Here is a 57,671-nt window from a genome sequence, read left to right as displayed (position 1 = left end):
GCCAGTAATACCAAGACGTATAAAGGAATCACGTGTATTCATGGCTATATACAATGAACGCATAACGATAAAGCCAAAAAGCATCATAATTAATAAACAAAGAATAATACCATATTCTTCAGCAGCAACGGAAAATACAAAATCTGTATGGCTATCAGGAATGATACGTTTTACTGTTCCCTCCCCAGGGCCTTGCCCAAACCAACCACCATTCAAAATAGCCTCACGTCCTACATCCACTTGAAACGTATCCCCTTCACCTGTCAAAAAACCATTAATACGCTCGCGCACATGATGCAGAAAAAGATAAGCTAAAATAATTCCTACAACGCCTAAAATGAGAAAGAGAAAAATAATGGTAAGAGGTACACCAGCAATAAAAAATAGCCCCCCCCATGTTGCACTTATTAAAACTGTTTGTCCAATATCAGGCTGCAAAACCAGAAGCACACAACAAATGGCATAAAGTAGAATCGCTAACGTATAACCCAGAATTCCCCTCCTGCGTATCTGTTCTGAAAAAAGCCAAGCGGACATAACCACAAAAGCTGGCTTCATAAACTCTGAAGCCTGTACAGAAAAACCAAATAGTAGAATCCACCTCCGTGCTCCCTTTAATTCTGGACCCCAAAATAAGGTTGCAACCATAAGAGCAAGCGTTACAATGAGCAAAAGAGCACATAAACGACGAATATTAGAAAGCGAAAAAAAGGAAATGGTAACCATCGTAAAAAATGCTGAAATGCTAAAAATGATATGCCACCGAACAAAATAAAAACTATCAGCAATTCCGATTTTTTTTGCAATAATAGGGCTGGCAGCAAAAGACAGCATAATGCCAATTCCCATTAAAATTAAACAAGCTGCAAAGATAGAGCGATCAATCGTCCACCACCAATTAGCAATTGGATCTCTATCTGCACGCGTCACCATGATATCCACCTTATCCATTTTATAAATTATCTCAAAGTGATATGGTTCCCCAGCCTGTTTAACAAACACTTTAAAAACTAAATTACACAAAAAAAGATTCTGGAGTCTTAACGCAAAAATATTTTTTTATAACTGATGCTTTTTTATTGTAACTGCATCACAAAAGAGACAAATGCTTCGCCTCGCATTTCATAATTTTTAAATTGGTCATAACTTGCACAAGCAGGTGACAAAAGAACCGTCACCTCTTTTTCCTTACAACCCATTGCGTCAACAGCTGCTTCACGCACCGCATTTTTCAAAGTTAAACTCATAGAAAAGGGAAAAGCAGATCCAATAGTGCGAGCAAATTCTTCTGCCGCGCTCCCAATCAAATAGGCTTTACGAATTTTAGGAAAAAATTCTCTAAGAGACTCTATCCCTCCCTTTTTTGCCTGTCCCCCAACAATCCAAAAAATATCATTAAAGGTGGAAAGCGCAGGAGCTGTTGCATCTGCATTAGTAGCCTTGCTGTCATTGATAAACAAAACCGCCCCCATTTTACGCACCTGCTGCATACGATGATCCAACCCTTTATAACTTGCTAAATGCTTGTTCACAGAAGGATCAGTTATTTTTAAAGCCTGCAATGTTGCTAATGCCATAAGGGCATTTTGCGCATTATGACTCCCACGTAACACCGCCATAGGAGCAAGATCTGCAAGCATATGGCGCTGTCCTTGACGAACAGAAAAGAGCTTGGTCCCATCTGCATAAAAACCATTTTCAACAAAATGATCCTTGGAAACTGCCTCAATTTGCTTCCCATCATGAAGTAACTGTTGATATAAAACCCGACAAGCTGCATCATCAACTGAAATGAAAGCCTGAGAAGCCTGAGCAATCAGATGCCTTTTGGTTTGCACATAACAGGCAAAACTCCCATGTCGATCAATATGATCAGGTGTTAAATTCAATAAAAGTCCAATGGTCGGCTGAAGAGAGGGAGTAAGATCAATTTGAAATGATGAACATTCAATCACATAGATACGTTTTTTAACAAATGGCTTAAGCGTCAATATTGCCTTTCCGATATTCCCCCCCACCTGCACATCATAACCCATTTTTTCCAACAAATGCGCAAGTAAAGCCGTTGTGGTTGACTTTCCATTCGTCCCCGTAATCGCAATGAAAGGAACATCTTGGTCACAAAAACCATAATGCTGTAAAAAATGCTGGCGCGCACGAACAAATAATTCAATATCACCGATAATTTCTATATTTTTTTTTCGTGCTTTTTCAACAACCCAATGGGGTTGAGGATAATTTAAAGGAACTCCAGGAGCTACAATCAATGCAACAAATTCTGACCAATCTTCATAACGGAGATCTCGCGTTGGAATATTGTGCCGAAAAGCCATCTGCACGCTTGAAGGACTATCATCCCACGCCACCACTTCTGCACCGCCACGCATCAATGCTTGTGCCGTTGCTAGTCCAGACTGTCCCAACCCAAACAGAGCAACTTTTTGACCTTTATAACACGTAACAGAAATCACATTCTCACCGCAATTTAAGTGTTGAAAGACCTATGAGAGCGAGAACAATTGAAATAATCCAAAAGCGTATCACGACTTGGCTTTCAGTCCAGCCTTTTTTCTCAAAATGATGATGTATCGGTGCCATAAGAAACACTCGTTTTCTTGTTAATTTGAAATAACCAACCTGAATAACGACCGAAAAAGCTTCCACAACAAAAAGCCCACCAATAAGAGCCAAAACAATTTCGTGCTTCGTAGCGACTGCAACAGTCCCTAATAATCCTCCAAGAGCCAACGAACCAGTATCTCCCATAAAAATAGCTGCAGGTGGTGCATTAAACCATAAAAAACCAAGCCCTGCCCCAACAACAGCTCCCAATAAAACAGCCAATTCACCTGCTCCCGATACATAATGGATTTGGAGATAATCAGCAAAATTCATATTACCAGAAAGATAAGCAATCAGAGCAAAAGATAAGGCTGCAACCATCACAGGAACAATAGCAAGGCCATCAAGTCCATCCGTCAAATTAACCGCATTACCCGTCGCGACAATAACAAAAGCAGAAAAAGGAATAAAAAACCAGCCCAAATTGATAAGATAATCTTTCAAAAAAGGCAAAGCGAATCCAGATGAGCCAATTTGTAGGATGACAAAAGCAGCAATTGCGGCAACACAAAACTCCAAACTTAACCGTGCTTTCCCAGAAAATCCTTTGTCTGTTTGTTTTGTGACCTTAAGATAATCGTCATAAAATCCAATTGCCCCAAAAGAAAGCATAACCAATAGCGATACCCAAAAATAAATATTCGATAAATTACACCACAAAAATGCCGATACCACAATACCGGTTAAAATCATCAATCCACCCATTGTAGGTGTTCCAGCCTTTTTAAAATGTGTTTGAGGACCATCCGCACGAATCGGTTGCCCCTTACCCTGCCGCAATTTAAGAGAAGCAATGATGCTAGGTCCAAACAAAAAGACGATGAGCCCCGAATTAAGCATAGCCGCTATCGTGCGAAAAGTAATATAACGAAATACATTCACACCTGGAAGCCAATCACTAAACGAAGAAAAAAACAGCATCATGGTACAAAAAACCTCTTAAAACTATGAAGAAACCGCTTTATAGCGGTCAAGCAATGCAGTCACAATATTTGATGAACAAAGGCTATTGGATGATTTAACCATAAGCAGATCCCCAGAAGAAATTTCTGCTAAAAGGAGAGATAAAATTTTCTCAATATTTTCAGCATAATGAACCTTAACACCAGCAGACAAATCACTGACTAAAGATTTCATCGCCTCACCAAATAGAAAAACCGGATTAGCACCGGAAAGACGTATTGGCTTTATTAAATCACGATGAAGCTTTTCACTATACTCCCCTAACTCTAGCATATCTCCTAAAATAGCAATTCGCCGCCCCTCTTCCCCGACTGGTCCTGTAGCAAGAAGCTCAAGCGCAGCACGCATAGAAGTAGGATTTGCATTATAGCTTTCATCAATGAGATAAAATTCACCCCCATTTGATAAAGACAGTCGATAACGAACACCTCGCCCCTTTTGAGAAGAAAAATAGCGAAAAGAAAGAAGAACAGGCTCTAACTCAACTCCCATAGCATCACAAGCAGCAATAACCCCTAAACTATTTTGCACAATATGGCGTCCTGGAGCACCAATTTGAACCTTCCTATCCCGCCCCCCAATACGCACAATCATAGAAGTACTATCAGTTAGAAGACGTATATCTCGCGCTTGATAATCAGCATCTTTAGTCTCACCAAAGCTTAAGATCTTCTTTACACCGCATTTCTTTGCTTTTTGAACGAGATAAGAAAAAAAATCACTATCCGCATTTAAAATGGCAATTCCTTTTTCATCTAATCCTTCAAAAATTTCAGCTTTTGCCTTTGCTATTTCTTCAAGATTTTTGAAAAAACCCATATGTCCTGCACAAATATGCGTAATGAGAGCAACATGCGGACAAACAAGTTTGACCAGAGGGCGAATCTCATCTCTATGATTCATGCCAATTTCAAAGATACCATAATCACTCTCCATAGGCATCCGCGCTAAAGTGAGTGGAACCCCCCAGCAATTGTTTAAAGAAGCGAGATTCGCATGAACATTCCCAACCGTTGCAAGTGCTTGTTTCAAAGCCTCTTTTGTCGTTGTTTTTCCCACCGATCCTGTTATCGCGATAATCTTAGCTCTTGAACGTTTGCGTGCAGCTTGTGCAAGTTTTTCTAAGGCTTGCAAAACATCAGGAACAACAATAAGTGGAGCCGATATCTTTTTCATATCCCTCAAACGGTGTTCCGCAACGATAAGAACGCCTGCACCTCGTTCATAAGCTTGCGCAGCAAAATCATGACCATCAAGATGATGCCCTTTAATGCAGAAAAAAACATCCCCTTCCGCAAGAGTACGGCTATCAATGGAAACCCCAGAAAAAGTTTCTGGCAGGCTTCCCATTACAACACCATTAACTGCAGCAACAAGTGCTTGCTTATCCCATAAAGTTGTCATTTCTTTCGGTCCTCTAAAGCTTCTATCGCTTTCAGACGATCTGAAAAAGGATAAGTTGTCTGCCCTATAATTTGGCCATCCTCATGACCTTTTCCAGCAATGATTAATGTATCACCAACTTTCAAAAGCTCCACCGCGTAAGAAATAGCCTCTCCACGATCTGCTATCTCTATTGCTGTTGGCACCGCCTGTAAAATATCCTTGCGTATTTTTTCTGGCATTTCTGTGCGAGGATTATCATCCGTTACAATAACAATGTCCGCTTTATCCGCCGCAATTTTTCCCATCAAAGGTCTTTTTCCTTGATCACGATCTCCTCCACAACCAAAAACAACGATCAAACGCCCTTGCGTAAAGGGACGAACAGAAAGCAAAACCTGCTCCAAAGCTTCTGGTTTATGGGCATAATCAATATAAACAGGCGCATTATTTTCTGTCTTTCCCACAAATTCCAACCGCCCAGGTGCCCCCTGCAAAGTTTCAAGCGCAGAAAAAACCTTACGAGGTGAAACACCAGTTGCAATTGCTAACCCCGCTGCCATAAGCGCATTGGCTACCTGAAAATCTCCAGCCAAAGGCAAATCAAATGTATAAATATTATTTTCCACACGACACTCAATACACTGTTTTGAGCGTTGATGTTCAACACGATTAATCGTGATAAATTGCCCCTTACGACCAATTGTCAAGACACGGCGGCGTGCTTGTGTAACAACATCAATAACCTTTTGTGAATAAACATCATCAGCAAAAATCAAAGCAGGAGCAGATACAGGCAAAAGTGTATCAAACAACCTCATTTTAGCCCGCAAATAATCCTCTACCCCCGTGTGATAATCCATGTGATCTCGCCCTAAATTAGTAAAGGCACCAGCCGTTAAACGGACTCCATCAAGTCGTTCTTGATCAAGCCCATGCGAAGAAGCTTCAAGAGCTGCATGAGTCACACCTTCATGAGAAATTTCATAAAGAAGACGGTGCAAGACGACCGGATCAGGTGTTGTGAGAGAACCATAAACATTCCGTTTAGGAGAAACAACACCAACCGTTCCTATACTCGCAGCACAAAATCCAGCATAAGTCCAAATTTGCCGAAGAAAAGAGACAACAGATGTTTTACCACTTGTACCAGTCACAGCAACGACCGTTTCAGGCTGAGAACCGTAAAAACGTGCAGCTGCCAACGCTAAACTATGACGAACATTAGAAACACGTAAAATGGGAACAGATAAATCCTCAAGAACAGCATGACAGTCTGTAACGATTGCTCGTGCGCCACGCTTTATCGCATCATCTATATAGTGTCTTCCATCACTTTTTTTCCCTTGAACAGCGACAAAAACATAGCCCGGCAAAACTTGCCGAGAATCCACACTTATTCCTGTTATTTCTATTGAAGAAAGACTTTCATCTTCAACACATTCTGTAAAAACTGTTCCAAACAACATAACGATGCACCTTTGTATTTATTTTACTGTTGTTTAACGAAACTTGAATTGCTCTTTTTACTTAAAAGAAGCTCATATTCTTTTTTAAAATCGGGTTTTACACCAAGAAAACTAGCTGTGCGACGAATAATATTAGCAAGCATTGGTCCAGCATTCATTCCCGCTGTTGCTGAACGCTGTCCCTCTGCAGGCTTTGGTTCATCAATAATTGTTAAAACAACATAAGCAGGATCTTCAATAGGAAAAGCAGCAAGAAAACTATTGAAATTTTTTGTTTTAGAATATTTTCCATTTTCAACTTTTTCAGCTGTTCCTGTCTTACCACCTACACGATAGCCTTCTACTTTTGCATTACGTCCAGAACCAATATCACTATTTAATTGATAAAGGTAACGCATATTTTGACTTGTTTTAGCCTGCAAAACCCGTTTTGCATGGTGCAGAGTTTGTTCTTTTGTCCGTTTTAAAAATGTCGGAGCAATTAACCAACCACCATTCATTAAAGCAGCAGCCCCGACAGCTGTTTGCAAGGGTGTTGTTGCCATACCATGCCCAAAAGAAATCGTCATAGAATGGATATCCTTCCAATGATGTGGTACAATAGGGTGGGCAACTTCAGGCAACTCTGTTGTGAGACGATCCAGTAATCCAAGTTTTTGCAAAAAACCACGATGTTTATCAATCCCTATCGCCAATGCCTCTTTAGCAGAACCAATATTAGAAGAATAAATAAAAACCTCCCATAACGTTAAGGGTCGATTTTTTCCATGAAAATCATGAATAGTATACCCACTACTTGTTTTTATTGGCTTTGAAGCATCAATAATACTGTTTAAATAAAAAATATTGGAATCAAGTGCCATGGCTGTCGTAAAACTTTTAATAATTGATCCCATTTCAAAAGCTCCTGCCGTCATCCGATTGAGACGATCACTTTTTAAAGCTTCGATAGGATTTCCAGGATCAAAATCTGGTAGTGATGCCAAAGCCAAAACTTCCCCCGTATGTATATTTAAAATAACAGCTCCTGCAGCAATTGCCTTATAACGCTTCATAGCCTGAATAAGTTCATCATGAACAATTGCCTGAACACGCACATCAATCGAAAGCTGAACTTGTTTTAATGATTCTTCCATGGCAAGACCAGCGGCACGCAAAGCACTCAACCCCGCATCATCAATATATTTTTCCATACCTGCAATGCCCTGATTATCAACATTCACCATACCGAGAATATGGGAAGTTACAGGTCCATCAGGATAAAAGCGACGAATTTCAGTCCGAAAACCAATTCCTGGTATACCAAGAGCCATAATTTGCGTCTTCTGCATTGGTGTTAACCCCCGCTGTATCCAAGAAAAACTAGATTTTCTTTTTAAGCGCTTATAGGTTTCCTGCCAATTAAGATCAGGCAAAACTGTTGAGAGCAATTCAATTGTTTCATCCACATCAATAATACGTCGTGGCTCAGCAAAAAGTGAATAAGTTTTAATATCTGTTGCCAATAAACGACCATTACGATCAACGATATCAGGCCGTGCCATCAATTGAAGAACTCCTGGCCCTTTTGCTTCTTCAATCTGTCCACCTTCCAACCCATAAGAAATAAGGCAAGCCCCCATGATGCCATATAAAATTAAAAAGCAGAACAACGAAAAAAGCAAACGTGGACGACTAGAATAGGGACGACGAACAGAAACATTATGATTATTCAACGAATTCTTTAAGCGCTTTTTCTTCTGTGAGAATAAAAAAGTCGATTTCATTACTGCGCGCCTTTTTGGACAACACTATTGATCTGAGAAGCCCGATTATTTGTCAAAATATTTTGATTATCTTCCAAGATATTTTGTTTAATCACTTCTTCAATTTGATCATGTACCCATACCGGAATGTCTTTAAACTCCACGATTTGACGGGGCTGTATAACCTCTAACCCAAGTTCTTTCTGATAACGTTTCGCAAGTTTTTGCATGCGTGAAGGACTTATCATCACAGCCCACTCAGCATGAAGCAAACTTACCGTATTTTTTGCTGCAGCAATTTCATGCTCAAGATGAAGAACTTCGTTCATTCGTTTTTGAACATCATATTTTACCTTATAAGTAAGTCCTGCCATACAAATCATAATCAACACTAAAATCATATCAAATGTACGAAAAACTGTCATTTTTTGCTGCCTTCAAAACTGGCAATCTCTGCTAAACCAAATAATTTCATATCTGCTGCAAGAGCCTCTGCTTCAGTCCGTACACCAATACGCAACCTCGCAGAACGTGAACGAGGATTTTTCTGTAACTCCTCTTTAGTTGCCGTGATCCCACCTCTAAACAAAGGAAAAAATGTTGCTGGAGCAGCCTTTATTTCTGGCAGATAGCGTGATCTCATACATTCTCCAGAACGAGCCGAAAAAAATCTTTTGACCATACGATCTTCAAGAGAATGAAAACTGACAACCCCCAAACGGCCTCCAGCTTTTAAAACGCGTTCAGCAGCAAATAAACCACATGCCAATTCACCAATTTCATCATTAACATAGATACGAAGAGCCTGAAATACACGTGTTGCCGGATGAATACGATCTCCCGGTTTACGTCCTATCAACGTTTCGATAGCATCCGCCAAATCACCTGTACGCAAAAAAGGCTGCACAACACGACGCTTTTCAATCATCCGTGCAATTCGCCCCGCATAACGCTCTTCCCCTAATATCTTAAAAATACGTGCCAAATCCCTTGCTTTTAAATGATTGACAACATCGCTGGCTGTAAAACCAGTCTGAGCCATTCGCATATCCAATGGACCATCTTTTTGAAAAGAAAAACCTCTTTCTGCTTCATCAAGCTGCATTGAAGAGACACCAATATCCAAAATAACTGCATCCACCTTCTCTTCAACGACACGATCGAGCTGTGAAAACGCCATATGGACCAAACGAAGGCGTGGAAAAAATTCTTCAACAAGCGATTGTCCTGCACTTATAGCATGAGGATCACGATCAAGAGCAATCACCTGTGCCCCTGCCTTTAACAAAGCGCGCGTGTAACCACCAGCACCAAAGGTGCCATCAATCACTTTTGTTCCAACCAATGGCATAAGCCCAGCCAAAACTGGCTGTAACAACACTGGAATATGGCGTTCAGCTCTTTGATCCTGCTTTATCAAAATAATCCGTCTTGAAGTTAGGCTGTCTTAAATCAACAGCTCTCTCATGACAACTGATCTTAGAATAACCTGGCCTTCAACTTTCACATTAATCACAATGAACGAAAAAACTAAAGTTATCCCAAAACAGATCCTAACGCATTATACTTAAAGAAATGTTATAATTTTTTAAAACACTCTTTGCTCAAGTGTCCATTTCAAACACATAGACTCCATAAAAGACCATATATAATTGATCTTATAAAATATCGCGTATCATCATGAAATATCAGTCGGCCTATAAGCCGGGTTCTGTAGAGTAAAGCTTACACTTTACATGGCAACCATTCATCTGGGACGGATGTTACCATCCGCCTCGTGCAACCTACCCGAATGACTCGCCCGGAAATCGGCTGCAAATTAAATTTTGCACGTCATTTCTATTTGGTCTTGCTCCCGGTGGGGTTTACCTTGCCACATTCATTACTGAATGCGCGGTGGGCTCTTACTCCACCCTTTCACCCTTACCTATAAAAATAGGCGGTTTACTTTCTGTGGCACTTTCCCTAGGGTCACCCCTGCCGGGTGTTACCCGGCACCGTCTTTCCATGGAGCCCGGACTTTCCTCACCTGCCGTATTTTAGTATCAGACAAGCGCGGCTGCCCAGCCGACTGACATACTAATTTATAAAACATTTTCTGCTCCGTGAAAATAGCATCTTAAAATATTTTATGACAAACCTCTCTCAACAGATGTTTTTATTTTAATGAAGCCAGATAAGTCTTTACTTTTGCGCAATATTTCGCTGAAATAGAATTCATTTTTTTTGCAGCATGGCCTGCATTATATTTAAGGATTGTACCACATGTACTTCCACCACTGAGTTTATAGGCCCGTGCCAAATAACGCATACCATATTCAAGATTGGTCGCAGGATCATACAAATCCTGTACAGAACCACTAAAGCCCAACCCTCGTGCCGTAGAGGGTTTAATTTGCATCAAACCTATTTCGCCAGCAGCCCCCTTTATACCTGCCTTATAATTACTTTCAACTTTTACAACAGCATGTGCTAAATTAACGGGAACATTATATTTATTCGCAAGTTTCTGAATAAGAAACTCATAAGGACGATCAGGAATCTTAGAAGCAACAATCACTGAGGATTCTCCTGATTCCGCAACATTTAAGACACTATGAGTCCAACTTACATCAAATACAAAAAATACAGCACACGCTGTATTTAACAAGATTTTCAAAAATTGCATTTTCTTTCTCTTTACTCAAACATTCTCAAATTCTAGCTGCAAATAATTTGCAAACGTATTGTACAAAAAAAGAAAGCAAAAGAACGGCTTGAAAAAGGAAAGAGTAAGACAATTTCAAGATAAAATTCTGCAACAAAAGAAAATCTCTTTATGCACAAATTATAGATTTATCTATATCATAAAGTAAAAAAAATAAAGATACTATAATTAATCTTATATCGTATTAAATAAAATGATATAATTTGTAAATTTCTGCTATCACTATTGTATCACTCAATTTTTATATTAAAAAAATAGCATCTTAAAGAGAGACAAGAACATCTTTTTACCGAAGATCCTCAATATCAAAAAAGTTTCACAAAAAATATAAACTGTTATCAACACTTCTCTCTGGTTAATAAACACCCACAGCACTCTTTATGTCCGATAAAACCCCAACAAATCATAAAACAAATCCCCGCTCCCATCATTGCGCATAAAAAATTCATAAATATACTAAAACCATCATACTCTTTACCAATTCAAAATATTGCAACAGACTTTTAGCTCTCAAGATGCCTCAAAGAAGCTTTTTACTTCTTTTTTTGAAAGAGCTTTTATCCACACAAGCCTCTCACTTGTAGTGCACAAGAAAGTGATTTTGATTTTTTCACCATGAATAAATTTAAAACGAGAGAATTTTGCAATTCTTAAGATTCTCACTTAATATGAAAATGACAAATTATCATTATAAAACAATATGCTAAAAAAGCTATATCCGTCTTTATCTCTACAACAAAGCTTAACAATTACTTTTGTCTGTTTTTTTGAAAAATGTTAGGAAACTCAATACCCCCAAAGCCTTTTAAATAAAAATAAACCCTCATCTTCATTCAAATATTTTTTCTTTGTCACAGACTACCATCTTATCAGCCTTGCACCTCATTTTCAGAAATCATACAAGTGGATAAATATCCTAAAATCCGTAGAACAAAGAAAGCTTAAATCCTTTAAAAAATTTTTATTTTCTCATATCAAATAAAAAAATAACCGGCATATAAAACACGGTTAACGTGTTTTTTTATAGTCAATACTGCTTTTGTCATTGTAGCGATTGATAATGCAATTAACTTGGACCAATACCCTTGATAGACTTTCTATCACTCCTGTAATGATTGCAACATTACCCTTATACTCCAATTGCTTACCTTTTGAGAGATAAATTTTGTTAATACCTTACAAATTAATTATCTCCTCGCACTTTTCAAGACTTCACGAAAAGCTCTTGCTCCTTAAAATAAAACCCAAAAGCGCGATTAAAAAAATAGCTAAAAATAAGCATTAGCAATGGAAGGACGAGAAATCGCTTTTGAAAGAGCCATAGCAACAGTTTCACCAGATTTGTGAGCCTGCTCACGACTCTGACCACTTTTAAAAGCAAGCGCAATTACATCACGACGCAGCTGCGCAATAAACACCTCTTGCTGTTGAGGACTCATCTTAGAAAGATGCTTGATAATATCTGGAAAAGATACAGACAATCTCTCTAACAACTCCTCCTCTGTTACATCAAGCTTCTGAGAAGAAAAAGAAGAGCGACCGGAAAAAAACTGATAAACAGCACTACTTTGAGAAGCAAAAAAGACAGCGCCAAAAATAAAAAATACAAATAAAATAAAAACAATACGACGCGAAAAAGATTCCATTATCTCTTACCTAAAGATCATAGAACACAAACATAGATTCCTTTTATGATTCTCCTTATAGCATTCAACGATGCTTCAATAAAGAAAAATCAAATTATTGAAAATGAATACGCTAACACTATCCGCCCAACAAAAACTGCCCCTCTATGTATTTAGGTAGTATAGGCGAAACAATAACAGATCTTACACTTCCCCCTAATAACACGCTACAACATCCCCCAAAACAATTATAAAAAGCCTGACTGAGGAAATCCTCAGTCAGGCCAGACAATCTAGGGGATCCACGCGGGGGGGGGGAGGAGGTTCCCCGATCGTCCTCTCACATCAACCACTAAGATAGCCGATGCAATATTCTTGCTATGGAATAAAATTCTTTAAACAACAAGAAATTCTTATCATCTTCTACGCAAAAAAACATAAAAGAGTTATAAATTGTTTAAAAATGTTTAAATTTAGGCAAAAAAAGTTTAAAATGACCCAATTTGAAGCAATTTTATTTCAAGAAGCATCAATTGGAATCTACGATCATTATAACTTTTAAATAGTTTCTTTCATAACTCTGATAATCATAATCAAAAAAAACCGTAATTTCTACGTATCCACCCTATAAAAATCAAACTATATAAAAGTAGAATCACTTTTCCAACAGCAATCACCACAAAAATAAAAATGTAGATTTTTAAAATCTTATCTATCTTCATAAAAAATTCTGTAAATGATTATTAAAATATTGTCGCATCTCTCATGTAACAATCAATGAAGAATTTAAACAGCTTAATTTTATGAAAAAATGAGAACTCTGAAGGTATTTGTTTCGAATCACGTCCTATAATCATTCCAAATAACGATAAACTATTTTACAATAACCAACAGGCTCTAACGCATTTTAACATAACAAACCGAGATCAATGCAGACCGTTTCTCTTAATCTCTATCATTTAAATGATCCCGTAAAATAATACACACAGTAGTTTCTATGCTCAAAAATTGTTATAGTCTGTTCTTCTAACGTAAATAATGCATTGATTTACAATCATAACTCATCATTTTACAACTTACATGAGAGATCTCAAGAACGTGAGATTCCCTTATTTTAAACCTTCGTCTATTGAATCAATGAATAGCCATACTACGGCACATCACAAACAAGAAAAAGCATATGGATAAAAAACATAAAACGATGATGCCCTATCAATTTTACGCTATACTAACGGGCTGCATCATAAAATGAGCAGTAAGCATAAAAAGAAAAAATCACTTTTGGCAAGAAAAATGGACTTATTTAATAACCTTTTTAATAACCTTCATACTTCTCATAATAAAGAGATACGAAACTTTAGTGTAATATCACGCTTTTCTTTTCTACTTTCATCCACGGACTATCCATAGATTATCGTCAATCTTATTTTTATGAATATAATGAAAAACACATAGACAAACGCCATATATGAATGCTTGTAAGAAGAAATAAACGTAAAGTCAGATACGCTATTATAACCATTGTTGTACAAAATGTTTTTAAAATTCAGAATATCACTCCAATCCATTACTAATTTATGAGTAATTTTATGGCGTCATCTACCAAGCTTTTACGTTTTCTATTACTTGTAAATCAACACCTGCTCCTAACATGGCAATATGCTTGAGATAAAGACTAGAGCAAATGAGAACCATGTAAACAGTCCCAGCTTTTATATGCCCAATTAGAGTAAAAATATTTACGTCTGTTTGAGTAATCTTAAAAAAGCCATCATTTATTTTGAACGAAACATAAAAGCCCAAAGATAAAAAACTATTGCCATCTTTACCATCCCTTTCATTTGCCTTTACGACTTTCAAACACGCTCATAACGCTGTGTTTTAAATAATGAAAATCATGCATTGTCTTACCCTTTTACCCCTTCGTCTTTTTAGAGCATCTTTTTGCACCCCTCACTAAAAATTCCAAGGTACTTCTTATCTAAGCACCTGTTTAAAGAAACATCGTAAGATCTATTGGGTACCACCATTTTTGACATTTATGAAGGTATGAGCCATCACTATATTATATTGTGCGCTATTACATCATATCGCCGCCGCTCTCATATTTAGAAATATGTATTTCCTTTTACAAACGGTATTATTTAGATAAATATCTTCTCTTGTAACAAACAAACAGACTCTTTTGGATTCTGCAACAGGAAATTTGAAATGAAAAAATATTCCTATATTCGAGCCTCTCATTGAAATCTAAAAAATCAATATATTGGCTAATAAAACAAATATGATATCAAGACACCTTAAATAACGATCCTCATAGGCTTAACTCTATAGAAGATGCTTTCATTACACAGTACACAGCCACCAAGCCCCTGTAAAACACCAATACTCTCATATAAAAACATAATACAAATGTAAAAAACAATAGATTATCAATGATTGAATAAAGTTTTATCTCTACGCTATTCCTTAAGAAAAATCAGAGAATAAAGCAGGTCAACAAACGCGATTTATGCAAAATTGACTTGTTTATCTTTGATATCGTCAACTAATAAACGCGGATCACGAGCAAGCCAAAGCGTAACCATACCTTTCTCACTGTTTTCATTTTGTATAGGAGTAAGACAAACCGTTTGTTCTAGAACAAGTCTCGTATTTTTAAGCCATTGTTCTATTTGTAAAGCCGAAAATCCAAAACGCGTATGTGCTTGATCAGAATATGAAGACTCAATTTCATGATAACCAAAATCCACAATCAATAAACGTCCATGAGGACGCAAAACACTTGATATCTCATGAAGGAATATTTCAGGGTTTTCAAAAAAATGTAAAACCCAATGAAGAATAACTAAATCAAAAGTTGTATCTCCAACAGACAAGTGAAAAACATTGCTATCAAGCACGACTTGAACCGCATGCGTATAAAGATTAGAAAACAATTTTAAGATAGAGTCTTCACCTCTTCCAATATTCAGCATCGTCTGAAATGGTTTATCGCCAATGATTTCAAGTAAAGCGTTTTCTACACCATGATCTGCCATATAAGATGACCGTAATACATCCCGTTGCAACGCATTTTGTAAGAAATACTTCTTCCTCGTTTTTTGACGCTGCTTTTTAACATCCTTCAAACGTTCTAAATCATGCGCTAACAACACATCATTCTTTGGCAAAGCCGAAAGAACACCCATCACAATGTCTTCACCCCAAAAATCATGACAAAGCTTAAAATAAAGGCTATCCCCCTTCTGATAACGCTCAATCAATCGTGCTTCGTACAATAAACGTAAATATCGTGATATACATGCTTGCGACTGATCAAGAATAAAAATAAAATCAGGGATTGTTAAATCTTCATGATGTAAGAGCCTAAGAACACGTAAATGGCTTACTTCTGCGACCGCTTTCAGCAGCTCAACCATTGCATCTAAACTTGCACTTTTTTTCATAATTATCCCCTCAACATTCCTATAAACATTTGTTTATAGGAAAAAAATTCAAGTATACAACGCATATTCTCATCTATTTTGTGCTCTCTATTTTATCATACTATGAAAAAAATAGGCTAATGTAAAAAACGAACAGATCTTATCCATCTGCTTCTCATTATAATATTCATGATAAATCAATCCAAATCATTCTCTTACAGCTCATAAACAGAGAGGACATATAGATAAAAATATCTTTTATGCCCACCTCAAAACAAAAACTGTATACCATTGAGAAAAAATAAATAACATGATGATGCCAGCTTGCATTTTTATTAAGTAAAGATGGTAATGCTCAATGACCAGAGCATTTGTAGAAGTAGTGCTATACTCTTCATCTCCTCCTTTTCATTGCAATTTTACAAGAAATAACCGGTTATATATCATGATTAGAACAACCCTATTTAGGCTATAATTTCATAAAGTGTCTCTTACTCTTTTCAATGAATAAAAACTCCCACAGAGTACACACACTCTTTATTTATGAAATAACAAACGCAATAAAATACACTATTATTCCAACAAAGTTGAGATAAGATAAAAAATTCTAGCGTGTAAGAGGTTTATAATTTGCATGCTTAGGATTAAGAGATTCCGCCCCAAGACGACGAACTTTATCAGCCTCATATTCAGCAAAATTACCTTCAAACCATTCTACATGACCATCACCTTCAAAGGCTAAAATATGTGTTGCCAATCGATCAAGAAACATACGATCATGCGATATGATAACTGCACAACCAGCGAAATTTTCCAATGCATCTTCCAATGCACCCAATGTTTCAGTATCAAGATCATTTGTCGGTTCATCAAGAAGAAGCACATTCCCCCCCTCTTTTAGAAGTTTCGCCAAATGTACGCGATTGCGCTGCCCTCCTGATAAATTTGCCACCTTCTGCTGCTGATCTGCCCCCTTGAAATTAAAAGCCCCGCAATAAGCGCGGCTATTCATCTCATATTTGCCTAATTTAATAATGTCATTTCCACCAGAAATTTCCCCCCAAACAGTTTTATCCCCCACCAAGGAATCGCGACTCTGATCCACATAACTCATGTGAACTGTTTCACCGATACGTATCTGACCTGAATCGGGCTTTTCCTGTCCCGTCAACATTTTAAACAAGGTCGACTTTCCCATACCATTGGCCCCAATAACGCCGACAATGCCACCAGCAGGAAGTTTAAAAGAAAGAGAATCAATCAATACACGTTCACCATAAGCTTTAGAGAGATTATCAACCTCAATAACAACCTGTCCTAATCTTTCTCCAATAGGAATAATGATTTGCGCCTCTCCAGGACGGCGCTCACGTGCTGCTTGAACCAACTCATCATAAGCCTTAATCCGAGCTTTTGACTTTGCTTGTCGCCCTTTTGGACTAGAAGCGATCCATTCTTGCTCACGTGATAAAGCACGTTGACGCGCTGCCTCTTCACGGCCTTCCTGAGCCAAACGCTTGGCTTTAGCCCCCAAATAAGCAGAATAGTTCCCCTCATAAGGAATACCTCTACCGCGATCTAATTCTAAAATCCAACCCGTTACATTGTCGAGAAAATAACGATCATGGGTTATCAAAAGCACAGCCCCAGGATATTCACGTAGATGCCTCTCAAGCCAAGCCGTCGTTTCAGCATCTAAATGGTTTGTCGGTTCATCCAAAAGTAATAAATCAGGTTTTGACAAAAGCAATTTACAAAGTGCAACACGCCGCTTCTCACCACCCGAAAGTTTTGTTACATCCCCATCGGCTGGCGGACAGCCAAGAGCAGCCATAGCCATTTCCACTTGACTTTCTAAATCCCAAAGATTCTGACTGTCAATAATGTCCTGAAGCTGTGCACTTTCATCAGCCGTTTCCTCGCTATAATTCATCATCAATTCGTTATAACGCTCAAGAACTTCCTGTTTATCTGCAACACCTTCCATCACATTACCACGCACATCTTTGCTCGCATCAAGCAAAGGTTCTTGTGGTAGATAACCACAGCGAGCTCCTTCAGAAATCCATGCTTCTCCCGTATATTCCTTATCTAGCCCAGCCATAATACGTAAAATAGTTGACTTCCCTGCACCATTCGGCCCTAAAATACCGATCTTCGCATCTGGATAAAAAGACAAATGAATATTTTCTAGAACTTTTTTATTGCCGTAAGACTTGTTAAGCCCAGCCATATGATAGATAAATTGACGTGCCATAAATTTCTCTTTATATTATGCGATATTAAAGATTAGGATTTTGAAAAAACTGCTTTTGCTTTTTGAAACTGTACAGTAAATAGCACTTACGTCGTATCAAAAGCTTTCGCTCTATATTGGTACATTTTTTCTAATCTCACAAGCCCCAGTATGGTCCTGAATGCAAAAAAACATCCCCCTAAAGAGCAAAAAGCAAATCTTTTTAGCTGTACCTGAAACCTGTTATCAAACATTGCCTCTCTTTTCCATACCAGATATAACATTGTATTTTTATCGTATTAAACCGACTTATCAATGTAATATGGTACCACAAAGAAAAGCAATTCTCTATGCGCCTTCTTTTCTCGCTTTATGGGCTTTATATTACGCAGTAAAAAATCCTTCTCTTTTTTCATCGATTTTTTGCTACGGAAAGCAATGGACTTCACCCCTTGCCTTGATATGGCTTAAATTACGTTTACAAAACGACCGCCGCCTTATGGGATCTGACGTTCCAAGCCCAATGATCATGAAAGCTTTGCATCAACACGTAGCAACAAATGAATACAGTGCACTTCCCATTGGTACGTGGTTACAATTCGTAAAAAACTATAAAACCAATTGTAAAAACTTATCCATTCCCCTCTTTTGGCTTGATAATTATAAAAATAATATCAATATCCAGCATATCATTTCAAAACTTCAAGACGACATATAGCTTTTTAAAAATACGATAAAAGCTCATCTCGTATAGGAATATATTTATGGAAAAAAAAGCCTTAATCGTCATTGATGTTCAAAATGACTTCTTACTAGGTGGAGCACTTGCCGTACCACAAGGTGATGCTATTTTACCCGCCGTCAATAATCTCATAAATCATTTTGATCACATTATCTTAACCCAAGACTGGCATCCCAAAAACCATTGCAGCTTTGCTTCCTGCTATCCTGAAAAAAAGCCCTATGATACAGTCACTCTTGACTATGGTCCTCAAATACTTTGGCCTGATCATTGCATACGAGGAACACAAGGAGCAGAATTTCATCCATCTCTTAGAGTGGAAAAGGCACAACTTATCCTTAGAAAAGGCTATAATCAAAAAATGGATAGCTATTCTGCTTTTCTTGAAAATGATCAAAAAACACCAACAGGTTTACAAGTTTATCTTAAAGAACATGGTTTTACTAAGCTCATTATGTGTGGCTTAGCAACTGATTTTTGTGTCGGATTTTCTGCTCTTCACGCTATGCAATGCGGTTTTAAAGTCAGTGTTTCATTAAATGCCTGTGCTGGTATTGATGTAAACGGATCACTAAACACTATGCTTAAAACAATGAACGAAGCCGGTATAGAACTTTTAATGGTCTCTTAAAATATCCTTCTCTAATCTACCATTATAATACACTGATTTATAAAGGATAAATTATTTTGCACATATTTAAGTAAGAGTTCAGAATATCGTAAATTCTCTCATTTCAAACCTGTTTCAAAACCATTCTCTTACACGTTACAAAGAGAATCCAATGTATGAATAGAAATCATTCAAAAAAACAGCAAAAAGGCCTCTTATGAACCATTAATGCAAAAGCTTGTCATAATATTGAAAGCTGGTAAAAAGTATAGCATCAGCTTTCTGTCTTATATTTAGGTCAAAAAGTATCCTAGAGATTGTATATTATTCCCTTCATGGGTAGTATTATGCAATAAACTCAACTTAAAAAAACGCAAATAAGCAATAAAATAGTATTTTATTTTGCATAAAAGACCTCTTTCTATTCAAAGATATGCGATAAACAAAAGTTTGAAAAAGGAAGAGATCTCCATTACTTAGATACAACATGTTTATCCAATTGACGATGCTTAAAACGAATCGAAGAATATAATGCCATTCCAATAATACAGACTCCCACAAGTCCTGTTAAAACTTCAGGAACCGATATAATCGTTTGCAGATACATAATCACTGCAAGAACTAGAATTGCATAAAAAGCACCATGCTCTAAATAACGATAATGCAATAATGTTCCTGATTCAACCAACATAATTGTCATAGAACGAACGTAAAATGCTCCGATACCAAGACCTATCGCAATAATAAAAAGGTTGTGTGAAAAGGCAAAAGCACCAACCACGCCATCGAAAGAAAAACTAGCATCAAGAACTTCTAAATAAAGAAACGCCCCTACTCCCCCGTGAGCTACTGTTGTTAAAGTCTTTTGAGGAGTATCCAAAAGATGACCGACAACTTCAACACCGATAAAGGTCAAAAGTCCATAAAGTGCTGCCAATAAAAAAGTTATTTTATTTTCTGCGTCAATCTGACCTGAAACCAATAAGATCAAAATCAAAACAATTGCAATATCAATTCCAACAAGCGCCCCAAACTTTTGAGCAGGTTTCTCTATAACATTAAGCCAATGCACTTCTTTTTCAGAATCAAAAAAATATTTTAAGCCAACCATCATAAGGAAAGTTCCTCCAAAAGCAGCAATCCCCATATGCGCATCGGTTAAAACTTCAGCATATCGATGTGGTTCCCATATCGCTAATTTGACTGCCGCAATTGGATTAATCCCAACAGCAACGACAACCACCAATAATGGAAAAACAATTCTCATCCCAAATACAGCTATCAAAATGCCCCACATAAGAAAACGACGACGCCACAATGGACTCATTCTACTAAGAACACGCGCATTGATAATAGAATTATCAAAAGATAAAGAAATTTCCAAAACTCCTAAAACAAAGCAAATAAAAAAATATTTAAGAAAACCAGTAATACTTTCCGTTTCAAACCAACCAATAACCCCTCCTAAAAAGACACCAATAATCGTGAAAAAAAAAGCAAACCCAAAATAGCGTAATAGGGCCATGATCATTCCTCAAAGTTTATTTTCTACTTCATCTAAGCACACCCAGTACCAATCCAAAGTTTGCATCTCTTTAAAGTTGCATCTATTAATGCAGAGGTGTATAGAATATATATGGTAAAGTTACATGAAAATTCTCTCAAAAAAAGCAAGAGACAAATGTAGCAACAAGGAATTTTGTTTTGAAGTGAATATCAATTGTCAATACAATAAGTGCAAGATTGCTTTCTAGCTACACAAATAAAAAAACAACAAGAAATTAAAGCTATAATATTGACATTATATCATAGAATATTAATACATAGTGTGCTTTTATTATTTAATGATTTATACCATGATGATTTACCGAGGGAGATAATTCGTGGCACGTCCTGAAACTGAATCAAAAACCATATTTGGAAAACGTTTACGTTATGTACGTCTTGCTTTAGGCGATCCATCACGTGAAACCTTAGCTAAAAGTTTTAGCATGACAAAAAATTCCATTGCTTTTTATGAGCGTGGAGAGAGAGAACCCAATCTTAGTGTCTTACAAACATACCGCACGTTATATGGTGTCAATATTAATTGGCTTTTAACTGGACAAGGAAAAATGTTTGACACCGAATATACAAAAGGTGATTTTGACTGGAATTATTTTATTAAAAAAATCGAGGGGCTGGAAGAAACTCTTGCCGATAGTGATCGTAACGAAAAACTAAATCAAGAAAAAATCGACAGTTCTTATGAAAAATTGCAGCAATATTTGTCAAGACAAGGTTTATCAAATGGTTTTAACCCTAAAACTACAACCTCTCTTATCGATATGAAAGCTAAAATGGCCAATTCTTATACCCTTAGCTTATTCATTGATTTACTCATTCGAAGCGTATCCCAAAAAGAGGTTATAGCTAATCAATAAACGTCTATTTAAAAAGAAAAAACAAGAAATGATTAAACTCTACCAGTATGGAAAAAAGTATTTTTTACTTTATCCTTGCTGGTGAAATTTTATATAATTTATAAACTTTTTTCTGTAACGACAGAAAAATATTTGCGTTGTAAATGAAAGTATAGTGTCTTTAAATTAAAAAAAATAATTTTATAGTATAAAATTCTCATTCATATCTTATTGACAATAAATTTTTTCTTGTTAAAAGAATAATAGCTCTCATAGAAATTATTTTTTAAGGTCAGAAAATTTAAGGGGAATATATTGACGACTTCCTAGAGAGACATACATTAATGTTTACAAGCGGATTAGTTAAATATTTATCCTGAAAATTATCAGCTATTTTATGAGGTGGGAAGCATGTATTTTGAGGTGTTTCAAGGAGTTCACAATCAATGGTACTGGCGTTTAATCTCAGGAGATGCACAAAAAATTGCTTTTTCTAGTAAAGGTTATCCAACAAAACAAGATATCCTAATCAATATTGAGCAAATAAAAGAAATTACACATAAGGCTCTTATTAGAGAACTACAGTCCTAACGTTCTTTACCATTAAAACAAGCGTCTATTTTGTATAATGGTATGGTAGTCACTTTTGTGATAAATGAAAAGTGATTGATTTCCCCTCAATGAGAGGAAGTTCTGTATTATTTCTGACACTCACAAATGACAGTCATATTCTTACAGATTATATGTTTATTTTCAATCATACTCAAATCTCTATAGCCTTTATCAAAAAGAAAATCTTTTAAGTTTTGTATTTTTCATAAAAAATAAACGCACATGAAGAGAAGATAAATCATCAATGAGAAATATATTTACTCTACAAGATATTAATATCTTTTACGTTCATATTCCTCTTCTGTATCTGATAATCATAACTGACTTACCCATTTCATCTTCATAAAAAGCAAATATCTCTTTCTTTCTATTATCATGCAATTTTTTATACCTATTAGCTGAAACTATCGTAGCATTTATACCTTACATCTAAAAAGAACGTGCAAAATTGTTTTCAGTAATAATATAAAATTGCTGGATTGTATAGACGCGCTTTTTAATAACCAGCCTACCTATAAACTGGTTTATCATCATAAACTCTTATTTTATGATCAACGACGCTCTGTCTTATAAACTTAAATGTTGTCATAAAATCAGAGTAAACTTGAATATTCTCTTCCAATACAATCTCTCCATCAGCACCATAATTGGCTTCATTAAAGTTTATCTCTCTCGTCATTCCAATCTTCCTAACACATTTCCAAACCCTTTAATGCAAAATATGAATACAATCACTCTTTATCATCTTCAGATTTAAGCATTTTTTTATATTTCTTTTCATTTTTTTCATATTGCTTAATTTGTTTTTTCAGTTTTTCAATTGCTTGGTCACGTCTTTTAATCACCATACTTTGCTCTCTAATAGCCCTATCTCGTTCTTCAGTCATCTTCATAGAATCTCTTAAAAACTCATGCTTTATTCTTCTAGATTCCTCTTTTAAAATTTTCACTTGACTGCGATAATATAAAGAAAACCGAAATATAACCCCACTGCACAACAAAACAACAATCATTGCTCCCAATAAAATTTCGTTTACACTCATTTGGATCTCCCTTAATTGTCGCTCAAGTGATCATCTTGACCAATTTGTTTCATCCTCAATCAAAAAAAGAATGCAATAAATTGCATGTTCCAAGTGTGAACAGTCACTCTCGGCGTTCTTATTTTCTCCATTAAAGCATTGATAAATGACGCAAACAAATCTCTGAAAGCGGCTAAATCTACACTCACACCAATTATTTGCGACACGTTTATTGACACAAAATACAAAAAATAAGGAACGTCAAATAAAACTAACGACGCAATCCAATCATACAAGCCTTGCCCAAATCGTTCCTATCTTCCTTTTTTACGCCATGAGGAATGCGGCTATATATGAAAGTTTTTCATTATTACAAAAATCTTCAGTGTCACAAAGCACAGCATTTCTGTAAAATTTTTCCTTCCCACAAATCTTTACATCACCACAAACTAAAGCATCATTATAAACTCGAGCCTTTCTAAAATCACGAGTATCACCACAAAATTCAATACATTGAGCATTCAAAACTTGATCAAAAAAGACCGCATTAGCATAAACATATGCATCTCCACTCATATTCAAATAACGATAAAGTTCTTATTTTTCATAAACATGCGAACTCTTACGAACAACTAAACAACCATATGTTAATGCATTGTTATCAATAACAATATCATTATAAACACAGACTTCATTATAAACCGCAGCATCATAAAAACACATTCATCGCCATAAGGGCATTGATCGAATGTACAATTCTACCAAACAACCACCTTTGTGGATCAGATTACCTTCCTGTTTAATAAAATATCCAAGATCACTTTTTTGATATTTCCCATTTTTTTACGCATATATACGATATACCATCTGATAGTGATCTAATTTATTACAATAAAGAAGAAATCAGTATTCTTTGTCTATGCAATTTACATTTTTTCTACAGCCATTATCCTATCTCTTAAGGCTCTAAAGCTTCGTTATATTCACACACTACCTCAACGCAGAATTTTTTTTACAAATTCTGATGTTGGGGTATATCTTGATTTATAATGCTGCTACGTATACTATCATAGTGAAATCTCATAAACATACGAGTGTGTATCGCCCTTTCTGGTATACACATTTACTTTTTCACAACCGTGGAACTAAGCAACCATTTTTATTGATTCGAATCTGAAAGTGTATGGGGACATTTTGTTATTAGTTAAAAACAACTCTATATGCTTCCTTAGCGAAGAGCTACACATGGATATTTTCACGCTCCTTGTATCATATATTCTGGATTCGCAACGTAATATTAACGCTATAGCGTAAATATGTAAAGGTCTAAAAATGACAAAGACTGAAAAAGATTGGTTCCAACGCTTAGTTGAATTAATAAAAAGTGACGGACGAACAATGATTGAAATAAGCAGAGCTGCAGGCTGTGGACAAAATTACGTCCAACAAATGATAAATGGAGGCAAGAGGCCTTCTGTAGACAAACTCATGGCTATTTTGAATACACTGGGAAATGCTAGTGCCATATATGTAATAACTGGTTTCAACATCTCCGATGAAGACTTAAAACTCATAACTTTGATTTCGTCTGGAGATAAAAAGAAGATTGAAGCCTTAAATGTTCTGTTGAATGAGCAGAATCTGTAGAATCTGTAGAATTTTCTACTTTATCCAATATCGCTTGCTTTTGAGACGTCGATAAAGACTCCCATTTCACAATAATATCAGATAAAGTTGTTTCAAATTTTTTATCATTCTTCATAGTCATACTCCATGTAGTCACACTATATAACGCTAAAGCGTTTAAAATATATCTCATACCTTAGAAAAAAATATTTGCAATAGGCAGTATGGAAGCAATTGTGTACAAACTTATTTTACAAAATCAGATGAAGTTCTATTAGTCATGCACCATGGTGAAACAGAAAGCATCACACGATCCAGACCTTCTTATGAAAATTGGTATAATCTATCAAAAACGCGAATAATGTTACGCAGATCTTGCGATTCGGACCAATAAAAACTAATGTGAAAATATCCCTGAAGACACTCCTGAACTCTATATAAGAGAACACGAAAAAGCTTTTTGAAAAAAATACATCACAATTTATTCTACATAGCACCATCTATATTTTTTTAACAATATTGCAAAGCAAGAATATAACAATGTTATAGGAATAAATTCTTATAAACAGAGCCACATTACCTAAAACTCTGTAACACGTTTACAGGTAACCTCCCCTCTAAACGCCCCTTGTAAATACTAATATAAGTCTCTATCATAAGCAAAAATGATACTATTAAAAAATAAAACGAATCACCACGCACAATATTTGTACGTAAATTTTATACAGATTTACAACAAGAGAGAAATTCCCTTATGCAAATTATGAAGAATTATATTTTCAAAGTATGACTTTGAAGAAAAAGTATACTTTTCCAAAAAAACACCCTCCCTGCCAATAATTTTTCATAAGAGAAAAAACTCATAATAAAGATAAAACTCTCTATACGATCAATACGAGAAAAATGTTAGCAATACAAAAAAGTGCTAGGGTTACCGCAATATTGCCAATTCCTTATGAGAGTAAAATCAAAAAAGACGTCTGTTCTTCAATAATAATTCGGATCACATGAAAACTCTATAATTTAAACTTTAAGCAAAAAATACACAAAAACAGAAAATGGCATTTTAATGAATTTTCTAATATCATAGAAAATATTTCTTACAGAATAATAAAATGCTTATTACAATAGAATCTGGATGATGCAAAGCGATAGAAATAATCACTCAATTGACTTTTCAAAGAACAATTAATAAAATTCTTTTCAGAGAACACGTCACCGTCACTATGAACAATATTTCTCAAAATATCAAATAGAATTCCTTTCTTGGAAAAAAAATATCAACAAATGTTATTATCATCGTTGCCCCATGATACATATGAATGCCCATAGATCACATTCTCTTATACACTAACCTTTCATCACGATGATGCTATTCGAACGTCTAAAAGACCTTAGCATCACTTAAGAAAAAAGCAAATTTACACTAAATGTTTTTTGAGCCATTTGTTCTGAACAGGTCCAATCTTTAAAATTGGTTTTATTGAGGTCTATTTATTTGCAGAACAAGTATAAATAAACTTATCCAATGAAGCTTTTAGCCTTCTATTTTATGAAGAACACCACACAGAAAAAGTACAAAACAGTATATGAATTAAGAAAGTAAATAGCGCCCCATATCAGTTAATCCAAATGCTAAAAGGTTGCAAATGAGGGAACTCCTTTGATGAGACTAAGAAAACATACCATCATATTAAAGCGACTGAGAGAAAAAACTGCAACAAACAACGACCAAAAGCTTCTAAAACAAACAGGAAAATAAATAAAAAACAAAAAAGGTAGAATCTCAAAACTTTTATATAAGCGATCCATTTTTCTATTGGACATTTCCCTATTGGTGGGCCCGGAGGGACTCGAACCCCCAACCAAGCGGTTATGAGCCGCTGGCTCTAACCAATTGAGCTACAGGCCCCACATAGGTTGTTTCTCTCTAAACTAAAATGCCCTATGATACAAGAGCTGACAAAGATTATAACCCATCTTTTTCTCTTTTCTATTGGTTTTTTTTTCAGTGCTCTAATTTCTTTACAAAAACTCTTAAAAATGAGAGAATAATTAACTGACAAATATAAAGGTATAGATATGATAGAAAAGAAAATTCAACCACTGAAGGGTTCTCTGGTTAAAACAGTTATATTAGCATTTACACTCTTAGCCACATCGTTGACTGTACGTGCTTATGCTGAAGAAAATAAAATGAAAAATGCAACGATTACAGTGACAGCAATCGGAGAAAGTCAAGCAGCACCGGATATGGCCATTATTAATCTAGCCGTTGTTACCTATGACAAAACTGCCCAAAAGGCATTAGCTTCCAATAATCAATCCATCAATGATATTATAAACGCTTTTAAAAACAATGGCATCCAAGAAAATGATTTGCAAACATCAGGCTTATCCATTTATCAGTCGACCTCTGATAAACACCACGAAAAAAAGAATAATGAAAAACTCTATCATGTTTCAAATTCTTTAACCGTGCGCATTCGTGATCTTACCAATGCTGGTAAAATCTTTGATCAAGCGATGACACTAGGTGTTAATTCAGTTAACGGCATTACTTTTACCAACGCAGATACAAAGCCATTTTATCAAGAAGCACGTAAAAAAGCCATTACTGAAGCCATTGAAAAAGCGCAAACGATAGCGCAAGCAGCCGGTTTAAAATTAGGAAAAATTATTGAAATCAATGAAAAGGATGATTACTATCACCCAACACCACGGCTCATGAGTAGAGCAGCAGATGTAAGCTACGCAAATACAAATTTTGCAGGTGGTGAATTAAATTATAACGTGAGCGTCACTATAGTCTTTGCGATCGATTAAGTCACAAACAAGTTGTATAAAAAATCATATTACTGGCCTTCACGTAGAAGACCAGTAATATGATAAAGATAATCTTCCTCAGATAATAATTCGTCTTCGTAAATCTCTATTTGTCCGCGTGCAGAAATATGCGCTGTATGTATCGTCTGACAATCCCCTGATACCAATGGATGCCACCAATGAAGATCTTTTCCCTCATAAATTAATCTATAAGCACAACTTTCTGGAAGCCAACGCGCTGTTTTAACTATCGTAATATCTAGCGATATACAATCTGGTACAATTGATTTACGATGAGCATAATCTCGACACCTGCAAGTTTGCCCATCTAAAAGACGACAAGCAATACTGGTTGCATAAAGGTCACCCGTATCATCGTCCTCAACTTTATGGAGACAACAACGGCCACAGCCATCACAAAGGCTCTCCCACTCAGAAATGGAAATCTCTTCTAATTTTTTTACTTTCCAAAAGGGAAGTTCTCCACTCATAAACTCAGACACACCTTTTTTAATTAAGACGATCTATAAAAAATGAAACGTTTAATTTCTATAATTTCATCTATTTCTGTCTCTTAAAAAGATTCAACTCAATGTATACTTTAAACCATGTTCTTAAAAGCTATCTGAATAAAAAGAGAATATTCAAAAATAGCGCATATAAATGAACATAACCTATTGAAACATCTCTTTGTAAACTTAACGAAGAATAAAATGCGTCACCTAAAATGATAGAAAAATTCCGCAAAGAATATACATTTTTCATCAAAAAGTCCGTATGTTGCAATATAAGTTTATTCCTAATAGATCTCATTTCTTAAAAACGAGCCGCGCTATACGCAAGGTAATGTTTTTATCGTTCATTTCTTGAAAGCCCCCTACTCTCTACTCCATAACCACCCTTTGCCCTATATCTATTCTTTTGAGACAGAGAAGTATAAAGCCTCAAAGCTAAGAAAAACATTAAACATCGTAAACTTTCTAGATTGTTCAAATTCTTCCTATGTTTTTCTCAAGAAAGTATCCAAGTACAACATGAAGCACCTCCCCCCTTCATTAAGAAGAAGGAGGAAGTTATTAAAATGCACACGAATTCCTTTATTTAAGAATCGAGAAAACTGCGCAATTTTCGTGAACGGCTAGGATGTTTCAATTTACGAAGTGCCTTTGCTTCAATCTGACGAATACGCTCTCTTGTAACTGAAAATTGTTGTCCTACTTCTTCCAACGTGTGATCTGTATTCATCCCTATTCCAAAACGCATCCGCAAAACACGTTCTTCTCGCGGTGTTAATGAAGCAAGAACGCGTGTTGTCGTATCTCGCAGATTAGCTTGGATAGCAGCATCAATTGGTAATAACGCATTCCTATCCTCAATAAAATCACCCAAATGGGAATCATCTTCATCACCAACAGGCGTTTCGAGAGAAATAGGTTCTTTTGCAATTTTAAGAACTTTTCGTACTTTTTCTAACGGCATAGAAAGCTTGCTAGATAATTCTTCTGGTGTTGGTTCTCGTCCAATTTCATGGAGAATCTGACGTGAGGTACGAACAATTTTATTAATTGTTTCAATCATATGAACAGGAATACGAATTGTACGTGCCTGATCAGCAATTGAACGTGTAATAGCTTGACGAATCCACCATGTTGCATAAGTTGAAAATTTGTAGCCGCGCCGATATTCAAACTTATCCACAGCCTTCATCAAACCGATATTGCCCTCTTGAATAAGATCAAGAAACTGCAAACCACGATTGGTGTATTTTTTTGCAATTGAAATGACAAGACGCAAATTAGATTCTACCATCTCTTTTTTTGCAATTGTTGATTCGCGTTCACCTTTCTGCACCTGCATAACAATCCGACGAAATTCACCAATCGAAATAGCCGTTTCTTGCGCAAGATTTTGTATCTCACTTCGCAGCTTTTGGATTTCTTTTGCTTCACGCACCGAAAACTCTTTCCAACCAGGTGTAGGCAAAGCAGCAATATAATTCATCCAATCTGCGTCCAATTCACGCCCTTGGTATTCTTTTAAAAAGTCCTCATGGCCAATGCCATAGCTATTGGCAATCCGTTTCAGCTTACCTTCATTATGAATCAATCTCTTATTGATGTCATAAAGCTGTTCAACCAAAGCTTCGATACGATTTTGGTTTAAAGAAAGAGATTTTACTGCTTGAATCAACTCACCCTTTAATTGAATATATTTCTTCTTCTGAGAAGATGTAAGGGCCCCCTCTTTACGCTCTGCCAAACTGCTTTCAACATGCTGATCTTGTAATTTTCGTAATTTTACATAGGTTTGAGCAATAAAATCCAATGTTTCCATAACTTGAGGACAAAGTTCATTTTCCATTGCAGCAAGCGATAAGTTAACATCGTCCTCGTCCTCTTCATCATCGTCTTCAATGTTTCTCTCTCCTGCGCTCTCCCCCATATTACGTATACCAGAAGACATTTTTTCTTCTACGGTCTTATCAACTTCACTTCGCTCAATAACAGGAGCCTGCTTTGCTTCTGGACCAGCATAAGTCGTTTCAAGATCAATAATTTCACGAAGAAGAATACGCTGCTCTTTTAACTCGTCACGCCAGATAATAAGAGCCTGAAAAGTCAAAGGACTCTCACAAAGTCCCGCAATCATTGTCTCACGCCCTGCTTCAATACGCTTAGCAATGGCAATTTCGCCTTCCCGCGAAAGAAGCTCAACAGCTCCCATCTCACGCAAATACATACGCACCGGATCATCCGTACGATCTGTTACTTCGCGTTTATTCGTTGTCGTTGCAATTGCGTGGCTAGAGGCTTCTACTAAATCACCCCCCTCTACCGTAACTTCTTCTTCATAATTTTCAGACTCAACTTCATCCTCATCATCCACAACATTAACCCCCATCTCAGAGAACATCGCCAAGATATCTTCAATTTGTTCGGATGTAACCTCGTCAGAAGGAAGAACTGCATTGAGTTCATCCATTGTTACGTAACCATTTTTTTTGGCAAGTTTAATCATTTTCTTGATGGCATCATCAGAAAAATCAAGAAGAGGACTATCCAAACTCGCTTGGTTTGTTACTTCTGCATTATCTTTCTGTTTAACCTTTGTTGCCATACCATAACTCCACTCGATCACTTCACAGTTTCCATGTGACCAGTTTTTTTGTTCTCACTAAAATCTACCAATAGTTACTCATATATACTTCCTGTTAAGAGATTACCATTGGAAAGAATACATTTTGTATACGCCCTGACATCCAGACAAACTTGACATCCAGACAAAAACGCGGGAAAACTCCAGAAGTTTCCCCGACACCTCTCAGCCCTTCTGAGATAATCTCTGCACCCTATCGTAAGAACCAATTTCCCGCTTTTCCTAAAATTTACCCGCTTTTCCTAAAATTTAATTGTCATCTTTATAAAAATGTCACTCCACATAAACTTCCTCATCTAAAATTTAAGTGACTGATTCGCATTAAAAAAGCGAATCATTTTATCGTATCTTGTGTATTCCCGTCTATTTTTTCATCCAACCAACTTCCAAATCCTTCAATTAACGCTTCTGTTGCCTGCATCTGCTCCAGCTCATTTTTTACCTCACGAAGCAGATCAAAAACCTCACTCTTAGGATTTTCTACAAGTTGCTCTTCAATATCCTGTAACCTCTTATGTAGGTGGTGTTCTTGAAGATGCAAGTAGACAGCTTGTTTTAATATAGCACGCGCATCTTCTATAGGGGCTCCACCAGGAATAATACGCATACCAATATTTTGCACAAGATGTTTCATACGCTCTAACAGAGCCTTTTGCCCTCTTTTTTCTAAGAACGCAACCATCGTCTCTTTATCATGAAGCTGTTGGTCCCCAAGAATTTCCAACATAGCTTGATGAAAAATTATCAATTGAGTATTTTTTAATTCTAATTCAGAAAGAATTTCAAAATTTTCATACCACAACTCAGGATAGTAAGCTAAAGTGAGTAAAATCACTGCTTCACGCAAAGGGATAGATTGCGAAGAATTTCGTACTATTTCAGAATTTGCTAACAGAGAAAAGGTTTGATCTTTAAAGGTCCTATTTGGTGAAGATTGACCATATCGCCCTTCCCCCTTTTGTTTTGAAAAAGAGGAACGAAAAAAATCAAAAAGGCGTTTTTTTACATCTTGCAAATAATAACGACGGACATCTTCATCCTTAATCGTAAAAATTTGTTGTTTTAGTTGTTTTTCTAGCGCTGCTCGTGCCTCTGGAATTTCAAAATGCTTTCCATAGGTAGCACGCCACCATAAAAGCTCACTCAAAGGAATAGCTTTTTGCAAAAAAGAAGAAAAAAGCTGTGCTCCACCAGCACAAACAATTTCATCAGGATCTTTCCCTTGTGGCAATAAAACAAAGCGTACACAAACCCCAGCCTTTAAAAGAGGCAACACACGATCAGCAACACGAAAGGCAGCTTTTAAACCAGCATCATCACCATCAAAACACAAAATAGGTTCCTTCCCCATCTGCCATAAAAGCTCAATTTGCGCTTCCGTTAATGCTGTCCCTAAGGGTGCTACAACTCCTTCAAAACCAGCTTTAGTCAATGCAATGACATCCATATACCCCTCAACAACAAGGAGTGAACAAATTTTTTCATCGCCAACAAAGCGACTATTTTTGCGAGCTGCTGCCGCGTTATAAAGTATATTTCCTTTATGAAACAGCACTGTTTCAGGGCTATTGAGATATTTTGCTCGTGTCTCTTTCTCTAATGCACGCCCTCCGAAAGCCACCACACGTCCGCGCAAATCTTCGATAGGAAACATAATGCGATTTCTAAATCGGTCATAAGAATCCGCGCTCTCCTCATGCACTGAGAGAAGCCCACATTCTTCCATTTGCTTTATTGAAATGCCCCGTGCACTCAAAGCTTCTTTCAAAGCTGTACGCCTTACCGGTGCAAAACCAATGCGGAAACGCTCTACAAGCTCTGGTGTAACACCACGTGCATCCAGATAACGACGTGCTTGCATACCTCCTTTATCGCGTAAATTATATTGAAAAAAATCTGTGGCAATTTTCATCACATCATAAAGGTCAGCTTTTTCCAGTTGACGTTTATGACTTTGTGAATCCAAAATAGGGAGTTTCATTCCCGCAAAATCAGCCAAACGCTCTACACTTTCTGAAAAGTGCAGTCCATCAAGCTCACACAAAAAGGTAAAAATATCTCCACTTACACCACAACCAAAACAATAATAGCGCCCTTTATGATCATCACAATGAAAACTTGGCGTTTTTTCACCATGAAATGGACAACAACACCAAAAGTCTCCCCGTGAAGGCTTACTTTTTCGAGGATCAAAATCCACCCGTTGACCAATCACTGTTGAAATTGGGAGTCTCGTACGCAGTTCATTAAGGAAATCGGGCGGAAAACGCATTATCTCTCACAGAGTTTGAAAATTCTTTTTTGCATATTTAACGACTTTAGAGCATAATTCCAATACTTCCTCTTAAGCAGTTGTAAAATTTTAACCCCTCAACTGCATATATTTTTAGAAATGGAGAATAAAAAGTGATCGAATTTATTGCTCAATATCCGTGGTTAGAGGCTATTTCTTGGCTTGTTATTCTTACTATAGCTGCCCTTTTAGTGAACTTTCTAGGACGAAAATTACTTATTCACGGAGCAAAAAAACTCTCTTCTTTTCTCCCAAAAAATACAACGATCGATATTAATAATGCTATTCAATACATAGCGGATATCATTTCAGCTTTTATTCTTTCAATTGGTGTTAATTTTATCTCAACATTGCCCGATGCATTTAGCACTGTCATTGGTAATGTTGCCAACGCCTTCATTATCTTCTTTGTCGTCCTGACAATTTCTTCCTGTCTCAATGTCATTAACATCCTTTACGAACAACGACCAACAGCACGACTAAAACCAATAAAAGGTTATATTCAAATTGCTAAAATTGCACTTTTTGCTGTGGCAACAATTTTAATGGTCGCTACATTGATTGACCGCTCCCCTCTTATTCTCTTCTCCGGTCTTGGTGCAATGGCCGCGGTTCTCATGTTAATTTTTCAAGATACGCTTCTTTCTCTCGTTGCCGGTATTCAAATTTCATCCACTGATATGGTTCGTGTTGGGGATTGGATTGAAATCCCCAATCTCGGTGCCGATGGTGATGTTATTGAAATTGCCTTGCATACTGTTAAAGTTCAAAATTTCGACAACACCATCACCTCAGTTCCTATCCGCAAACTTGTGACCGACCCTTTTAAAAATTGGCGTGGAATGCAAGAATCGGGTGGAAGACGCATCAAACGCTCTCTTTTTATTGATCAATCAAGTATCCATTTTCTCACAAAAGAAGAACAAAAATATCTTTCCCGATTTAATTTATTAGAAAATTATTTCACGCAAAAAGTAGCAGAAATTGATCAATGGAATGCTCAATTAGATAAAAATCATGATATCTTAGCCAATACGCGCCGTTTAACCAACATTGGAACTTTTCGTGCTTATGTTTTTGCTTATCTACAACAGCATCTAAACATCAACCCTAATATGACCTATATGGCACGACAATTACCTCCTACAGAAAATGGTTTACCCTTAGAAATCTATTGCTTTACGAACACCACCGTTTGGATCGACTATGAACAAATTCAAGGCGATATCTTTGATCACCTCTATTCCATTCTACCCTGTTTCGGTCTAAAAGTTTTTCAAAATCCAAGCGGTTATGATTTTAATCAAGTATTAAAAGCAAAAGTGAAATAAAAACAATAAACTTCAATTTATTAATTTGAGGCAACCACATTCACAACAACAAAGAAAGAATAAAGTATCATGAATGGTTCATTGGTACTCCTTCATCTTGCCGGCGCTATTTCTTTACTTCTCTGGGCCACACGCATGGTGCGCACAGGAGTTGAACGCGCCTATGGTGACAGACTTAAATATAAAATGTGCCACGTCGTTTCAAAACCATTGTTTGCCGTAAGTTTTGGGCTTTTTACAGCAATGATTTTACAAAGCTCTACAGCAATAACACTCCTCGTTGGCTCTTTCGTTGAATCTGGTTTTGTCTCTGGGGTAGCAGGACTTATGGCTGTACGTGGAGGAGAATTAGGATCAGCAATCGTTGTAAAAATTCTCACCTATGACCTCACTCTTGTTGTACCCTTGTGTCTTTTAATTGGCACTTGTATCTTCATGACAACAGAAAAACGTGAATGGCGTCAAATAGGACGTATTGTCATCGGTATTGGTCTTTTGATTTTATCTTTAGAGATGATAAGTACCGCGACAGAACCTTTACGTGAAAGCGAAATTTTGCCTAGCATCATTCGTTATCTTTCAACCGATCCTATTTCCACTTTTTTGTTGGCTGCTGGCTTAACCTACCTCTTACATTCGTCCATTGCAGGAATCATTTTGCTGGTCAATTTTGCCAACTACGATCTTATCCATACGCAACTCTGTGTTGTCATGGTTCTTGGTGTCAACTTTGGCTCTTCTCTTATAGCACCACTTTTAACGCGCAACGCCTCTCCTAATACCCGCCTCGTTCCCTTAGGAAATTTACTCATGCGTGGGGCAGGGTCAATCCTTATACTTATCTTATTTCTCTCCTTTCACCCTCCCATCACATGGCTTGGCAATAACGCCCCTACTCAAGTGATCAACGCCCATATCATTTTTAATGTTTTCATTCTCCTTGCTGGAATACCGCTTTCAAAATGGGTTTTAAAATTAACCACTCAGATCGTGAATATAAGTGCAAAAAAAATGCAAGCCGACAAAAGGCTCAATTTATCTGATCAAACAGCTCTTGATGACAGTGTTCTTGATCGCCCAACTCTCGCCCTCTCGAATGTCATGCGTGAAGTCATTCATATTTGTGATCTTGTAGACATCATGCTAGAAAAAATTATGGGACTTTATGAAAAGCCTGATCCCAATATTATTCGTGAACTCAACCAACTCAACACCATATTGGACAAAAAACATATCGCCATCAAACTTTATCTGGCCCGATTAGCGGGACAAAAATTATCTGACGAAGAAGCTCTTCAAACGCAAGAACTTCTAGGCGCCTGTATAAAATTAGACCAAGCAGGCGATATCATTATTCATAATATGTTGATGCTGGTTAAAAAGAAACAACAAAAAGGTTTACAGTTCAGCAGCGAGGGCTGGAGTGACCTCCTTCGTTTCCACGCCATTGTACTAGCCAACGCGCATATAGCATTTAACGTTCTCGTCTCACGTGATACACACACTGCACACCTATTGGTACAAAAAAAAGATCAACTACGAAACTTAGAAAAAGAGATGAGTTTAAAACATTTTAAACGTCTGCGTGAAGGGGATCTCAAAAATGTAGAATCATCCAGTCTTCATCTCGACACTGTGCGCGACCTCAAACAAATCAACTCTCTTTTGACCTCAATGATCTACCCCATTTTAGAAGAACAGGGACTTCTTCAAAGTTCTCGTCTACGCAACCCTGCTGAAGAACAAGCAGAAAAAACTTAAACTTTTCAAATAACTTGAATAAAACACACATCACATCGATTATTCAATTTTGAATATGGTCAAAATATTGATTTAATCAAAATATCTTATTATTCGACAATTTAAATGAGCTTTCTTCATCGTAAGTTTCTTTCATTTAAAATCTATTCATGATGAATTGCTCAAAGTCATTTGCTTGCACATTACAAACAAAGCAGCATGTAGAATAGAACTCTTGAAGAAAGACGTAAAAATGCCTAACCATATCAAAGCCAAAACTGTTAAACACATAAAGAATAGGTCAAGAGTATGATAGTTCTAACTTAAACCCGCCTTTTAAAAAGGGAACCGCTTCACAGTAGCAGCGAAACAGAAATACTCTATAAGGAATACAAAACCCCACAAAAATGCAACGTTTATATCAAGATTGGTAGAGGTTCAACCTATACAGCCATGCTATAACGTGTCAACGAAACAGTTTTCATTTCAAACATCATTGATATCAATTGGCAAGCTCCAAACTTTTAAATATCCATTTTACTTATTACTTTAATCACAATTGTTTTTTTAATTTAAGAGAGAGCTTAAAAAGCTTATAAATACACTTTATGAGTTCTTAGAACATTTCTACTAATATTTTCTTCTTTTATTCAATATTTATCAATTAATTTATTTATTTATAAATTAAAATGTATTATATAATTTATACTTATTAAGTATTATATATAATATAAATGTGAGTATTATTTTAATATAAAGGAAAGTAACAAGTAAAATCTCTAACAGAAATATCCTTTCCACTGGGTAAAAAAGGAATAAACCTTGATTTTTACAAAGTTTACTCTAGTTACAATTTAAATTCAGGCAAAGGAGGGTATCATGGAAAATGCAAACATCGGCTGGATTGCAGCTATTATTATCGGCGGGATTGCCGGTTGGGCTGCACAGTATATTATGAAAAGCCAAACAGGAATATTGTTAAATATTATCTTAGGGATTATTGGCGCTGCGCTAGCAAGCTTTCTTTTTAGTCTTTTAGGTGTAAGTTTTGCTGGTTGGCTTGGCTATCTTATTTCAGGTTTTATAGGAGCCTGTATTCTTATATGGATAGGACAAAAAATTCGATCATAGAGTATTTATTTTTTACACCTTTTGGGATTCAATACAAAACTAGGAAACAACTAGCAGAGTTTGAAATATTCCCCTGTAACTTGTTGTTACCAATTTTGATATGATGGTGAGATGCTTAAGCTGCGATTTTAGGCATACACCATCACCGTATTATAAAACCAAATGCAGTAAAGAACTTTATAACGCACCATTTCATACCTATATAAACTTACGCATAGCAGGAGAGATATGTTGCGTTACTTTAACAAAATACGAATTATTTTTGTACCACGTGCGCAAATCCAGCTTATCTCACTGTAATAACAACCCATAAGGTTACAAAAATCACTAACGATGATTAAAGATTTTACCGTATAATGCTTAACACCTATACACTCTATCAACAATACCCTTTTTACCGAAAAACTCGAAGCGCTTTTTTACATTCTTAAGAAATAAGAAAGAGAAGGTAAGCACAAAATGATAAATAATTTTTCCCTAATATGTGAAATAAAATAGTATATAAAATAAATATGAAATAATATTAATGCAAACTTTATTATAAAATTACTAAACACCCTGTAATATAAAGTAATACTTCACAATTTTAATAATATAATATATTTAAACGTTTTAAAAAGTATATTCATTAATATAAACTTCTTGATTATAAAGAATACGATCTCCTTTACATCTCAATTCAAAAGTTTTGAATATCTCTTCACTTTCTAAAGTATAAAATAAAGTTTTGTTCCTCTTAAAACTTCCTCTTTATATCATCTTGCATAGATGAATTTTTAGCTCTTCTTTATATGCGTTACAAACGAATTTTAAAGTACGAAACATTTTTCCCATTGCTCTCATGCGATAAAGAAATTTCCGTAACGCATTGTGAAAGCGCCTTGAACAAAACATAATACTTTATTTTGCTTTTTTAAATGAAAATAATCCTATAATATATACTTCCTGCATATCTTCTTTTAAAGACCTTTGCTTTCGATTTTCCCTTTGATATCTTCCTGTTAAAATCTTGCTGCTTTTATACTCCTTGTATTACAATAGAGCTATCTATTTAACCCAACATAACATATGGAATAAGACTTTAGCTGTGGAGTAAAACGATGTCTGATCTTGAAGATTCCATCTTACCACCTCTAAAGTGGTTTTCTGATCAAAGTCCTCCAATACCAGAAAACGTTCGCGATTGGCTCATGGAATCGGGCTCAATGACGCTTCGATTAAAGAAATATTGTACCTGCCTCCAAGTTCAACCACAACGCGAATGTTTTATTACGCGAGATAAATTAACAGAAGAAGCAGAGCATCTCCCCGAAAGTGCGCGTTATTGGCTACGTGAAGTCATATTAATGGGAGATAATAAACCTTGGCTCCTTGGACGCACTGTAATTCCACAAGAAACCCTCCTACACAATCAAGCCTTAATGCATTTGGGAACTGTACCTCTAGGACATTATTTATTTAACAATGACAAATTAACCCGCGATTACATTCATATTGGTCAACAAGGTGCACTATGGGCACGCCGTTCCCGTTTGTGGTTAACGGGTAAGCCATTATTGCTAACTGAACTATTTTTAACAGATTCACCACTGTATCCCCACAAATAGAGGTTACTCATTTTATTCTGCATAATTTATAGATTTTATATAGCTTATAAGGGATTTAATCAGAGAAAAGAATTTCAAAATTATCTCAAGAACACATTACAAACAGAGACTTCTTTTCAAAAGATCTTTTTATTTCATAAACTCAACTTAAAAATCTCTTCCCTAGAAAAAACGTTTTAAAGTTTTGATTTTATTATCATTAAAACCAGCACTTGAATTAAAAAGATACACAACATATTGATAAAACCATCTATATTTAAATTTCTTGCTGAATAATCACCACTCTAAAATACGGAAACTTTTTATCAAAAAAATACTTTGAAACAGCAAAAAAGACAATAATACACTCCCCAAAATTGGAAATCTGTATCAATTACCTTAATCATCCTATTTTAAAATTTTTAACAGTGCTGACAATAGATCTTTTTAAAAAAGTAAAAACTCTATAATACTTTTGTTTTTTAATGGTCTAACAGCTTTGAAAAACAGAAAATATAATACATAAAAGATGTTTCATTGCTCTATGAGAGCCCAAAAAGTTTCATTGATATCAAAAAGTTATTTTTTTTATAATAGTATGTGTGTACAAATAAATGAAATTTATCAACATTCTACTGACTTACAAAGGCGACGCACAATAAAAAATATTTTCCAATCCCCTTGAATTAACAAGATCTATTGCAATTTCTTACGAAGACTATTGCACACTTTAGAAAAATTCATTTGCCCCGCATACCGTTCCTTAAGCCATGCCATCACCTTACCGATATCGCGTAATTTTTCAGCCTTTGTTTGTGCCAAAGCTTCACAAAGAACCTGTTCTACTTCCATCTCCTTAAGTTGATAGGGAAGAAATTCACGAATAACTTCTATTTCTGCTTGTCCTCTCTCTGCCAATTCCAAACAACCAGACTCTTTATAGGCTCGCATCAATTCTTCACGCTGTTGAAGCATTTTAGTGAAAACAGACTGTATCTGCTGATCATCCACTTCTAGCTTCCCCTCATCATAATAAAGAATATCACGATCCCTAACTGCAGCATTCATTAAACGAAGTGTAGCAAGACGCGCACTATCTTGCGCTTTCAAAGCAGCCCTAAGAGCCCCATCAATCTGGTTACGCAACATAAATTTATCCAATTTTGTTCAAGAAGAAGATGCCTTTTAACCAATCTTTATCCATCTTGCAATGGAGGATAAGAAAAATAATTAAGGACTCGATCTTCGAAAAGCTAAAACAAGACTTTACCTCTTCATGGAATGTACTTATACTGCCTAATTCAAGCAAAACGTTACCAGAATAATATACACAGCATCTGCTAAAGGTATGATTTTTGTGTAAAGTTGATCATTATACCTTTCAGAGAATAAATTGTGGATACATACTATGATACAAGCGACTTCACCCAGCCACCCTTGGAGTATCAAAAAACCTACAGCCCTCTTAGTCTTAGCAGATGGAACCGTTATTGAAGGCAAAGGAGCAGGTGCTACAGGTATCGCTGAAGCTGAAGTGTGTTTTAACACCGCCATCACAGGCTATGAAGAAATCCTCACAGACCCGTCATACACACAACAAATCGTTAATTTTACTTTTCCTCATATAGGAAATGTAGGGGCAAATAGCGAAGATATTGAAGATCTCTCTCCTCTCAATTGTCATGGTGCTGTTGGCGCTATTTTCAAGGCAGATATTACAAATCCTTCAAATTATCGTGCCAATGAAAATCTTCATCAATGGCTTAAAATGCGTAAAATTATTGCACTTTGTGGTATTGATACACGTGCACTCACAATTCTTATTCGTGAAAAAGGTGCACAAAATGCTGTCATTGCACATGATGCTAATGGAAATTTTGATATTCCTTCTTTAAAGAAACGTGCGCAAAAATGGCACGGTCTCGTCAATCTTGACCTTACGAAAGATGTGACATCTCAATCTTCAATGCAATGGGATGAAAAACCATGGAGTTGGAATAAAGGATACGGTACAAACAATGTGCACAATCTTCATATCATTGCAATTGACTACGGTATTAAACGTAATATTCTTCGCCTTATGGCAACACAAAAAGCCCGCATTACTGTTGTGCCTGCCCACACAACTGCAAAAGAAATTCTGGCAATGAACCCTGATGGCGTTTTTCTTTCTAATGGACCAGGAGACCCCGCAGCTACGGCTCAATATGCCATTCCAACAATCAAAACATTAATTGATCATAATTTACCAATTTTTGGAATATGTCTTGGTCATCAACTTCTCGCTCTTACGGTTGGTGCAATGACCGTGAAAATGCACCAAGGACATCATGGTGCCAACCACCCAGTTAAAGACCTTAACACTGGAAAAGTTGAGATTGTATCGATGAATCACGGTTTTGCCGTAGATTCTGCCTCTTTACCACAACATGTTCAAGAAACACATATTTCTCTCTTTGATGGCTCAAACTGTGGTATTCGAATCATTGGAAAACCTATTTTTTCTGTTCAATATCACCCTGAAGCTTCTCCGGGACCACAAGATAGCCACTACCTCTTTCAGCATTTTAGTGATCTCATTATGAATTATAAAAAAATATCTTAAAATAAAAAGCCTCACCTTTTAGCTTCTCTCCTTCAAATTATATCATCTTCCTACGCACAATTATATTATTTTTATACCTACAACTTATTGAATAAATATTCTTATTTATCATTCTGAAACTAAAAAGAGCGCTCTGAATAGCTTAAATTTTTCTCATTCCTCTCCTCTTAAGGTCGTATCCATCAAAATCATTGGCTTCTCCCCCCAAGCAAGATAAGTGGGTCGATAAAAACCATTTTTAAAAAGAGTAAAGTGCCTAACCTTCAAATAAGTATTTGATTCACAGTACAATTTTAAGCATTCTATTGTGCATGAGAAACATAATCCCTCCTAAAGAATAAAAAAATTAAAGTGTGAGACAATGCAACAAATCTCTACTTTTTAAAAGATATTGCCGTAGATGGTTTTGAAAACTGTAAAGTCGAATAAAAAAGTAATCGCAAAACAGAAAACATCTTTTCAATTTTACAACTTTATATTCTTCCAAAATGAGGTTTTCTTTTGATTCCAGAAGTTATGCCAACAAATATAAGCAATATTTTACTTCCAATTTTCCATATAAAATTTGGAATTGTTCATACAATACTGATAAATCTAACTCAGATACGTTTTAATCTTTGTTTTCAATATGCTGCTGCATTAGCATTGGATATTAATTTGCAAGCAATAGAAAAAATACGGACTCCCCTATACAAACAATATCACAAAATAAAAAAATTATTTTCACTAAATGAGAAGGATATATCGATATTCTATACAACACTTTGTGAAATAAATATCACAAAAAACTTTCTGCCTATAAAATGATACATTTTGTTTATCTTGTGCATTCTCTAGCAAAATAGTACGTACCAGCCCCTCTCAATAAATTAACGTACCCGCAAGACAAAAATAACTGTCGCAACAACAAGAAGAAAAAAGCCTCCAACAAAAGGAGCACCAGAAAAATAAAACAGTGCATTTTTATCTGTAAAACATTCAAAAAGAAACACATAAAAAACAGAACCAAATGTTAAACTCAACGAAATAACAGATGTCATCGCTCCTTGCAGTTCTCCTTGTACATTTGTCGGTACCTGCGCTGAAGCAATAGCACGTATAGGTGCATGAACAAGATACTCAAGCATAGTACACACACAAACCATATATACCATCCACCCCTGCGTCGCGAATGTATAGCCCAGCATAGCAACAGAGGCAAACAAAAGCCCCACTATAACAATATGCCAATCACTCCATCGTTTAGAAAAATAAGGCAAAATGAGAGCGACTACAATAAATTGGCCTATCCCAAAAACACTATAGGAGAGTCCAATAGAAAAAGAACTCCAATCATAGCGTTCTTTTGCAATGAAAGCCCAAATGCTTAACCATACAGATTCCGCAAACCAATAAAGAAAAAAGACCAATAACACCCAAAGAACCATCGGGTATTGTTTCAGATGCCAAAAAGCACCTAAGGGATTTGCCCGCTTAATATCAAAAAAGCGCCTATTCCATAAAGAAAGGGTTTCTGGAAGCATAACCCAAGAAAAAATAAAATTAATGAGAGAAAAACCAGCAGCAAAATAAAACGGAATACGCGGACCAAACTGACCTAAAAAACCACCAATAAACGATCCTAAAATAAACCCCAATGCGGATGCAATGCCTAACAAACCAAAATTGCGTGTACGGGTTTTATCATCGGATATATCCGCAAGATAAGCTGTACAAGTTGCAAAACTAGCGCCACTTATCCCTGACAAAAGACGTCCGATAAATAACATAGAATAGCTCCATGCTATAGCACATATGAGATTATCAAGAGCAAAGCAGATAATAGAGAGAAGCAAAATAGGACGACGACCATAACGATCAGAGAGATTGCCAATAACAGGAGCAAACAAAAACTGCATCACTGAATAAGCTGCAAGTAATTTTCCTCTTTCTACAAAAGATGTACTGACCTCTTTTCCAGTTAATTGAGAAAAATATTCAGGCAAAACAGGACAAATGATCGCAATACAAAGAATATCTAACAATAAAGTGATGAACACTAAAATGAGCCCACGCTGAACAAATTTCGGATTGAGCATTTGGTCTTGCATAACATACACACTATTTTACGCATACAATGACTCCCCCGCTCTCTTTTAACTCCCGTTTCCTTTTAAAAGTATTCTATAACCTATACTTTTCACATACAAAATAATAACAAATTAAAAATTACAAAAAGAGTCAAGATAAAAATATAAAATTATTTTTACTTGATATATAATTATCAAATTATAAAAAATATATTTTATATTAAATGAAAAAATACTTATGAGAATAAATCATTAACAATTCCTCGTAAGACATAGAATATCAAAATAATTTTATAGATATTATGATTAATTTTATAATACATTATTACCACTTATCATACTGCTAATTTTTAAAACATCAACTCTATTAGATAAATCAATAACATATAATAATTTAAATATTTAATAATCATCATAAAAATATATTAATACTGTAAAAACTGATTATATTTATTGAATCAATCAATATTATATGTTATTATTACATTCAAATCTAATAAGCATGAGAAAACAGTTCTTTTAGTACGTGTTGTTCGTGAACTGTTAAATTTAAAAATGGTGTATAAAATGCAAAAAATATCCCTATTAATTCTCACTTTAATGTTAGTGATAGGACGTGATGTCCAAAATTCTTATTCACAAGAGGGGGGGATAGAAAATAAAATAGAAACACAACAAACAACCAGCGTAGAGCTAGATCCCTATACTTTAAATAAATTAAATGCTCTTCTCAAAAAACGTTCAGAAATAAATGATCACGAAAAAGGAGCCATGATTGACTTTCTTTCTGAAGCTTTTTTAGGAACACCTTACAAAGCTAATATGTTACATGGCTCAGAAAATACACCAGAAAAACTGATTATTGATTTTAGAAGCTTAGATAACTTCACTTGTATGGATTATGTTGAAGCATTGCGCAAATCAACATCCCAAACAGAATTCATAAATAACGTCATAAAAACGCGTTATATTAACGGTAATGTTGATTTTTTAAATCGGAAACATTTTTTTACGGATTGGGCTTATAGAGAATATAAACTCGCCACTGATATTACCGCTGAAATAAGTCCCCATGCGGTAAAAATAGAAAAATATCTAAACAAAAAAGCTGATGGTGAAAGCTATCTTCCTGGACTTCCAGTTGTGAAACGCACAATAACGTATATTCCAAGTAACTTTATTAATGAAGAGGTTATAAGCCGTTTAAAATCAGGGGATTTCATTGGCATTTATGCAAAACTTGCTGGATTGGATGTAACACATGTGAGTTTCTTTATCATGACAGATAAAGGGCCGATGTTACGACATGCTCCTTCACACAAAGAAAATGAAAAAGTCGTCGATACCCCTTTTATGGATTATGTTGCAAAAACACCAGGAATCGTCGTTTTAAGAGCCCTTGAATAACATCATAGCGATATGAAATAGCTTTTCTATTCTTAATAGATATACTGAAGCTATTCAGATAAACGTCTAACTTTGTATAATCTACACGGATAAAATCATATTTGAAGAATGGCGGTTATAATTACCTTTACTGACTGAAAGCTGAAGGCAAGCAAAACTCTGTTATTTCTTGTATCATACTTTCTTTTCATATGCTCGAGCTAAGAATTATCTATAGACCACCGCCATTCTAATCTTTATGAATATAAAAAATATTTTTTGCAAGCATAAGTAAAATAAGGTATGTTATGATTATTGTCTCACAAAGTATTTTATATAAAATTTATAATTAAGCTCTATTTCCTCTCGCTCTCAAAAACAAGAGATCTATTCTTGACAGCCCCGTAAACAATACATCTTCTTAAGCCAATTTCAGCGGATAACCATTTCATGTAATTCAATTAAATGCCACCAGCAAGCCTTACTTCTCGGCATTGACCGCGCACTCAAAAAATGCTTAAGAGATCAAATTTTATAGGTCTTATCTCACCACACCTTAAATGACAGTGTACGATAACAGAATAAATCTTGCCTTAAGAGACTTTGTTTAATCTTCCCCTTTATTGATGCAAAAATACAATCAACAAAAGAGCATCATCGTATTTTCAAGAGATATGAGTTGCCACACCGTAAAAAATTAATGTTCGTAACATGACAACCCAATTGAAAAAATCTTTTTATATAAAAGGGATCACCGTTGTACCAGGAGGCAATTTTGCCTCATCTTCAGGCTCGACATGAATAGAAATACGCACATTATCAAATTCTTTTTGAAGAACAGCTTCGATTTTATCACAAATTTTATGTGCTTCTCCTACCTGCATTATAGCAGGCACAACCAAATGAAACTCTATAAAAGTAACCCTCCCAGCAACACGCGTCCGCAAATCATGGACCTCAAGCGCACCCGATGCATTTGCAGAAATCAGCTCCCGAATCCGCATGCTTTCATTCAATTCAACGCCAACATCCATTAATCCCTGAACAGCATTTCTAATCACCTTCCAGCCCTGTAAGAGAATATTAACAGCAACGATTATCGCTAAAATTGGATCTAAAGCTCCCCATCCTCCGACAAAACCAGCAATCAAACCAATTAAAATTGCAAGAGACGTAAAAACATCAGTTATAAAATGTACTCCATCAGCTTTAAGAGCCGGTGAGCGATGGAGTTTTCCCTGCCCAATAAGAACCATTCCCCACATACAGTTTATGACAGTTGCAATAAGATGAATAGCAAGCCATATTCCAGGTTTCTGCAACAATTTAACGGTAGAAAGAGCTATCCATGCTTCTCTTAAAATAACAATTGCCGCAATAATAATGAGTACCCCTTCAAGAATTGCGGAAAAATATTCCGCTTTATGATGCCCAAAGGGATGATCATGATCTGCTGGCTTCATACTCACTTTAACAGCCCACCATGCTGCCAATGATGCAAGGATATTAACGATTGATTCCAATGCATCAGAATAAAGTGCAACCGAACCTGTGATGTGATATGCCCAATATTTCAAAGCAAAAACAATACACGCAATAAAAATAGAGTATAAAGTTAAGCTTTGTATATTGATTTTTACATCCATGAACCTCATCCTTTTCTTCACGAAATAGGGAATTAATATTTTCAACCATATCATTATACTTTTGGCATAACGACGATCTTTCCTCAATATTACAGAAGCTTCATCATACAATAAACGCTTCAGCTCACCATTATTATCGTAAAAACTGCTCAGTTACACGAACAGCACCAATAAATAAAGAAGAGAGAAAATAATAGAAAGAAGAGCTTTCCCAAGAGCAATCAAACACATAACCTTCATTATTAATCGTTTTCTGAATAACTTAAAGCCATCTCACTTCTCATAAACGAAAAACTTGTTTTTGCTCAAATCTATCATAATCATGCATTTTTTTAGTCTTATGATGTGCATTATAACCCATCTATAAGCCATCTTTGCACCTTAGAAAAAATATCTTAGCACTCTACTGTAACCTTACAGGTCAACTGGATTTTAAAATATGATTTACTAAAAAATTTAGATATAGAAATGAAGAACAATGATTACCCTCAAAAAAAAGAATCTGGGCATTGGGGACCCAGATTCTTTTCCCTTAGAAATTAAGGGCATACAGAACTTGGGAAATAGCGGGGACCCAAGACACTGCACCCGATACGAGAAAAATATATGATTCCGTATCAGTATTTTCACATTATACCTATGGTTGTATATTGTCAACATAAATTCTACCATAAGTTTTAAAAAAGTATTTTTTTATCTCTTCTTTTAAAATAAAAAAATTCTAACATCTGGAAATCATAAGAAAAAAGCACTAAAAATCTCGCATGCATTTGAATATCACAACAATCAATGAAACAGATGATCCACGCCTAAAAGCCTATCATAATATCCGTGAAAAAGATCTTGTTGGACGGCAACATCAATTTATTGCTGAAAGCAAAGTAACTTTGTCCGCATTACTGCACTCAAAAGAGTTTTCTGCCATCTCACTGCTTATCTTAGCAAACCGTCTCTCTGGACTTCTACCGCTTTTAGAAAAAACACAGCCCCTATGTCCCATTTATTGCGTTCCACAAAAAGTTATGGATAATATCACCGGTTTCCATGTTCATCGTGGTGTTCTGGGTATTGGTAAACGCAAAATACTGCCATCTTTACAAAGTTTTTTACAATATCTTCCAGAAAAAGCTTTGATTCTTGTTTTATGTGGTATCTCGAATCACGATAATATGGGATCAATTTTTCGTAATGCAGCAGCCTTTGCCAGTAATGGCATTATTGTCGACAAAACCTCATGCGATCCACTTTATCGCAAATCAATAAGAGTTTCTGCCGGTGCTGCTTTAAAAGTACCCTATACACAAAACGCTGATATAGATGACATTATAGCTGCTCTAAACGATGAAAACTTTCATCTTTATGCACTCTCCCCTTCTGCCTCACACACTCTCAAACAAGCCAACAAAACCAAAAGAATGGCACTTATTTTTGGAACAGAAGGCGATGGCTTACCACCCCATATACTACAACAATCAAACACCTTACGTATTCCCATGACTGACGGTTTTGACAGCCTTAATGTTGCCACAGCCTCAGGTATTGCACTTGCTCATTTTACCAACTTTGACCACTAAAGATGATAACACTTCAAGTTATAGAACATACCTAATGTTGTGTGTTATCTACCAGTCTCCAATAATATTGCCGTTCCCTAGCCTTTGAAAGCATTGATAAAAAACATTTTTACATTTTTTTCATCACTTTCCACACCCTAACCCCACTTATGACGTGCAGAAGATATAATGTTGATGGATTCAATCATAAAACAAACTTTCAATGAGAAAATCTTCCGGAAGTCTCTCATTCAAGTTTAAGGTTAAAGATATCATTAAATCAATTTACTATGCTTTATAAAGCTGTTGTTTTTAGTTCTGAGGAAACAGAATCTTTTGTTTCGAGATTGCATAAAACGCGCTTCAACATCATTTCAGTATCGGCTGCACGTTCTGAATGTGTTACAAATCCTCCCCCAAGAATACGCGCCTCATGACCATTTCCATCATAAAGAACGCAAGCTTGCCCTGGTGCCACACCATTTTCACATTCCAATAAATCAACGGAAAAAATACCTTCTTTATAATGTAAGCGCGCAAGATGAGGAGGACGCGTTGAACGCACCTTTACAGCCACCTCAATACCTTGAGAAGGGAAATTATCTAACGACTCATCACCAAGCCAATTCACATCACGTAAAAAAAGCTTATGCGTTTCTAACATTTCACGCGGTCCAACAATAACACGTGCATTTTCCACATCGAGATAAACCACATAAAGCGCTTCACCCGTTGACACCCCAATACCACGACGTTGACCAACCGTATAATTAACAATTCCCGAATGTTTACCTAAAATCTTTCCATCAATATGGACAATAACGCCAGGATTAGCTGCTTCTGGACGCAGTTTTGCGATAACATCTGAATATTTTCCTTGTGGAACAAAACAAATATCCTGACTATCATGCTTATTGGCAACCACAAAGCCCATTTCTGCTGCCATTTCACGAACGCGGGCTTTTGGAAGGTTACCAAGTGGAAAACGCAAATAATCAATCTGTTCTTGTGTCGTTGCAAAGAGAAAATAACTCTGATCACGATCATTATCGAGAGGACGAAAGAGTGCTCGATGCGCTCCGTGGGAACGCGAACGAATATAATGTCCCGTAGCCAAAGCATCTGCCCCCAATTCGCGTGCCGTTGCTAATAAATCAGCAAACTTAACCGTTTGATTACATGCAATACATGGTACTGGGGTCTCTCCATGAGCATAACTTTCTGCAAAAGGATCAATAACAGCTTCGCGAAAGCGCTTTTCATAATCAAGAACATAATGCGGTATTCCTAGTGTTTCTGCAACGCGGCGTGCATCCTCAATATCTTGTCCTGCACAACACGCCCCCACCCGATGCGTTGCTTCCCCATGATCATAAAGCTGCAACGTAATGCCAATAACATTATACCCTTCCTTTTTCAAAAGACCTGCAACAACCGATGAATCAACCCCTCCCGACATTGCAACAACAATGCGAGAATCCTCAGGTTGCCCTGGTAAATCAAGACTGTTTAAAAACATGTATTCATTCTCTATTTAATGCTCTGTTTAATGGCTACCCATATGTTGACATTCTGATGCACGCTCTTTAGCACTTTTACATGATTGATTGTCTTTATATTATTTTTTTATCCTTTCCACAACCATAGGCATTACTTTCTTAAGAGCTGCTGCAAACAAAAAAAGAATGATGGAAATAAGGCATAATGGTAATCGTTTAGGAGAAATCCTTTTTTCTCTTTTGAAAAATCCAGTAAAATATTGCAAGAATCTCTTCTACACACTTCAACTTGAGCTTCTTTTTACATACCCAATCACTTTATTAATTTTTTCTTTCAGCGCTTTTAGCTCTTTTTTAAATTTCATGCTCTATAAACGAATCAAGTCCTTGACTAAAGGTAGAGGATACGAATGAGCAACTTGATAAAAACACAAATGAAATATGTTATTGGGCCAGATGGAAGTCCGCTTACAATTGCCGACCTACCGCCGCAAACAACACGGCGCTGGGTGATTCGTCGCAAAGCTGAAGTTGTTGCGGCTGTCAGAGGTGGATTGTTAAGTCTTGACGAAGCGTGCCACCGTTATACTTTGACTGTAGAAGAATTTCTTTCATGGCAAAGTTTAATCGATGAACACGGTTTAGCGGGATTACGAACGACCAAGATTCAACACTACAGGCATTAAGTTGCCATTGATTAATAAAACATAAAGCAATCTATAAAACAGCCAAACTTGATAAAAGTTTGGCTGTTTTATACTATATCCAAAAGATAAACCTGAAAGAATGGATTTTTCAATAATTGCTTTTATCATCCAGCCATTAAATTAGCCAACCATTGAATTAGATTGAATCAAAATATCCTTATCATCCGCAGCAATCTTCTTTTCTCGTGCTTCCAAAAGCTGTGCACGTTGCAGCTCTGTATTAGCTTCATGGAGAGCAATTTCAGCATTTGTTTTTTGAAGTTCTAAATCACGAATTGAATTGATCAGATTATCACGTCTTTGCCGCGCTGCACGCGCAAAAGCAGAATAAGCAAAATGGTGAACATCATTGTTTCCAGATTTACGTTCTTCATGAGTAATCTGTGCTTCCAACTCTAACACCATTCGTTCAAATTCTGCGATCATCATCTCAAGCTGTGCAATTTCACGGCGCTTTCCACGCACTTGAAACATCCTTAATCGCACCATATTTTCTCGTGGCTTCATACTCACTACTCCTTGATTGCGCCAACTCAAAACTCGCATTCACACCCAATAAATATCTTTTAGTTATATATCTATCCGACAAAAACAGTCTATTAACTTGAAATTATAATAATTTTTGCCTTTCATTAAAGCATCTGAAAATACAATCTGCTTTAATAGAGCAATAACTATTTCTTTAACTTTTCCCCTATTATAAACTGAAGAGGTTTAAAGCTCAGTAAATAAACACTGAAATTGTAAAAAAGTAATTTATAAAGCTCTTTTACAAATTTTTTTAAGTTAAAGTTTATAGAAAAAGCCCTCCTTTTTTATTATGTTAAAAAATATAGGATTTTTCTAAAATAATTTTGTAGCCTCTTTCAAAAATAACAATATTTTGTTAACCACTATCATGGATAGTGGGGAATTTAGTAGTGATTGTTACGCGTACTACTGAAATGTTCATAAACGCTTTGTTATAAGTGTTTGATTTAATGAATTGTTTTTATAACAGTGGTTTTGCTAACTGATATAAAATAGAAATGCTCCTTATGATTCGTGAAGGAGCAAAGTGAGGGATCTAAAATGCGCGTATTATTAATTGAAGATGATAGAGCAGTTACTCAAAGCATTGAGTTGATGTTAAAGTCGGCTAACTTTAATGTTTATATCACTGATCTGGGTGAAGAAGGTATCGATTTAGGAAAACTCTATGATTATGATATCATTTTGCTTGATCTGAATTTGCCTGACATGTCAGGGTATGATGTCTTGCGGACTCTAAGGTTGGCAAAAATAAAAACTCCTGTCCTAATCCTTTCTGGTATGAATGCCATTGAAGATAAGGTTCGTGGTTTTGGCTTTGGAGCAGACGACTATATGACGAAGCCTTTTCATAAGGATGAGCTCATTGCACGTATCCATGCAGTTGTTCGTCGTTCAAAAGGACATGCACAATCGGTTATTGTTACCGGAGATCTCACCGTTAACCTTGACACAAAAACTGTCGAAGTTGCAGGGCGCCCTGTTCATTTAACCGGTAAAGAATACCAAATGTTAGAGCTTCTCTCTTTACGCAAAGGCACCACCCTTACCAAGGAAATGTTTCTCAATCATCTCTATGGTGGAATGGATGAACCAGAACTAAAGATTATCGATGTTTTTATCTGTAAATTGCGGAAAAAATTGGAAGCAGTCTCTTCCAGTGTAAATTACATTGATACAGTTTGGGGACGTGGTTATGTATTACGTGATCCAGTTGAAGAGAACGTACGAAAAACCGCTTAAGCAGTGAATATGCACATTGTAAAATCTCGGAGTGTAGCGGGCCGAGATTTTTTCCCCGAGATCTTTTCTCTATTAAAAGTAGAGAACTCGCACACTAAAAATCTCATATAGAAAGCGCTTAAAGCTTAAGAAGTAACCACACCCAATTTACACATATAACCTTATCGCTCATAAGTTCAATCGAAGCCACTTTTCCCAACACAGTTTAAGCGCTTCTCTCTTATTCAAAGCTTTTTTACACTTTCTAAAACAATACAACCATCACTTTCATCAATATTTATTTTCATCTCTGTCATCTGAGCAAGTAACATTGTGTAATAAAATTGGATGACATGTGCATCAATAAGCTCTTCTTGAACTTCTCCACGAAATAACGCAAGAAAATGAGGGGGGATACGGAGAGTTCTACCGAAAACCTCAAATCGAAAAGAACGTTTATTTTCTTCTTGCAAAATCATAACAACAATTTCACCACCACGAGAAACTGTTGCGTTTGCAATCAATAATAAATTAAGCAAAAGTTTAACTTCATCTTTTTCTAACAATAAAGAAGAAGCTTGCCATTTTAAAGTTGCTTTTTCTTCTTTCATATATTGTTGAGCAACCTGCTCTGCAGTCCGTGTATCTATTTGTCCTCCGCTTGCACCAGCAAAACCAAAAGCCAATCGCGCAAATTGTAGACGTGCAGCAGCACTCGCAACGGATAAACGCACCAATTGTAAAGCATCTTCTTCAGCTCCTCCTTCATCATAAAGCTCCATTGCATTTTGAATAGCCCCCACAGGTGAAATCAAATCATGGCAAATACGACTACAAAGCAAAGCAGCAAGATCCATAGGCTTCAAAGAAATATCTAACGTCATAATGATTGAAAACTCCTAGATTCAAAAAAACAAACTTTATTTTAAAGAAAAACTCTTAACATCTGATGCATAATAGGAAACATTAACAATCATGCTAAAAAATTCAGAAATAAATTCAAGAATTTAAATAACCTTATATCTTATTTTTTATTTGAATAGAATGAAAATTCTAATATTATCTTTTTGTTTATCACTAATAAAAGGAGAAAACTCCATGGCTCTCTCTCTGCTCAAATACTGGTACAAAAATATTATATCTTTAATCTTCCTTTTATTCATCACCATAAACACTACACAAGCTCGACTAAAACCAATAGAGCAAAACGAACCTCATTATTCACTCCAAGAAATTATTGATTCTGGTCATATTTTTTTTGGAAAAACAGCTAGTGGTCTGGCTGTTGCAATTCAAAATATTTTTTCAAAATACGGTTATCCCAATGCCTATATTTTAGGAGAAGAAGCTTCTGGTGCCTTTTTTGCTGGATTAACCTATGGCGAAGGAATAGTTTTTACCAAAAGCTATGGTCAACATAAAGTTTTTTGGCAAGGTCCCTCAGTAGGATGGGATTTTGGCGGCCAAGGCTCCCGTTTAATGATCTTAGTTTACAATCTTAATGGCATAAATAATTTATGGAGACGCTATGGTGGTATTTCAGGTTCGGCCTATTTAATTGCAGGTGTTGGTTTTCATGTCCTAAAATACCATAATACCCTGTTAATCCCAATACGTACAGGAGTCGGCGCACGCCTTGGTATCAATATAGGATATTTAAAATTAACACATAGACCGACATGGAATCCGTTTTAAACGTATTCTTATTTGAAAAGGGGTATTATGCTTATTCAATCATTTCTTTTTTTTATACTTGGAGTTGCTTTCACTTCCTGGTTACTGGTGCTTTTATCTCCTTTTATTTGGCGTAAAGCCGTTCATTTTGCGTATAAAGATGTTTGTGCGAAAATGCCATTATCACTCGCGGAAATAGAAGCAAATCACGATTTTCTTCGTGCACAACATGCTGTAGAATTAGCAAACAACCAACAAAAGTACGAATTTTTGCAAAAAAAATATGTCCAACAAAAAATACAACTGAGCCAAGTAACAGAACAGTTTTATCGGCTATGCCTCCCCACAAAAGATACTCTCACCAAAGAAGCCGATAGCAATCAAACAAAATATCGCCACACTACACACTTCCAAAGGAAAGACAAATGATGCGTGAAAAATTCGCACACTATCAGCAACGCTTACGAAAAATTCAAACTCATGAGCTGGACACGACCGCTAACCACCAATTGCTAGAAGAACTCCGAGAAGAAACAAAAGAACTTGCAGCAACATTAGCAGCTCAAATAGCGCTACAAGAGGGGAATACATCACCCATCAACACATTGATTCAAAAATCCAAAAGCAAAAATGACCTAGCATCACGTATTCGCCAAAAAATAACTTTTCTCTCCAAAAGCCCCGTTAAATAAGTTATCTTTTAAAACACCTTAAATGAAGAGTAAAATCAACAAAGGTTCATTGTAACTTTCATAACCTAAATCCTTTTTATTAAACGTGACTTTTTTGCTAAGCTAAAGGACAAAGTTTCTTAGCCCATACCGTTCTGTTAAAAAATATCTTCTTGTCTAGAAGCTTCACTTTCTAATCATATCACCGCTCTAAAGGACAACATTTCATAGGTCCTAGAAAGGAAATAATACCAAAACATTGGCCACACACTCTAACAAAAAATACCTTCTAAGATGGATCACCAATAAAGCTTTGACCATAATTTTAAGGATAAAAACACGCTCTCAAGAGTGATAAAAATCTCTTATTTTTTTGATAATCATATCCTGATCCGTTTGTGTCAAGTAAGGATGCATTGGTAAACTTAAAACACACCCTCCTAAAGACTCTGAAACAGAAAGGGAATCTTTTACATAAGGGAAGTGTTTATAAGCTGGCTGTTGATGTAAAGGAGTTTTATAATAAATCATTGTAGGGATAGAATTTTTTTGTAAAAAATCTTTTAATTTATCCCGTTCTTTTACCTTAATCGTATATTGTGCATAAGCAGAACGAATATTTTCTCCTATTTCTGGAACTGTAACAATATCTCTTAAGCCATTGGAATAGCGTTGAGCAATTTCCACACGCTTTTCCATTTCATCTTCAAAAATCGCAAACTTTTCTAGTAAAATTGCAGCCTGAATGCTATCTAGACGCGAATTCATACCAATACGTACATTGTCATATTGCGTTTCACCTTTACCATGAAACAAAATAGAGCGTAAAAGTTCTGCAAAATGATCATCATTGGTCATCATAGCGCCTCCATCGCCATAACATCCTAATGGTTTTGCAGGATAAAAACTTGTAGCAGCCACATCACCAAAAGCACCACACATAGTATTACCGCTTCTCCCCCCCATAGATTGAGCAGCATCTTCAATTATAAAAAGATTTTCCTTTGCAGCCACTTGAGCAATTTGCACATAGTCAGCAGAAAGCCCAAATAAATCAACGGCAATAATAGCTTTTGGCTTTAGACGTCCCTCTTTTTTTACCATTTCGATAGCGTGAGAAAGTTTTTCAACATCAATATTGAATGTATCAGGTAAAACATCAACAAAAACAGGTTTAGCCCCCACCAAAGCAACCACTTCAGCCGTTGCTGAAAATGTAAAACTAGGACAAAAAACAGCATCCCCTGGACCAATATTTTTAGCCATAAGAGGCATCTTCAAAGCATCTGTTCCATTAGCACATGCAATCACATGTTTAACGCCAAGATATTCTGCCAATTTCTCTTCAAATTCTGTTACTTTTGGTCCCAAAATATACTTACCACTAGCGACTACATGCGCAATTGCAAAATTAATTTTATCTTCAATACGCGCACGCTGCGCCCCAAGGTCGATGAATTGCATATTAACTCCATTGATCATCACAAGAATGCAAAAGCGCTACCTATCTCTTTTATCTATCATAATTGACATCAGCAGCTGTTAAAATCCGTAAAACCGCAATAGCATCATCACCATTTGTACGAGGTGATTGACGCGTTTCAATACAATGGAGGAAATGCCGTAATTCGCAAGTAAGCGGCAAATCTTCACAAACATCAATGTAATTCAGCTCATCCATGCTAAAAGCCCACTCTTGATTTTCTTTCCAAACGGCAAAATAGTGCATTGCCAATTTACGACTCCACGGTTCCATATCATCAAAAACGAGTATAGCCTTTGTTCCAACAACAATTAAACGCCTCTCACGATAAGAACTCAAGCGTGAAGTAAAAAGATGACTACGCACGCCATTTGGAAAAATCATATGAATATGAGAAAAATCAGAAATCTGATCAACGACAGCAGCCCCCTCACCGCGAATTTCGGAAGGTTCACATCCTGTCAACGCCAAAATCATTGAGAGATCATGAGGGGCAAGATCCCATAAAGCATCACTGTGTGTGTGAAATTTTCCAAAGCCTAATCTATGAGAATAAATATATCGCACATCTCCCACATCTCCGTTTTTCACCAATTCACACATTTTTTCAAAAGCTGGATGAAAACGCAAAATATGGCCCACCATAAAAACTCGCTCATAGGCCTCAGCCTCCTGAACTTGGCGTTTAGCATCAGAAACATTCAAGGCTATTGGTTTTTCCACCAAAACATCTTTACCATTTTTAACAGCACGGAGCACATTTTGCGTATGCAATTGTGGCGGCAACGCTAATACCAGCGCATCAATATCTCGATGCGTAAAAAGATCATCTGGTGTAACAACCTCTACACCATACAGTGTTGCAAAACTAGCAGCACGATCATTATCAATATCAGAAACTGCTGCTAAAGCCCCGAGAGAGTGGAGTGTCCGTATATGATTTTCACCCCAATGACCGCATCCTAAAACCGCTACACGTGGCACCATTTTCATGCCTTACCTTACTTTATCATATGAAAATTACACTTTTACATATCGAGGATAAAATAGAATGACAAGAGAAAAGCTTAAAAACGATGCTTGACATCTTACTATTCTACCCCTTATATCCGCAAAAGATGTAATTATTGACAATTATGATTGCTTATTTTGGCGGAGTAGCTCAGTAGGTTAGAGCAGAGGAATCATAATCCTTGTGTCGGGGGTTCAAATCCCTCCTCCGCTACCATTACTTGTTTGTTGTAGCTTGTAGCTGTAGCTTGCCTGTAGCTTGTCAGCGGGTGTAGCTTGTGTAGCTTGCCAGCAGGTTTTGTATATTTTGACACTAGGTTTTGTACCAATTTATTTTTTCTCAAAGAGTTTTAAAGGATC

At 36.1% G+C, this 57,671-nt stretch carries 46 protein-coding genes, 2 tRNA genes, 1 other RNA gene and 1 pseudogene (1 of these 50 running past the window's edge); 18 read left to right on the top strand and 32 right to left on the bottom strand.

All coding sequences use genetic code 11. The features are described from left to right. The 14 genes from ACFIL7_RS03720 to ettA all read right to left on the bottom strand — a co-directional run. Positions 1-933, bottom strand: partial view of an FtsW/RodA/SpoVE family cell cycle protein gene (locus tag ACFIL7_RS03720; protein ID WP_375632999.1) — the 5' portion only. It extends 222 nt beyond the left edge of the window; only the first 933 of its 1,155 coding nucleotides appear in the window; its start codon is at positions 931-933; its stop codon lies off the left edge, out of view. A gap of 143 nt (positions 934-1,076) precedes the next feature. Continuing rightward, on the bottom strand, positions 1,077-2,471 hold the full coding sequence (gene murD / locus ACFIL7_RS03715; protein ID WP_375633001.1) for a UDP-N-acetylmuramoyl-L-alanine--D-glutamate ligase: 1,395 nt from the start codon (positions 2,469-2,471) through the stop codon (positions 1,077-1,079). Positions 2,472-2,475: 4 nt separating this feature from the next. Further along, the gene (mraY, locus tag ACFIL7_RS03710; RefSeq protein ID WP_375633003.1) at positions 2,476-3,546 is read right to left on the bottom strand and encodes a phospho-N-acetylmuramoyl-pentapeptide-transferase; all 1,071 of its coding nucleotides are present in this window, start codon (positions 3,544-3,546) and stop codon (positions 2,476-2,478) included. A 21-nt stretch (positions 3,547-3,567) separates the two neighbouring features. After that, positions 3,568-4,989 carry a UDP-N-acetylmuramoyl-tripeptide--D-alanyl-D-alanine ligase gene (gene murF, locus ACFIL7_RS03705; RefSeq protein ID WP_375634625.1) on the bottom strand — a complete coding sequence of 474 codons (1,422 nt, stop codon included), beginning with the start codon at positions 4,987-4,989 and terminating at the stop codon, positions 3,568-3,570. Next, the gene (locus ACFIL7_RS03700) at positions 4,986-6,437 is read right to left on the bottom strand and encodes a UDP-N-acetylmuramoyl-L-alanyl-D-glutamate--2,6-diaminopimelate ligase (protein WP_375634626.1); all 1,452 of its coding nucleotides are present in this window, start codon (positions 6,435-6,437) and stop codon (positions 4,986-4,988) included. Before ACFIL7_RS03700 ends, murF begins: the two co-directional genes overlap by 4 nt. Before the next feature lie 23 nt (positions 6,438-6,460). After that, positions 6,461-8,203, bottom strand: coding sequence for a peptidoglycan D,D-transpeptidase FtsI family protein (locus ACFIL7_RS03695; RefSeq protein ID WP_375634627.1), 1,743 nt, complete (start codon positions 8,201-8,203; stop codon positions 6,461-6,463). Then, positions 8,203-8,607 (bottom strand): hypothetical protein, encoded by a 405-nt coding sequence (locus tag ACFIL7_RS03690; RefSeq protein ID WP_375634628.1) that lies wholly within the window; start codon positions 8,605-8,607, stop codon positions 8,203-8,205. Before ACFIL7_RS03690 ends, ACFIL7_RS03695 begins: the two co-directional genes overlap by 1 nt. Continuing rightward, on the bottom strand, positions 8,604-9,602 hold the full coding sequence (rsmH, locus tag ACFIL7_RS03685) for a 16S rRNA (cytosine(1402)-N(4))-methyltransferase RsmH (protein WP_375634629.1): 999 nt from the start codon (positions 9,600-9,602) through the stop codon (positions 8,604-8,606). Before rsmH ends, ACFIL7_RS03690 begins: the two co-directional genes overlap by 4 nt. Before the next feature lie 264 nt (positions 9,603-9,866). Beyond that, positions 9,867-10,257: RNase P RNA component class A (gene rnpB / locus ACFIL7_RS03680), an RNA gene on the bottom strand. Positions 10,258-10,340: 83 nt separating this feature from the next. Then, positions 10,341-10,850 carry a lytic transglycosylase domain-containing protein gene (locus ACFIL7_RS03675; RefSeq protein WP_375633015.1) on the bottom strand — a complete coding sequence of 170 codons (510 nt, stop codon included), beginning with the start codon at positions 10,848-10,850 and terminating at the stop codon, positions 10,341-10,343. A gap of 1,307 nt (positions 10,851-12,157) precedes the next feature. Further along, a complete protein-coding gene (locus ACFIL7_RS03670; protein ID WP_375618214.1) occupies positions 12,158-12,535 on the bottom strand; it encodes a hypothetical protein in 378 nt (125 codons plus the stop codon). A gap of 1,578 nt (positions 12,536-14,113) precedes the next feature. Beyond that, complete coding sequence (locus tag ACFIL7_RS03665) at positions 14,114-14,374, bottom strand: hypothetical protein (protein WP_375634630.1); 261 nt, start codon at positions 14,372-14,374, stop codon at positions 14,114-14,116. 650 nt (positions 14,375-15,024) lie between these two features. After that, complete coding sequence (locus ACFIL7_RS03660) at positions 15,025-15,963, bottom strand: ArsR/SmtB family transcription factor (RefSeq protein ID WP_375634631.1); 939 nt, start codon at positions 15,961-15,963, stop codon at positions 15,025-15,027. 586 nt (positions 15,964-16,549) lie between these two features. Further along, positions 16,550-18,199 carry an energy-dependent translational throttle protein EttA gene (gene ettA / locus ACFIL7_RS03655; RefSeq protein ID WP_375633021.1) on the bottom strand — a complete coding sequence of 550 codons (1,650 nt, stop codon included), beginning with the start codon at positions 18,197-18,199 and terminating at the stop codon, positions 16,550-16,552. A 160-nt stretch (positions 18,200-18,359) separates the two neighbouring features. Between ettA and ACFIL7_RS03650 the strand changes: the two genes are divergently transcribed. Together ACFIL7_RS03650 and pncA are read left to right on the top strand one after the other, a co-directional pair. Beyond that, positions 18,360-18,896 (top strand): hypothetical protein, encoded by a 537-nt coding sequence (locus ACFIL7_RS03650; RefSeq protein ID WP_375618210.1) that lies wholly within the window; start codon positions 18,360-18,362, stop codon positions 18,894-18,896. A gap of 46 nt (positions 18,897-18,942) precedes the next feature. Next, positions 18,943-19,551 carry a bifunctional nicotinamidase/pyrazinamidase gene (pncA, locus tag ACFIL7_RS03645; protein WP_375618209.1) on the top strand — a complete coding sequence of 203 codons (609 nt, stop codon included), beginning with the start codon at positions 18,943-18,945 and terminating at the stop codon, positions 19,549-19,551. A gap of 451 nt (positions 19,552-20,002) precedes the next feature. Here pncA and ACFIL7_RS03640 read toward each other — a convergent pair whose 3' ends face one another. Beyond that, positions 20,003-21,055, bottom strand: a complete 1,053-nt coding sequence (locus ACFIL7_RS03640; RefSeq protein WP_375633023.1) for a DUF475 domain-containing protein — start codon at positions 21,053-21,055, stop codon at positions 20,003-20,005. Positions 21,056-21,413: 358 nt separating this feature from the next. On the opposite strand from ACFIL7_RS03640, the gene ACFIL7_RS03635 reads away from it, so the two are divergent. Further along, a complete protein-coding gene (locus ACFIL7_RS03635; RefSeq protein ID WP_375611979.1) occupies positions 21,414-21,953 on the top strand; it encodes a helix-turn-helix domain-containing protein in 540 nt (179 codons plus the stop codon). A 390-nt stretch (positions 21,954-22,343) separates the two neighbouring features. Further along, on the top strand, positions 22,344-22,523 hold the full coding sequence (locus tag ACFIL7_RS03630; protein WP_142416545.1) for a DUF1508 domain-containing protein: 180 nt from the start codon (positions 22,344-22,346) through the stop codon (positions 22,521-22,523). Between the two features lie 529 nt (positions 22,524-23,052). Here the strand turns inward: ACFIL7_RS03630 and ACFIL7_RS03625 are convergent. From ACFIL7_RS03625 to ACFIL7_RS03610, 4 genes are all read right to left on the bottom strand, one after another. Then, on the bottom strand, positions 23,053-23,223 hold the full coding sequence (locus tag ACFIL7_RS03625) for a hypothetical protein (protein WP_375621377.1): 171 nt from the start codon (positions 23,221-23,223) through the stop codon (positions 23,053-23,055). Positions 23,224-23,275: 52 nt separating this feature from the next. Further along, entirely contained in the window at positions 23,276-23,587 is a 312-nt protein-coding gene (locus ACFIL7_RS03620) for a hypothetical protein (protein WP_375613354.1), read from the bottom strand. Between the two features lie 306 nt (positions 23,588-23,893). Beyond that, the gene (locus ACFIL7_RS03615) at positions 23,894-24,142 is read right to left on the bottom strand and encodes a hypothetical protein (RefSeq protein ID WP_375633025.1); all 249 of its coding nucleotides are present in this window, start codon (positions 24,140-24,142) and stop codon (positions 23,894-23,896) included. A 21-nt stretch (positions 24,143-24,163) separates the two neighbouring features. Beyond that, complete coding sequence (locus tag ACFIL7_RS03610; RefSeq protein ID WP_375613352.1) at positions 24,164-24,289, bottom strand: hypothetical protein; 126 nt, start codon at positions 24,287-24,289, stop codon at positions 24,164-24,166. A 609-nt stretch (positions 24,290-24,898) separates the two neighbouring features. Here ACFIL7_RS03610 and ACFIL7_RS03605 point away from each other — a divergent pair. Next, positions 24,899-25,213: a helix-turn-helix domain-containing protein gene (locus tag ACFIL7_RS03605; RefSeq protein WP_007347852.1), complete on the top strand. Its 315-nt coding sequence runs from the start codon at positions 24,899-24,901 to the stop codon at positions 25,211-25,213. Here the strand turns inward: ACFIL7_RS03605 and ACFIL7_RS03600 are convergent. Further along, positions 25,137-25,328 (bottom strand): hypothetical protein, encoded by a 192-nt coding sequence (locus tag ACFIL7_RS03600; protein ID WP_375633027.1) that lies wholly within the window; start codon positions 25,326-25,328, stop codon positions 25,137-25,139. The two genes, ACFIL7_RS03605 and ACFIL7_RS03600, sit on opposite strands and share 77 nt — an antisense overlap. Positions 25,329-27,027: 1,699 nt before the next feature. Continuing rightward, a tRNA-Ile gene (locus ACFIL7_RS03595) sits at positions 27,028-27,104 on the bottom strand. A 170-nt stretch (positions 27,105-27,274) separates the two neighbouring features. Here ACFIL7_RS03595 and ACFIL7_RS03590 point away from each other — a divergent pair. Next, positions 27,275-28,018, top strand: a complete 744-nt coding sequence (locus ACFIL7_RS03590; RefSeq protein ID WP_375634633.1) for an SIMPL domain-containing protein — start codon at positions 27,275-27,277, stop codon at positions 28,016-28,018. 29 nt (positions 28,019-28,047) lie between these two features. Here the strand turns inward: ACFIL7_RS03590 and ACFIL7_RS03585 are convergent, their stop codons facing one another. From ACFIL7_RS03585 to dnaG, 3 genes are all read right to left on the bottom strand, one after another. Continuing rightward, entirely contained in the window at positions 28,048-28,509 is a 462-nt protein-coding gene (locus ACFIL7_RS03585) for a YcgN family cysteine cluster protein (protein WP_375634634.1), read from the bottom strand. A 610-nt stretch (positions 28,510-29,119) separates the two neighbouring features. Then, positions 29,120-31,135, bottom strand: a complete 2,016-nt coding sequence (rpoD, locus tag ACFIL7_RS03580) for an RNA polymerase sigma factor RpoD (protein ID WP_375611971.1) — start codon at positions 31,133-31,135, stop codon at positions 29,120-29,122. Between the two features lie 373 nt (positions 31,136-31,508). Continuing rightward, positions 31,509-33,446 (bottom strand): DNA primase, encoded by a 1,938-nt coding sequence (gene dnaG / locus ACFIL7_RS03575; RefSeq protein WP_375634635.1) that lies wholly within the window; start codon positions 33,444-33,446, stop codon positions 31,509-31,511. A 134-nt stretch (positions 33,447-33,580) separates the two neighbouring features. Between dnaG and ACFIL7_RS03570 the strand changes: the two genes are divergently transcribed. The 4 genes from ACFIL7_RS03570 (at position 33,581) to ubiC (ending at position 39,276) form a co-directional block, all read left to right on the top strand. Beyond that, positions 33,581-34,798, top strand: a complete 1,218-nt coding sequence (locus tag ACFIL7_RS03570; protein WP_375633034.1) for a mechanosensitive ion channel family protein — start codon at positions 33,581-33,583, stop codon at positions 34,796-34,798. A 69-nt stretch (positions 34,799-34,867) separates the two neighbouring features. After that, positions 34,868-36,559 carry a Na/Pi cotransporter family protein gene (locus ACFIL7_RS03565; RefSeq protein WP_375633036.1) on the top strand — a complete coding sequence of 564 codons (1,692 nt, stop codon included), beginning with the start codon at positions 34,868-34,870 and terminating at the stop codon, positions 36,557-36,559. Between the two features lie 858 nt (positions 36,560-37,417). Then, positions 37,418-37,669 (top strand): GlsB/YeaQ/YmgE family stress response membrane protein, encoded by a 252-nt coding sequence (locus ACFIL7_RS03560; protein WP_375611967.1) that lies wholly within the window; start codon positions 37,418-37,420, stop codon positions 37,667-37,669. A 1,100-nt stretch (positions 37,670-38,769) separates the two neighbouring features. Beyond that, positions 38,770-39,276, top strand: coding sequence for a chorismate lyase (gene ubiC, locus ACFIL7_RS03555; protein ID WP_375633038.1), 507 nt, complete (start codon positions 38,770-38,772; stop codon positions 39,274-39,276). A gap of 675 nt (positions 39,277-39,951) precedes the next feature. Here ubiC and ACFIL7_RS03550 read toward each other — a convergent pair. Then, positions 39,952-40,404, bottom strand: coding sequence for a GatB/YqeY domain-containing protein (locus ACFIL7_RS03550; protein ID WP_375609255.1), 453 nt, complete (start codon positions 40,402-40,404; stop codon positions 39,952-39,954). A 259-nt stretch (positions 40,405-40,663) separates the two neighbouring features. Here ACFIL7_RS03550 and carA point away from each other — a divergent pair, with 259 nt between their 5' ends. Further along, complete coding sequence (gene carA, locus ACFIL7_RS03545; RefSeq protein WP_375634636.1) at positions 40,664-41,860, top strand: glutamine-hydrolyzing carbamoyl-phosphate synthase small subunit; 1,197 nt, start codon at positions 40,664-40,666, stop codon at positions 41,858-41,860. Between the two features lie 869 nt (positions 41,861-42,729). Here the strand turns inward: carA and ACFIL7_RS03540 are convergent. Continuing rightward, positions 42,730-43,950, bottom strand: coding sequence for an MFS transporter (locus ACFIL7_RS03540; protein WP_375618195.1), 1,221 nt, complete (start codon positions 43,948-43,950; stop codon positions 42,730-42,732). A gap of 546 nt (positions 43,951-44,496) precedes the next feature. On the opposite strand from ACFIL7_RS03540, the gene ACFIL7_RS03535 reads away from it, so the two are divergent. After that, on the top strand, positions 44,497-45,336 hold the full coding sequence (locus ACFIL7_RS03535; RefSeq protein ID WP_375618194.1) for a DUF1460 domain-containing protein: 840 nt from the start codon (positions 44,497-44,499) through the stop codon (positions 45,334-45,336). A 716-nt stretch (positions 45,337-46,052) separates the two neighbouring features. Here ACFIL7_RS03535 and ACFIL7_RS03530 read toward each other — a convergent pair. After that, positions 46,053-46,961, bottom strand: a complete 909-nt coding sequence (locus tag ACFIL7_RS03530; protein ID WP_375618193.1) for a cation diffusion facilitator family transporter — start codon at positions 46,959-46,961, stop codon at positions 46,053-46,055. Between the two features lie 764 nt (positions 46,962-47,725). Between ACFIL7_RS03530 and ACFIL7_RS03525 the strand changes: the two genes are divergently transcribed. After that, positions 47,726-48,535, top strand: coding sequence for a TrmH family RNA methyltransferase (locus tag ACFIL7_RS03525; RefSeq protein ID WP_375633042.1), 810 nt, complete (start codon positions 47,726-47,728; stop codon positions 48,533-48,535). A 274-nt stretch (positions 48,536-48,809) separates the two neighbouring features. Here the strand turns inward: ACFIL7_RS03525 and mnmA are convergent, their stop codons facing one another. Continuing rightward, positions 48,810-50,033: a tRNA 2-thiouridine(34) synthase MnmA gene (gene mnmA, locus ACFIL7_RS03520; protein ID WP_375633044.1), complete on the bottom strand. Its 1,224-nt coding sequence runs from the start codon at positions 50,031-50,033 to the stop codon at positions 48,810-48,812. A 390-nt stretch (positions 50,034-50,423) separates the two neighbouring features. Between mnmA and ACFIL7_RS03515 the strand changes: the two genes are divergently transcribed. Continuing rightward, positions 50,424-50,699: a DUF1153 domain-containing protein gene (locus ACFIL7_RS03515; protein WP_273790817.1), complete on the top strand. Its 276-nt coding sequence runs from the start codon at positions 50,424-50,426 to the stop codon at positions 50,697-50,699. A gap of 141 nt (positions 50,700-50,840) precedes the next feature. Here the strand turns inward: ACFIL7_RS03515 and ACFIL7_RS03510 are convergent, their stop codons facing one another. Then, positions 50,841-51,227, bottom strand: a complete 387-nt coding sequence (locus ACFIL7_RS03510) for a flagellar export protein FliJ (RefSeq protein WP_375606932.1) — start codon at positions 51,225-51,227, stop codon at positions 50,841-50,843. A gap of 564 nt (positions 51,228-51,791) precedes the next feature. On the opposite strand from ACFIL7_RS03510, the gene ctrA reads away from it, so the two are divergent. Then, positions 51,792-52,493 (top strand): response regulator transcription factor CtrA, encoded by a 702-nt coding sequence (gene ctrA / locus ACFIL7_RS03505; RefSeq protein ID WP_273790819.1) that lies wholly within the window; start codon positions 51,792-51,794, stop codon positions 52,491-52,493. Between the two features lie 224 nt (positions 52,494-52,717). On the opposite strand, the gene chpT is transcribed toward ctrA, so the two are convergent. After that, positions 52,718-53,356 carry a histidine phosphotransferase ChpT gene (chpT, locus tag ACFIL7_RS03500; protein WP_375632317.1) on the bottom strand — a complete coding sequence of 213 codons (639 nt, stop codon included), beginning with the start codon at positions 53,354-53,356 and terminating at the stop codon, positions 52,718-52,720. A gap of 214 nt (positions 53,357-53,570) precedes the next feature. Here chpT and ACFIL7_RS03495 point away from each other — a divergent pair, with 214 nt between their 5' ends. Further along, entirely contained in the window at positions 53,571-54,167 is a 597-nt protein-coding gene (locus ACFIL7_RS03495; RefSeq protein ID WP_375633046.1) for a DUF1134 domain-containing protein, read from the top strand. 27 nt (positions 54,168-54,194) lie between these two features. Then, positions 54,195-54,838 (top strand): annotated as a pseudogene (locus tag ACFIL7_RS03490) (hypothetical protein). Between the two features lie 324 nt (positions 54,839-55,162). On the opposite strand, the gene ACFIL7_RS03485 reads toward ACFIL7_RS03490, so the two are convergent. Next, positions 55,163-56,281 (bottom strand): DegT/DnrJ/EryC1/StrS family aminotransferase, encoded by a 1,119-nt coding sequence (locus ACFIL7_RS03485; protein ID WP_375633048.1) that lies wholly within the window; start codon positions 56,279-56,281, stop codon positions 55,163-55,165. 49 nt (positions 56,282-56,330) lie between these two features. Then, positions 56,331-57,287, bottom strand: a complete 957-nt coding sequence (locus tag ACFIL7_RS03480; RefSeq protein WP_375633056.1) for a Gfo/Idh/MocA family protein — start codon at positions 57,285-57,287, stop codon at positions 56,331-56,333. A 164-nt stretch (positions 57,288-57,451) separates the two neighbouring features. Here ACFIL7_RS03480 and ACFIL7_RS03475 point away from each other — a divergent pair. Next, positions 57,452-57,528: transfer RNA gene (locus ACFIL7_RS03475), tRNA-Met, on the top strand. Positions 57,529-57,671: the final 143 nt, after the last annotated feature.

Origin of the sequence: Bartonella sp. AP3QHHD (genome assembly GCF_042195765.1) — a bacterium.
In the GTDB taxonomy this organism is placed as follows: domain Bacteria; phylum Pseudomonadota; class Alphaproteobacteria; order Rhizobiales; family Rhizobiaceae; genus Bartonella.
The sequence above is the reverse complement of the archived record's forward strand: the minus strand, read 5'-3'. Positions and strand labels throughout refer to the sequence as shown.

Bases quoted from the DNA above. Each gene is read 5' to 3' on its own strand.
- mraY (WP_375633003.1), bottom strand. From the start codon at position 3,546: ATGATGCTGTTTTTTTCTTCGTTTAGTGATTGGCTTCCAGGTGTGAAT.
- murF (WP_375634625.1), bottom strand. From the start codon at position 4,989: ATGACAACTTTATGGGATAAGCAAGCACTTGTTGCTGCAGTTAATGGT.
- ACFIL7_RS03700 (WP_375634626.1), bottom strand. From the start codon at position 6,437: ATGTTGTTTGGAACAGTTTTTACAGAATGTGTTGAAGATGAAAGTCTT.
- ACFIL7_RS03695 (WP_375634627.1), bottom strand. From the start codon at position 8,203: ATGAAATCGACTTTTTTATTCTCACAGAAGAAAAAGCGCTTAAAGAAT.
- ACFIL7_RS03690 (WP_375634628.1), bottom strand. From the start codon at position 8,607: ATGACAGTTTTTCGTACATTTGATATGATTTTAGTGTTGATTATGATT.
- ACFIL7_RS03675 (WP_375633015.1), bottom strand. From the start codon at position 10,850: ATGCAATTTTTGAAAATCTTGTTAAATACAGCGTGTGCTGTATTTTTT.
- ACFIL7_RS03670 (WP_375618214.1), bottom strand. From the start codon at position 12,535: ATGGAATCTTTTTCGCGTCGTATTGTTTTTATTTTATTTGTATTTTTT.
- ACFIL7_RS03660 (WP_375634631.1), bottom strand. From the start codon at position 15,963: ATGAAAAAAAGTGCAAGTTTAGATGCAATGGTTGAGCTGCTGAAAGCG.
- ettA (WP_375633021.1), bottom strand. From the start codon at position 18,199: ATGGCACGTCAATTTATCTATCATATGGCTGGGCTTAACAAGTCTTAC.
- ACFIL7_RS03650 (WP_375618210.1), top strand. From the start codon at position 18,360: ATGCAAAAAAACATCCCCCTAAAGAGCAAAAAGCAAATCTTTTTAGCT.
- pncA (WP_375618209.1), top strand. From the start codon at position 18,943: ATGGAAAAAAAAGCCTTAATCGTCATTGATGTTCAAAATGACTTCTTA.
- ACFIL7_RS03640 (WP_375633023.1), bottom strand. From the start codon at position 21,055: ATGGCCCTATTACGCTATTTTGGGTTTGCTTTTTTTTTCACGATTATT.
- ACFIL7_RS03630 (WP_142416545.1), top strand. From the start codon at position 22,344: ATGTATTTTGAGGTGTTTCAAGGAGTTCACAATCAATGGTACTGGCGT.
- ACFIL7_RS03625 (WP_375621377.1), bottom strand. From the start codon at position 23,223: ATGACGAGAGAGATAAACTTTAATGAAGCCAATTATGGTGCTGATGGA.
- ACFIL7_RS03620 (WP_375613354.1), bottom strand. From the start codon at position 23,587: ATGAGTGTAAACGAAATTTTATTGGGAGCAATGATTGTTGTTTTGTTG.
- ACFIL7_RS03615 (WP_375633025.1), bottom strand. From the start codon at position 24,142: ATGAGTGGAGATGCATATGTTTATGCTAATGCGGTCTTTTTTGATCAA.
- ACFIL7_RS03610 (WP_375613352.1), bottom strand. From the start codon at position 24,289: ATGTGTTTTTATGATGCTGCGGTTTATAATGAAGTCTGTGTTTATAAT.
- ACFIL7_RS03605 (WP_007347852.1), top strand. From the start codon at position 24,899: ATGACAAAGACTGAAAAAGATTGGTTCCAACGCTTAGTTGAATTAATA.
- ACFIL7_RS03600 (WP_375633027.1), bottom strand. From the start codon at position 25,328: ATGAAGAATGATAAAAAATTTGAAACAACTTTATCTGATATTATTGTG.
- ACFIL7_RS03590 (WP_375634633.1), top strand. From the start codon at position 27,275: ATGATAGAAAAGAAAATTCAACCACTGAAGGGTTCTCTGGTTAAAACA.
- ACFIL7_RS03585 (WP_375634634.1), bottom strand. From the start codon at position 28,509: ATGAGTGGAGAACTTCCCTTTTGGAAAGTAAAAAAATTAGAAGAGATT.
- rpoD (WP_375611971.1), bottom strand. From the start codon at position 31,135: ATGGCAACAAAGGTTAAACAGAAAGATAATGCAGAAGTAACAAACCAA.
- dnaG (WP_375634635.1), bottom strand. From the start codon at position 33,446: ATGCGTTTTCCGCCCGATTTCCTTAATGAACTGCGTACGAGACTCCCA.
- ACFIL7_RS03565 (WP_375633036.1), top strand. From the start codon at position 34,868: ATGAATGGTTCATTGGTACTCCTTCATCTTGCCGGCGCTATTTCTTTA.
- ACFIL7_RS03560 (WP_375611967.1), top strand. From the start codon at position 37,418: ATGGAAAATGCAAACATCGGCTGGATTGCAGCTATTATTATCGGCGGG.
- ubiC (WP_375633038.1), top strand. From the start codon at position 38,770: ATGTCTGATCTTGAAGATTCCATCTTACCACCTCTAAAGTGGTTTTCT.
- ACFIL7_RS03550 (WP_375609255.1), bottom strand. From the start codon at position 40,404: ATGTTGCGTAACCAGATTGATGGGGCTCTTAGGGCTGCTTTGAAAGCG.
- carA (WP_375634636.1), top strand. From the start codon at position 40,664: ATGATACAAGCGACTTCACCCAGCCACCCTTGGAGTATCAAAAAACCT.
- ACFIL7_RS03540 (WP_375618195.1), bottom strand. From the start codon at position 43,950: ATGCAAGACCAAATGCTCAATCCGAAATTTGTTCAGCGTGGGCTCATT.
- ACFIL7_RS03535 (WP_375618194.1), top strand. From the start codon at position 44,497: ATGCAAAAAATATCCCTATTAATTCTCACTTTAATGTTAGTGATAGGA.
- ACFIL7_RS03530 (WP_375618193.1), bottom strand. From the start codon at position 46,961: ATGGATGTAAAAATCAATATACAAAGCTTAACTTTATACTCTATTTTT.
- ACFIL7_RS03525 (WP_375633042.1), top strand. From the start codon at position 47,726: ATGCATTTGAATATCACAACAATCAATGAAACAGATGATCCACGCCTA.
- mnmA (WP_375633044.1), bottom strand. From the start codon at position 50,033: ATGTTTTTAAACAGTCTTGATTTACCAGGGCAACCTGAGGATTCTCGC.
- ACFIL7_RS03515 (WP_273790817.1), top strand. From the start codon at position 50,424: ATGAGCAACTTGATAAAAACACAAATGAAATATGTTATTGGGCCAGAT.
- ACFIL7_RS03510 (WP_375606932.1), bottom strand. From the start codon at position 51,227: ATGAAGCCACGAGAAAATATGGTGCGATTAAGGATGTTTCAAGTGCGT.
- ctrA (WP_273790819.1), top strand. From the start codon at position 51,792: ATGCGCGTATTATTAATTGAAGATGATAGAGCAGTTACTCAAAGCATT.
- chpT (WP_375632317.1), bottom strand. From the start codon at position 53,356: ATGACGTTAGATATTTCTTTGAAGCCTATGGATCTTGCTGCTTTGCTT.
- ACFIL7_RS03495 (WP_375633046.1), top strand. From the start codon at position 53,571: ATGGCTCTCTCTCTGCTCAAATACTGGTACAAAAATATTATATCTTTA.
- ACFIL7_RS03485 (WP_375633048.1), bottom strand. From the start codon at position 56,281: ATGCAATTCATCGACCTTGGGGCGCAGCGTGCGCGTATTGAAGATAAA.
- ACFIL7_RS03480 (WP_375633056.1), bottom strand. From the start codon at position 57,287: ATGGTGCCACGTGTAGCGGTTTTAGGATGCGGTCATTGGGGTGAAAAT.